We start from the raw sequence: 41576 nt of genomic DNA on the forward strand, positions 1-41576 counted from the left end.
GGCCGGGGGCGGGGGCGGGGGCTCGCGCCGCGGCGAGACGGTGAAGGCGTTGACGGTGCCGAGGCCGCGCACCGTCGTCGGCGGCAGCGCGCGCAACAGGAAGGCCGGCACGTCGGCGAGCTCCTTCGCCGTCAGGTCGTCGACGAGGACGGTGTTGCGCTCGGCCAGCGCGGTCAGCCGGGCGGCGAGGTTCGTCGGGGTGCCGAACACGTCGCCCAGCCGGGCGATCACCGGTCCGGTCGCGATGCCGACCCGGATGTCGGGCAGGTCGTCGTCCTCGCCGATCTCCTCGACCAGCCGGCAGCCGATGAGTGCCGCAGTCTCGGGGTCGTCGGCGGTGAAGACCACCTCGTCGCCGAGGGTCTTGATGACCCGCCCGCCGGTGCCGAAGATGACGTCGTTGGTGGTGGCCTCGAACTGCTCGACCAGCTGACCGAGCTCGTCGACGCTCAACCCGCGGGACAACCGGGTGAACGACACCAGGTCGGCGAACCCGACCGACGCGGGCGCGGCCAGCAGCGGCGCCTCGCCGATGCGCCCGATGGCGACCAGCCGGTTGACCGACGCGGCGAGCTTGCGGCGCCACGCGTAGATGAGCAGCCGCTCGAACTCCGGCAGCAGCTTCTGCGCCACGAGATAGGCCGACGTCAGCCGGCTCCCCGTGCCGCGCCCGCCGGCCTCGTTCGCCTCGATGATCTCGGCGAGCGTCTCGACGTGCCACTCGGCGAGCCGGCCGGTCATGCGGCCCAGCGCCCGCACCATCTGCACGGCGGTGGCCTCGTCGACCACCTCGTCCTCGACCAGCTCGGTGACCCCGCGCAGCGCCTCCATGTCCCAGACGGTGAACGCCTGCTCCTCGCCGACGTCGGGGAAGCCCAGCGCGCGCCAGTACCGCGTGACCTCGTCGACGCTGAGCCCGGCGCCCTCGGCGATCTGCTCGCGGGTGTAGCGGCGGGACGCGCCCAGCAGCAGCCGCTCGAGCTCGTCGGCGGTGGGTCGCCGCGGCGGCTCGGGCGGCAGTGTCACGCGCGCTCGTCCAGGTCGTGCGCCTCGCGCACGAGCTCGCTCAGCCGCAGCTGCACCTGGTGCACCCGCGGGACGTCGTGCAGGCGCACCTGGCCCTGCTCGCTGGCGGCCGAGACGACCAGCGTGCCGCAGCGCAGGATGCGGTCGGTGAGCTGCATCTCGTACGCGACGTCGTTGATGACGGTGTGCGGGATGTCGCGGCCGGTGCGGGTGATGATGCCCTGCCGCGTGATCAGCCGCTCGCTGGTGATGGTGTACGTGGTGGTCAGCCAGGTGAGGAACGGCCAGATGACCCAGACGCCGAGCACCACGAGCCCGACGATGACGATGGCCCAGCGCCCCACGGTGCCGACCAGCTCGCCGTCGGGCAGCGCGCCGAGCCCGAAACCCACCCCGGCGGCCAGGACCAGCAGCACGAGCACCGGCACGATCAGCGCCTTGACGTGCGTGTGCAGGTGGTAGATCACCTGCTCGTCGTCGCTGAGCTGCTTATCGGAAAACCCCATGGCGTGAATCCTGGCACGTGACACCCGCGAGCGAGAACAGGCGCTCTCACCGCGGGCGCAGATGGACGACGTCTCCGGCGCCGACGGCGACCGGGTCACCCGCCGCCGCGGTCGCGATGAGCAGCCGCCCGGAGTCGTCGATGCCGGTCGCGAGGCCCTCGACGGCGTCTCCGCCGGGCAGCTCGGCGCGGACGTCGCGGCCGAGGGTGTCGCAGCGGCGGGTGTAGTCCTCGGCCAGCCCGCTGGCGAGCGGGTCGCCGCCGGCGGCGCGCCAGCCCTCGTACCGCGCGGCCAGCCGGTCGCCGACGGCGTCGAGCACCACCGCGTCGGTGTCCTGCTCGAACTCCCCGGTGACGACCCCCATCGAGACACCGCCCGGCGGCAGCTGGTCCGCCGTCTGGGCGACGTTGAGCCCGATGCCGACGACGGCGGCCGGCCCGGCCGGCGTGTCGACGCGCTCGGTGAGGATGCCCGCCAGCTTGCCGCCGTCGAGCAGGACGTCGTTGGGCCACTTGAGGACGGCGTCCACCCCCGCCGCCAGCCGCACCGCCTCGACGACGGCGACCCCGGCGAGCAGCGGCAGCCACGGCCAGCGCGCCACGGGGACATCGTCGGGCCGGAGCAGGAACGACATCGCCAGCGCCGTGCCGGGCGGGGCCTCCCAGCGCCGGTCCAGCCGGCCCCGGCCCGCGCTCTGGTGCTGGGCGACGACGGCGTATCCCTCGGCCGCGCCGTCACGGGCCGCCGCGGCGACGTCGGCGTTCGTCGACCCCGTCGTGGCGATGCGGTGAATCGTCCACACGGGCCGTCAGCCGGTGTTCTGCAGGCCCGCGGCGACGCCGTTGACGCTGATCTGCAGCAGCCGCCGGGTGGCGGCCTCGGCGGCCGATCCGGACTCGACCTCGTCCTGCCGGAGCGCCCGCAGCGCGCGGACCTGCAGGTACGACAGGGCGTCGACGTACGGGTTGCGCAGGGCGACCGCGCGGCCCAGCACGTGACGGTCCTCGAGCAAGCGGGTGTGCCCGGTGACGTCGAGCACCCAGCGGGTGGTCAGCGCGTGCTCGTCGAGGATCTGCCGGGTCAGCTCGGGCCGGTCGCCCAGCGCGAGGTAGCGCGCGGCGATGCGGCGGTCGGACTTCGCCAGCGACATCTCCGCGTTCTCCATCATGACCGTGAACAGCGGCCACTCCTGGTACGCGCGGCGCAGCAGGTCGAGGTCGCCGACGGCGGCCAGCCCGGAGCCGAGGCCGTACCAGCCGGGCAGCGTGACCCGGGTCTGCGACCACGAGAACACCCACGGGATGGCGCGCAGGTCGTCCAGCGACGACACCGTCAGGCCCCGCCGGGCCGGCCGCGAGCCGATGGGCAGCGAGCCGACCTCTTCCAGCGGAGTGACCCGGGCGAACCACTCGGGGAAGCCGTCGGTGCGGACCAGCGCGTGGTAGGTCTCGCGGGCCGCGGCGTCGAGCGTCGCCGCCACACCGGCGAAGTCGACGGCGGCCGCCCGGGCCCGCTCCTCGACCGCGGGAGTGGACGCCAGCAGCACGGCCGACGCGACCTGCTCGATGTGCCGCCGCGCGATGGCGGGGTCGCCGTAGCGGGCGAAGATGACCTCGCCCTGCTCGGTGAGCTTGAACCGGCCGTCGACCGAGCCCGGCGCCTGCGCCAGCACCGCCCGGTTGGCCGGCCCGCCGCCGCGCCCCAGCGCCCCGCCGCGGCCGTGGAACATCGTCAGCGTGATCTCGTTCTCGTGCGCCCACGCCGTGAGGCGGTCCTGCGCGTCGTACAGCGCCAGCGTGGCCGACACCGGGCCGACGTCCTTGGCGGAGTCGGAGTAGCCGAGCATGATCTCCATGCGCCGGCCGGTGGCGGCCAGCCGCGCGCGCACCTCGGGCAGCTCGAGGACGCCGTCGAGGATCGCCACGCAGGCCGCGAGGTCGGCGCCGGTCTCGAACAGCGGCACCACGTCGAGCTCGACCGGCCGGCCGTCGAGGGCGTGGCGGGCCAGCTCGTGCACGGCGGCGACGTCGTCGGCGGACTGGGTGAACGAGACGACGTAGCGGCGGCAGGCGTCGGGGCCGAACCGGGCCTGGATCTGCGCCATGACCCGGATGGTCGCCAGCACCTCCTCGGTGCGGTCGGACAGCACGCCGCCGGCCCGGATCTCCTCCAGTGCGGCGCGGTGGACGGCACTGTGCTGGCGGACCTCGAGCTCGGCCAGGTGGAAGCCGAACGACTCGACCTGCCAGATGAGGCCCTGCAGCTCGCCGTAGGCCTGCCGCGCGGCGCCGGCCTCGGCCAGGCTGGCCTGCACGGCGCGCAGGTCGGCCAGCAGCTCCGTGGCCGCGGCGTAGGCGAGGTCGGCGTCGCGGCGGCGGGTGGCGCCGATGCGGGCGGCCGCGTACAGGACGGCGATGCGGTGCGGCTCGTTGGGCGAGCGCGACGCCAGCTCGGTGTAGAGCTCGGGCTGGGCGGCCTGGGCGTCGGCCAGCATGCGGCGCAGCTCGGTGGCGGGCGGCGTGGACGCGGCGTCGAGCGTGAGCCCGCGGCCCACCCGGGCACAGGCCGCCTCGAGCGCCCGGAGCACGTGGTCGGACTGGACCGCCATGGCCTGACGGGTGACGGCGCTGGTGACGTGCGGGTTGCCGTCGCGGTCGCCGCCGATCCAGGAGCCCAGCCGGACGAACGCCGGCACCTGCGGGGCCGCCACCACGGCCGCCCCGCCGGCGAGCGCCATCTCCGCGCGCCGGTACACCTGCGGCACCACGTGGAAGAGCACGTCGTCGAAGGCGGACATGGCGGTGCGGACCTCGTCGAGCGGGCCGGGGCGGTCGACCCGCAGCGGCGCCGTGCGCCACAGCACGTCGATCTGCTCGAGCAGCATGCGCTGCGTCTCGGCGTCTTCGGACGTGCCCAGGCGGGGGTCGTCGCGCCGCTCGAGCAGTCCGGCGATGCGCCGGATGGACGTGACGACGGCGCGGCGGCGCGCCTCGGTGGGGTGTGCGGTGAGCACGGGCCGGAACTCGAGGCCGTCGAGCAGGTGCTTGGCCTTGTCGTGGCCGGCGAGGCGGGCGACGTCCTCGACGGCCTTCGCGACGGTGCCGGCCAGCGGGTGGTCGGGGCGGTCGCCGGCCCGCAGCGAGCGGACCCGGTGGTACTCCTCGGCGGCGTTGACGAGGTGGAAGTAGACGGTGAACGCGCGGGCGACCTCGTCGGCCCGGTCGAGCGTCCACGACGCCACCAGCTGCTCGGCCTGGGCGGCGGCGTCGTCGGCGACGGTCTGGTCCTCGTGGTGCGAGGCGATGGTCAGCTCGCGCAGCCGCTCGACGTCGGCCAGCAGGCCGTCGCCGCCGTATTCGCGCAACACCTGGCCCAGGGCGTCGCCGAGCTGCCGGACGTCGGCACGCAGCCGTTCGGGCATCTCGAAACGGGCCGCCTCGCGGGATCCGGTGGCAGTGGAAGCCATGCGCCCAGCGTAGACAGCGGACATGGAACGCCGGGTCCGCACCCCACAGTCCGAGACGGGAGGGCGAGACGGGAGTCACTGCCGCTTCGTCCGGTGTGCTCTACCCTGCTAGGGCTTCACCCGACGACGGAGGCCACACCATGACGACGCACGACGGTCCGGACATCCACACGACCGCGGGCAAGCTCGCCGACCTGCGGCAGCGGATCGACGACGCCGTGCACGCCGGCTCCGAGCGGGCGGTCGAGAAGCAGCACGCGCGCGGCAAGAAGACGGCCCGCGAGCGCATCGCGATGCTGCTCGACGAGGGCTCGTTCGTGGAGTTCGACGAGCTGGCCCGGCACCGGTCCACCGCGTTCGGCATGGAGAGGAACCGGCCCTACGGCGACGGCGTCGTCACCGGCTTCGGGACGGTCGACGGCCGCCAGGTCGCGGTGTTCGCCCAGGACTTCACCGTTTTCGGCGGCAGCCTCGGCCAGGTGTTCGGCGAGAAGATCGTCAAGGTCATGGACTTCGCGCTGAAGACCGGCTGCCCCATGATCGGCATCAACGACTCCGGCGGCGCGCGCATCCAGGAGGGCGTCGTCTCGCTCGGCCTCTACGGCGAGATCTTCCGCCGCAACGTGCACGCGTCGGGCGTCATCCCGCAGATCTCGCTGATCATGGGCCCGTGCGCGGGCGGCGCCGTGTACTCGCCGGCCATCACCGACTTCACCGTCATGGTCGACCAGACGTCGCACATGTTCATCACCGGCCCCGACGTCATCAAGACCGTCACCGGCGAGGACGTCGGCTTCGAGGACCTCGGCGGCGCGCGGGCGCACAACACGAAGAGCGGCAACGCCCACTACATGGCCGCGGACGAGGCCGACGCCGTCGACTACGTCAAGGCGCTCATCTCGTACCTGCCGCAGAACAACCTCGACCCGGCGCCGTCGTTCCCCGACGCCGTCGCGCCGCTCGAGGTCACCGACTCCGACCTGGCCCTGGACACCCTGGTGCCGGACAGCGCGAACCAGCCGTACGACATGCACACCGTCATCGAGGCCGTGCTCGACGACGGTGACTTCCTCGAGGTGCACCCGCTGTTCGCCGGCAACATCATCGTCGGCTTCGGCCGCGTCGAGGGCCAGTCCGTCGGCGTCGTCGCGAACCAGCCGATGCAGTTCGCCGGCACCCTCGACATCGACGCGTCGGAGAAGGCGGCCCGGTTCGTGCGCACCTGCGACGCGTTCAACATCCCGGTGCTGACCTTCGTCGACGTGCCCGGCTTCCTGCCCGGCACCGACCAGGAGTGGAACGGCATCATCCGGCGCGGCGCCAAGCTCATCTACGCCTACGCCGAGGCGACCGTGCCGCTGGTGACCATCATCACGCGCAAGGCCTACGGCGGCGCCTACGACGTCATGGGCTCCAAGCACCTCGGCGCCGACGTCAACCTCGCCTGGCCGAGCGCGCAGATCGCCGTCATGGGCGCCCAGGGCGCGGTCAACATCCTGTACCGGCGCGAGCTCGCCGACGCCGACGACCCCGCCGAGCGGCGCGCTCAGCTCGTCACCGAGTACGAGGACACGCTGGCGAACCCGTACGTCGCCGCCGAGCGCGGCTACGTCGACGCCGTCATCGAGCCGTCGCGCACCCGGGTGTCGATCATCCAGGCGCTGCGGGCGCTGCGCACCAAGCGTGAGACGCTGCCGCCGAAGAAGCACGGCAACATCCCGCTCTGACCGCTCGGGCGGCTGAGTCCGGATTCGGCCGCGAGCCCCGACCGGCTGCTGCCGTTCCGGTCCCACCGAGCCGGACTCGACGATCCGGATAGAGTGACGGCGTGACCGATGCGCCGCCGCTGTTCCGGGTCGTCCGCGGAACGCCCACCGACGAGGAGCTGGCCGCCCTCGTCGTCGTGCTGACGGCGAGGGCGGCGGCCGGGCGCGCGCCGTCGGCCCCGGAGCGGTCGTCGTGGGCGTCGTACTGGAACCACCGGGCGCCGCTGGCGCCGGGCGCGGGCGCGTGGCGGGCCAGCGCCCTCCCCCGCTGATCTGACACAGATCTGCCCGCCGTTCGTCCTTCTCGTCACAAGATTGCCCGGATAGGGTCGCTGGGTGACGACTCCGCAGCCGCCGCGCACCGTCGACGAGATCGCTGACGCCTACGTCGACGAGTACGCCGCCCTCGACCCGTACACCGCCACCTACGCCGGCCTGAGCGGCTACGACGCCCTCAGCACCGACCTGTCGCCGGACGGGTTCGCCGAGCGCCGGGCGCTCGCCGAGCGCACCCTCGCGGCCCTCGCGACGGCCACCGCGGCCGACGAGCGCGAGCGGGTCGCGGGCGAGGCGATGCGCGAGCGGCTGTCCCTCGACATCGAGATGGACGACGCCGGGCTGAACCGCAACCTCAACGTCATCGAGAGCCCGTTCCACTGGGCCCGCGAGACGTTCGACCTCATGCCCACGGACACCGAGGAGCAGTGGGCGAACATCGCCGCCCGCATGCGCGCCGTGCCGACGGCACTGGAGCAGTACCGCCAGACCATGGACGCCGACATCGCCGCCGGCCGCCCGTCGCCGCGCCGCCAGGTGCTCGCCGTCGCCGAGCAGGCCGGCCGGGTCGCGAACACGTTCTTCGGCGAGCTGGCCGCAGCCGGGCCGGAGTCGATGCGGGCGGAGCTCGACGCCGCTGCCGCCGCGGCCTCCGAGGCGTACCGCGCGTTCGGCGGCTACCTCACCGAGACCGCAGCGCCCACGGCGCGCGAACAGGACGCCGTCGGGCGCGACGCCTACGCCATCGCCTCGCGCTACTTCCTCGGAGCAGCCGTCGACCTCGACGAGACCTACGAGTGGGGCGTCGCCGAGCTGGCCCGCATCGAGACCCAGCTGGCCGAGGTCGCGCAGGACATCGTCCCCGGCGGCACGGTCGACGACGCCGTCGCCGCGCTGGACGCCGACCCGGCCCGCACGATCGTGGGCACCGCCGGCCTGCAGTCGTGGATGCAGAAGCTGTCCGACCGCACTATCGAGGCGATGGCCGGCGTCCACTTCGACATCCCCGACCCGATCCGCCGGCTGGAGTGCCGCATCGCCCCCACCAAGGAGGGCGGCATCTACTACACCAGCCCCAGCGACGACTTCACCCGCCCCGGGCGCATGTGGTGGTCCGTCCCCGAGGGCGTCGAGGAGTTCTCCACCTGGCGCGAGACCACCACGGTGTTCCACGAGGGCGTGCCCGGTCACCACCTGCAGGTCGCCCAGGTCATCTACCGGCGCGAGGTCCTCAACCGCTGGCAGCGGCTGCTGTGCTGGGTGTCCGGGCACGGCGAGGGCTGGGCGCTCTACGCCGAGCGGCTCATGGCCGACCTCGGCTTCCTCGACGACCCCGGCGACCGCCTCGGCATGCTCGACAGCCAGTCCTTCCGCGCCGCCCGCGTCGTCGTCGACATCGGCATCCACCTGGGCAAGGAGATCCCGGCCTCGCTGGTGGCGGCCGACGGGTTCCCGGCCGGGGTCTGGACGCCGGAGGCGGCGTACACCTTCCTGCGCGCCCACTGCCGCATGCCCGACGAGTTCCTCCGCTTCGAGCTCGACCGCTATCTCGGCTGGCCGGGCCAGGCGCCGTCGTACAAGATCGGCGAGCGCATCTGGCTCGCCGCCCGCGACGACGCCCGCCGCCGTCAGGGCGACGCGTTCGACCTGCGCGAGTTCCACCGGGCGGCGCTCGACCTCGGCTCCATCGGCCTCGACCCGCTCCGCGAGGCGCTCGCCCGGTTGTGACGGCTGCCAGGCTCGCGGTGAGCAGCGTGCCGTAGAGCACGCCAGCCGTTGGTCCCGTCTGGGATGGCCTGATCTCGGCTGTGACCCGGATCACGCCGTCGATCCGGGATCGCGGGAATTGGGCCGGTTCGCCCGCCGTTGGGCTGGTCGACATGGTGAACATCTGGGGCCTCACTGAGCGCCTGCACGTCGATCTGCGACGGCAGGCCAGCGCTGCCTGTCCGGTCTAGGACCGCAGCACCCGCGATCGCCCGGCACCGGTCACCCGCTTCCCTGCCTCGCCCCCTGCCGCCCGGTCGCGGCTCCGCGCGCTCACCGCGGCGCGCCCGCGCGCTTCGCCGCGCCCTCACCTCCCCTCGTCCCACCCGGAAGGTCTTCGCATGTCCGAAACCACGACCGCAGGCGCGCCCGCGTCCCGCCGGCTGCGCCTGCCCTCGTTCTCCGTCCAGGTCGTCATCGGCCTGGTGCTGGGTGTCGTCCTCGGCCTGATCGCCCGCGAGCTGGGCCCGGCCGCCGACGGCAACCCGAACTGGCTGACGAGCACCCTCGACACCGTCGGCGGCCTCTTCGTCGACCTGCTGCGGGCCGCCGTCATCCCGCTGATCTTCACCGCGATCGTCGCGAGCATCGCGAACCTGCGCAACGTCACCAACGCGGCCCGGCTGGCCGGCCAGACGCTGCTGTGGTTCGCGATCACCGCCTTGATCGCGGTCGCCATCGGCATCGCGCTCGGCCTGATCCTGCAGCCGGGCGAGCACACGTCCGTCACCCAGGACCAGGCCGCCGAGCCCGGTCGCACCGGCGACTGGTGGGCGTTCCTCACCAGCCTCGTCCCGACCAACTTCCTCGCCCTCACGGCGTCGACCTCGATCGACCCCGAGTCCGGCGCGGCGGCCACGAGCCTGAGCTTCAACGTGCTGCAGTTCGTCGTCGTGTCGGCGGCCATCGGCATCGCCGCGCTGAAGCTCGGCGACAAGGCCGAGCCGTTCCTGGCCTTCAACCGGGCCGCGCTGTCGATCGTCCAGAAGGTGCTCTGGTGGATCATCCGGCTGGCCCCGATCGGCACCGTCGGCCTGCTGGGCTACGCCGTCGCCGACTACGGCTGGGACGCCATCGGCTCACTCGGCCGGTTCACGCTGGCCGTCTACATCGGGCTGGCGCTGGTGCTGTTCGTCGTCTACCCGGTGCTGCTGCGGGCGCACGGCCTGAACCCGGTCAAGTTCTTCACCGGCGCGTGGCCGGCCATCCAGCTGGCGTTCGTGTCGCGCTCCTCGGTCGGCACGCTGCCGGTCACCGAGCAGGTCACCGAGCGCAACCTCGGCGTCTCGCGGTCCTACGCGTCGTTCGCGGTGCCGTTCGGCTCGACGACGAAGATGGACGGCTGCGCCGCGATCTACCCGGCGATCGCCGCGATCTTCGTGGCACAGTTCTTCGGCCTCGACCTGTCGGTGTCGGACTACCTGCTGATCGTGCTGGTCTCCGTCGTCGGCTCGGCCGCGACCGCCGGCACCACGGGCGCGACGGTCATGCTCACGCTGACGCTGTCGACGCTGGGCCTGCCGCTGGCCGGCGTGGGCCTGCTGCTGGCCGTCGACCCGATCCTCGACATGGGCCGGACGGCGGTCAACGTCGCCGGTCAGGCGCTGGTCCCGACCATCGTCGCCAAGCGCGAGGGCCTGCTCGATCTGGCGGCGTACAACTCAGACCGGCGCGGTGACGTGTTCGCCGACGGTGGTGAGGAGCGAGACAAGACGCCCGACTTGGCGTTAACCTCTGCGTGACCATGATCACCCCATGATCGTCGGCGGCCGATGCTGCTCCAGGCATCGACCGCCGATGATCATTGTCGGTAACGTGAGGTCCGTGGTGCGCCTGCTGCTCGCTTCCCAGTCCCCCGCCCGGCTGGCGACCCTGCGCTCCGCCGGCATCGAACCGGTCGTCCAGGTCTCCGGCGTCGACGAGGACGCGGTGCTGGCCGCGGCGCGCGAGCGTGGGCCGCTCCCGCCGCACGACGTGCCGCTGCTGCTCGGCCGGGCCAAGGCCGAGAAGGTCGCCGGCAAGACGTTCACCGGCATGATCGTGCTCGGCTGCGACTCCGTCCTCGAGCTCGACGGCGAGATCCACGGCAAGCCGGCCGACTCCGTCGAGGCGGTGCGGCGCTGGCGGCGCATGCGCGGCCGGTCCGGCATCCTGCACTCCGGCCACTGGCTCATCGACCTGCGCGAACCCGAGGACGGCGGCACCGGCCGCGCGGTCGGCGACACCGCCAGCACCACGGTGCACTTCGCCGACCTCTCCGACGCCGAGATCCGCGCCTACGTCGCCACCGGCGAGCCGCTGCGCGTGGCCGGGGCGTTCACCATCGACGGTCTCGGCGGCCCGTTCGTCACCGCCATCGACGGCGACCACCACGCCGTCGTCGGCCTGTCGCTGCCGCTGCTGCGCACCCTGCTGGGCCGGCTGGGGGTCTCGATCACCGAACTGTGGCGCACCGACCCCGACCACGAGCCGGTCCGCCGCCGCGCCCGCCGCGCGGCCCGCTGACGGGCTCAGACCGGCGGCACGCCGTGCCGCCGCTCGGAGAATCGCCGGTCCTTGCCGGCCGCGGCCGCCAACCGCGCGACGAGCTGGCCCCGCAGCTCCTCGGGCTCCACGATCGCGTCGATGACCAGGTCGGACGCCAGCCGCAGGATGTCGATGTCGGCCTCGTACTCCAGCCGCAGCCCCTCGACGTACGCCGCCCGCTCCTCGTCGTCGGCGATGGCGGCGATCTTGTTGAAGTAGACGGCGTTGATCGCGGCCTCCGGGCCCATGACGGCGATCTTCGCGGTCGGCAGCGCGAGGCAGGCGTCCGGCCCGAACCCCGGCCCGCACATCGCGTACAGACCGGCACCGTAGGCCTTGCGGACGATCACCGACACCGTCGGCACCGTGGCCTCGGCCACCGCGGTGATCATCTTGGCGCCGTGCCGGATGATCCCCTCGCGCTCCACCGACGAGCCGATCATGAAGCCGGGCACGTCGGCCAGGTAGATCAGCGGCACGTTGAACGCGTCGCACAGCCAGATGAACCGGGCCGCCTTGTCCGCGGAGTCGGTGAACAGCACGCCGCCCTTGACGGCGGGCTGGTTGGCGACGACACCGACCGGCTGGCCCTCGAGCAGCCCGAACCCGGTGACCAGCTCGGCCGCGAACAGCGGCTTCACCTCGAAGAACGAGTCGCCGTCGATCAGAGCGTCGATGACGTCGTGGATGTCGTAGCCCATCGACTCCTCGGCGGGGACGAGGTCGCGGGTGAACTCGCGAGCGGCGCCCCCGGCGGCGTACGACGGCGGCGGCTGACGCCACGAGCCGGGCAGGTAGGAGAAGAACGCCTTCGCCTGCTCGATCGCCTCGGCGTCGTCGGCCGCGAGGTTGTCGCCGCAGCCGGACACCGTCGCGTGCATGCGGGCGCCGCCCATCTCGTCGAGCGTCACCTTCTCGCCGACCACCATCTCGGCCATGCGGGGCGAGCCGAGGTACATCGAGGCGTTGCCCTCGACCATGATCACGACGTCGCAGAAGGACGGGATGTAGGCGCCGCCGGCCGCGCTGGGCCCGAACAGGCAGCAGATCTGCGGCACCTTGCCCGACAGCGCCACCTGGTTGTGGAAGATGCGCCCGGCGCCGCGGCGGCCGGGGAACAGCTCGACCTGATCGGTGATGCGGGCGCCGGCGGAGTCGATGAACCAGAACACCGGCAGCTCGTCGCGCAGCGCCGTCTCGGTGACCCGGACGATCTTCTCGACGGTCCGCGCGCCCCACGAGCCGGCCTTGACGGTGGGGTCGTTCGCGACGACCAGCGCGGGCCGGCCCTCGACCAGGCCGCGACCGGTGACGACGCCGTCGGCCGGCAGCCCCGTGGCGAGCGCGTGGGCCAGCTGGCCGTCCTCGACGAAGGTCCCGGTGTCGAAGAGCAGGTCGAGGCGGTCGCGCACGTAGAGCTTGCCCTGTGCGGCCAGCTTGGCGGCACCGGCGTCCGACGGGACCTCGGTGGCCTTGCGTGCCGCGTCGACCTCGGCGTAGTGGTCGCGCCCCACGGCGTCCCCTTCCGTCCCCGTCGCCGTTCTCGTCACGAGACGATCATGCCTGAACCGGCAGGCCCAGGCCGCGCGCCAGGACGAGCCGCTGGATCTCGCTGGTCCCCTCGCCGATCTCGAGGATCTTCGCGTCGCGGTAGAAGCGCGCCACCGGGTACTCCTCCATGAAGCCGTAGCCGCCGTGCACCTGCGTGGCGATGCGGGTGGCGGTGACGGCGGACTCCGTCGCGTAGAGCTTGGCCGACGCTGCCGCCTGCTTCACCTCGGCGGCGGGCGCACCGGCGTCGCGCAGGGCCGCTGCCCGGTAGGTCAGCAGCCGGGCGGCCTGCGCCATGACGTGCAGGTCGGCGATCTGGAACGCGACGGCCTGCTTCGCGCCGATGGGCACGCCGAACGAGGTCCGCTCGTGCGCGTAGGGGACGCTGGCGTCGAGCATCGCCTGGATGCAGCCGACGGCGAGGGCGGCGATGGCGATGCGGCCGTCGTCGAGCGTGGCCAGGAACTGCGCGAACCCCTGGCCGCGCTCGCCCAGGAGGTGGTCGGCCGGCACCCTGGCGCCGTCGAAGGTCAGCGGGTGGGTGTCGGACGCGTGCCAGCCGAGCTTGTCGTAGGCCGGCTCGACGATGAACCCGGGCGTGCCGGACGGGACGATGATCGCGGAGATCTCCGCGGTGCCGCCGGACCGCTCGCCGGTGCGCGCGGTGATGGTGACGCAGCTGGTCAGCTCGGTGCCGGAGTTGGTGATGAACTGCTTGGCGCCGTCGACGACCCACTGGTCGCCGTCGAGGACCGCGCGGGTCGCCGTCGCGCCGGCGTCGGAGCCGGCACCGGGCTCGGTGAGGCCGAACGCGGCCAGCGCCCGGCCGGCCACGAGGTCGGGCAGCCAGCGGTCCTTCTGCGCCGCGGTGCCGTAGGTCAGGATCGGCATGATGCCCAGCCCGACGGCGGCCTCGAGCGTGATGCCGAGCGACTGGTCGACGCGGCCGATCTCTTCGATCGCCACGCACAGGCTGGTGAGGTCGCCGCCGGCGCCGCCGTACTCCTCGGGCGCCGTCAGGCCGAACAGGCCCAGATCGCCCATGGCGCGCACGACGGCGACGGGGAACTCGTGCTTGCGGTCCCACTCCGCGGCGTGCGGCGCGATCTGCGCACGCGCGAAGTCGCGGACGACCTGGCGGAACTGCTCGTGTTCCGCGGAGAGCTCGAACATCGTCGTTCCCGCTTCCGTAGTGCCCGGTACTTGACGCTTACGTTAACGTAAGTTTGGGCGTGAGACCAGGCTTCCGGAGCGGAGGGCGACGGGTGACCGGCACGGAGCGGACGTGGAGCATCACCGAGCTCGCCGAGGAGTTCGGCATCACCCTGCGCACGATCCGGTTCTACGAGGAGCAGGGCCTGCTGACGCCGGCCCGCAACGGCACCCGGCGCATCTTCGCCGACGGCGACCGCGTGCGGCTCGGCCTGGTGTTGCGCGGGAAGCGGCTCGGGTTTCCGCTCGACGAGATCAAGAAGATCATCGGCATGTACGACGCCGAGCCCGGCGAGGTGGGGCAGCTGCGCTACCTGCTCGACCAGATCGAGCAGCGCCGGGCGGAGCTGGAGATGCGCCGACGCGACATCGACGCCACCCTGTCCGACCTCGCGGACCTGGAGCGTCGATGCCGCGCCGACCTGGAGCGGCTGTCGGTCTAACCCCCCGGGGGCGGGTCGGTGATGGGCTGCCTGTCGCACTGCGCGGCGCCGTCCATGACGACCTCCGCGACCTCGCCACCTGACATCAGGAAGTGCCAGGCCCGCATGATGACGTTCTCGCCGTAGAACACCGCGCGGTAGTACCCGTCGTCGGTGAACGTCGGATCGGTGTACGCCGCGAGGACGTCGCTCTCGGTCGAGCCGGCCGCGATGCCCTCGGGCGTCGCCACCGGGATGTCGAAGTGCATCGTCGCGACCTCGAAGTGCGGCCGCAGGTCGTCCGGGTACTCGCCCCAGCTGCCCCGGACCGAGATGAGACCGTGCGCGTTCGCGCTGCGGTACTCGCCGTAGCAGGCCTCGTGGTACCCCGTGCCCGGCTCGTAGGGCGTGATCACGACGCCCGGGATGGTCTCGAGCTCGGTGAGCGGCGTACCGACGGTGTAACCGTCGATGCCCTCGTTGGGGTAGATGACGGTCTTGCCTGCGGCCGGGTCCTCCGTGGTCGGGTCCTCGCCGCCCTCGGTGCCCGTCTCGGCGCCGGTCTCGGTGCCGGTCTCGCCGCCGGGGTCGGTGGCGGGGGGCGCCTCGGTCTCGTCGTCGGGCGGGGTGTCCGGGGTCTCGCCGGTCGGCGGCTCGACCGCCTCCCCGGTCTCCGTCGCGTCCGGCGTCATGAGCGTGCTCGGCGGCGCCGGGGTCTCCTCGACCGTCGGGGGCGCGGGCGTCTCGAGGGTGGTCGGCGTGTTCGCCGGGGCCGGGTTCGGGGCGGCGGTGAACTGCCCGCTCACCGCGACGGAGCCGACCGCCAGCGCGGCCACCAGGCCCACCGAGCCGGCGGCCGATGCCACCATGCGGGTGGTCCGCCGCCGCTGTGCGCCCTTGACGATCCGCCCGACCGCGTCGGTCCGCGCGTTGAGCGACAGCCGCTCGTCGCCGAGGATCCGGCGCAGTTCATCGTCGAAGTCGTTCATCGTTCACGTCCCTCCACCGCGGACACGCTCGCCCGCAACTTCGCCAAGGCCTTGCTCGCCTGGCTCTTGACGGTGCCCTGACTGATGCCCAGCGCCTCGGCGATCTCCGCCTCGGACAGGTCCTCGTAGTAGCGCAGCACCAGCACTGCCCGCTGCCGCGGCGGCAGCTCGGACAGCGCCTGCCACATCGGCTCGCCGTCGAGCCGGTCCGGCTGGAACGCCACCCGCTCCGGGAACTGCTCGACCAGCACCTCGCGGCGCCGGCGCCGCCACCGGCTGACGTGCGCGTTGGCCATCGACCGCCGCACGTAGGCCTGCGGGTCGGTGTTCTGCCGCATGATCTTGGCCCAGTGCGATCCGACCTTCTCCAGAGCGGTCTGCACCAGGTCAGCGGCGTCGTGCGGCGAGCCCGTGAGCGCGTGGCCGTAGCGCAGCAGCCCCGGCAGGCTCGCCCGGACGAACTCCTCGAAATCCATGGTGGCCTCGTCCGCCTCGGAACGACCCGCCCTCACCGCCGTGCCCACGGCCGCGGCTTCCTCGTCTGGGGACTGTATAAGCATCACGACCCCGCCCTCACGTCTTGAACCTTGTCGCTGCTGAACACGCGCGAACGGCCTGCGGGGTTGCCTTGCGTCCATGTGTCAGACGGAGTTCAGCTGCCGGTCCCCTAGACTCGCCTGCAGTTCTGGGAGGAGTGAGCGTGGAGTACCGCCGGATCAGCAAGGTTCTCGTGGCCAACCGCGGCGAGATCGCGGTGCGGGTGATTCGGGCCTGCCGCGACGCGGGCCTGGGCAGTGTCGCCGTCTACGCCGACGGCGACCGCGACGCACCGCACGCCAGGCTCGCCGACGAGGCCTACGCGCTGGGCGGCGAGACCGCCGCCGAGACGTACCTGGTCATCGCGAAGCTGCTCGACGTCGCCGAGCGCTCCGGCGCCGACGCCGTCCACCCCGGGTACGGGTTCCTGGCCGAGAACGCCGAGTTCGCGCAGGCCGTCCTCGACGCCGGGCTGGTCTGGATCGGACCGCCGCCGGCCGCCATCACCGCACTCGGCGACAAGGTCAGCGCCCGGCACATCGCCGCGAGCGCCGGCGCCCCGCTGGTCGCGGGCACCCCCGACCCCGTCACCAGCGCCGACGAGGTCGTCGACTTCGCCAAGGAGCACGGCCTTCCGGTCGCCATCAAGGCCGCCTACGGCGGCGGCGGGCGCGGCCTCAAGGTGGCCCGCACGCTCGAGGAGATCCCGGAGCTCTACGAGTCCGCGGTGCGCGAGGCGGTCGCGGCGTTCGGCCGCGGCGAGTGCTTCGTCGAGCGCTACCTCGACCGGCCGCGCCACGTCGAGACGCAGTGCCTCGCCGACCGGCACGGCAACGTCGTCGTCGTGTCGACGCGCGACTGCTCGCTGCAGCGGCGGCACCAGAAGCTGGTCGAGGAGGCCCCGGCCCCGTTCCTCTCCGATGAGCAGAACGCCGAGCTGTACCGCGCGTCCAAGGCGATCCTGCGCGAGGCCGGCTACGTCGGCGCCGGCACCTGCGAGTTCCTGGTCGGCACCGACGGCACGATCTCGTTCCTCGAGGTCAACACCCGGCTTCAGGTCGAGCACCCGGTCAGCGAGGAGGTCACCGGCCTCGACCTTGTCCGCGAGATGTTCCGGGTCGCCGAGGGCGAGGAGCTGGGCTTCGACGACCCCGTCGTCCGCGGCCACTCCATCGAGTTCCGCATCAACGGCGAGGACCCCGGCCGCAACTTCCTGCCCACGCCCGGCACGGTCGCCACGTTCCGGCCGCCGTCCGGCCCCGGCGTTCGCGTCGACGCCGGCGTCGAGCCGGGCAGCGTCGTCGGGCAGAACTTCGACTCGCTGCTGGCCAAGCTGGTCGTCACCGGCGCCACACGCCGTCAGGCCGTCGAGCGGGCGCGGCGGGCGCTGGCCGAGTTCGAGGTCGACGGGCTGGCCACCGTCATCCCGTTCCACCGCGCCGTGCTCGACGACCCCGCGTTCGTTCCCGCGGCCGACGGTGAGCCGTTCGCCGTCCACACGCGCTGGATCGAGACCGAGTGGGACAACCCGGTCGCCCCGTTCGCGGGCACGGGCACTGGCACGGGCACTGGGGCCGACGGCGATGGCGGCGGCGGTCGCGAGCGGGTCACCGTCGAGGTCGGCGGCAAGCGGCTCGAGGTCGTGCTGCCGGCCGGGCTGGGCGCGGCCGTCGGCGCTGCGGGCGGTGCCGGCGCAACCGGTGCCGGTGCGGCGCGGCGGCCCGTGCGGCGCAGCGCCGGGCGGTCCGGGGCGGCCGCCGTCAGCGGCGACGCGCTCACCTCGCCCATGCAGGGCACGATCATCAAGGTCGTGGCCGAGGACGGCCAGACCGTCGCCGAGGGCGACGTCGTCGTCGTCATGGAGGCGATGAAGATGGAGCAGCCCATCACCGCGCACAAGGCCGGCACCGTCACGGGGCTGACCGCCGCGGTCGGCGCGACCATCGGCAACGGCGCGGTCATCTGCACCATCGAGGGCTGACGCCGGCTCGGGAAGCACGGCGGGTGCGTCCGGGTGCGCGAGGAGGCCGCCTGCACCTCACTCCCAGCTGAGCCGGACGTCGTCGGCCCCGAGGAGCTCGCCGTAGCGGGCCGCGGCGACGGCAGCGGCCTTCTTCGTGGCGGCCCTGACCGTGGCGAACGGCTCGACGGAGACGGCGAGGGTGCCGTTCTTCGCCTCGTGACTCCACACGCCACGCACGACGCCGTCGACCACCAGGACCGGTGAGATCCAGCCGGCCGCGCGTGACACGCGATCGACGAAGCCGTCGGGGATGGTTCGGGTCCGATGCCCGATGGGCGCGATGACGTACGGGTCGAATCCCGGGAGCAGGTGCACGCCGGCGGCGGCGCCGTCGTCCACCGTCAGAGTGGCCTCGAGGGTGCCCGGCGTGCTCCAGCGGGTGACGCCGTCGAGCTCGACCTCGACCATGACCTCGGTGTGCTCCTTGAACAGCCGGCGGGCCTTGGCGGCGTCGACGCCCCACCAGCGGCTGAAGTCTTCGTGCGTGGCCGGGCCGTAGACGTCGAGGAAGCGCTCGATGACGGTGTCCAGCGCGGTGTGCTGGTCAGGGGCGTCGTCCCAGGGCGCGTCGGGGACCCAGGTGCGCGGGCTGGTGAAGGTGACCTTGCGGTCGCGCTCCGGCCCCGAGCAGAGCAGGCCGCCCGCCGCGGCCGGCTTGAACATCTGCCCCCAGCCCGACCGCACCGCCTCGGCGAGTCCCGGCGCCTTCACGACGGCGGCGATCTCGGTCAGCAGCTCCTCGCGGGTGAGCACCTTGCCGGGCAGGACCTCGCCGATGACCTCGGTGATCTGCTGCAGCGCCGCGAGGTTGATGCCGTGGTAGCGCTCCCACGCGGCGTTGACCTGAGGCCACTGCCGATGCCCCCACGCCGACACCAGCAGCGGCAGCTCGGCAGCCGGGAACAGGTGCAGCGTGCCGCGCATGCCCCACGTCTTCACCAGCGTGCGGTCGGTCCACAGCGCCGTCGCCGCGTCGCCCAGCTGGTACGACGGGGTACGGACGCCCGCGATGAGCTCGCCCGACGACGCCACCTGCGCATGCACGCCGATGAGCCGCCCGGCGGTCTCGATCAGGCCGGGAGACGGGTCGGTGACGTGCAGGCGCTGCAGCCGCCGGCCGAGCACCTGGCCCCAGGTGAGCTTCTCCACGGGACCCATCGAACCATCCGCCCCAGACAACGTCGCCCTGCTCGTGGCACGAACCGCCGGACCGTGGATGATGGAGATATGTCGAGCAGCTTGGACGACGTCGCCGCCGCCCTCCGTGAAAACCCGCTCTACGTCGACCAGATCGCCGTAGAGGAACTCCGCGACCTCGGTGTGACGTTCGACGACGCCGGGCAGTCCTCGGTGCGCGATGCGCTCGATGGCACGGATACGCCCTTCTATGTCGCCGTGCTGCCCGCGGCCGCCGACGACGACGCAGCGGCACAGACGCTGGCACGCGACCTCGGCACCGGAACCTATCTGGTGATCTTCGGCAATCGCGGCCTCAGCGCCGGCTCGACGGAGATCGACAACAACGTCAGGCAGGCGGCCAGTTCGGCGCTCAGCAACGCCGACGGCGACCTCGGCACCGGCATCACGAACTTCGTCCAGTCGGCCGAGCAGGTGATCGCCGACGGCGGCTCGGGCGCGGGTGGCGGCCCTGCGAGCTCCAGTGACGGCGGAGGTGGCCTGCTTCCCCTGGCGATCCTCGCGGCTGCCGGCGGTGGCGGCTTCCTCCTCTACCGTCGCAACAAACGCAACAAGGAGCGCGTGCAGCTCGAGCAGGTCCGTGGCGCTCTCGACGAGGACATCACCAAGTACGGCGAGCGGCTGTCCGAGCTCGACCTCGACCTCGGCACAAATTCCAGGGTCCCGATCGAGGCCCGCCACGAGTACGGCCGCGCCCTCGACCTCTACGAGAACGCCAAGACCTTCGCCGACCGCGCCGAGAAGCCCACCGACCTCAAGCCCGTCACCACCGCCCTCGAAGAGGGCCGCTGGCTGCTGGCCTGCGTCGACGCCCGGACCAAGGGTGAGCCGCTGCCCGAGCGGCGGCTGCCCTGCTTCTTCGACCCGGGCCATGGTCCGTCGGTCGAGGACATCGAGTGGGCACCTCGGGGCGGTGCACCGCGCACCGTCCCCGCGTGTGCCGCGGACGCGTTCCGGGTCAGGAACGGAGACGACCCGGAAACCCGCATGGTCCCGGTCGGCGACGGCGAGCGACGTCCGTACTACGACGCCGGCCCCGCGTACGGCGGCTGGGCGGGCGGCTACTTCGGCGGTCTGCTGCCCGGCATGCTCATCGGCACCATGCTCGGCTCAGCCATGTCCAGTCCCGTCTCCATCGAGGGCGGCGGCGATGGCGGCGGCGACTGGGGTGGCGGCGACTTCGGTGGCGGCGGCGATTGGGGCGGTGGCGACTTCGGTGGCGGCGGCGACTTCGGCGGCGGCGACTTCTGACCGCCGAACCGTGCCGACTCCTGAGTTCATCCTCGCCCTACGTGAGCGGGTGGGCCATGACCTGCTGTGGCTCACCGGCGTCACCGCGGTCATCGTCGACGAGAAGGGGCGGGTGCTGCTGCACCAGCGCTCCGACACAGGCCGGTGGGCGCTGATCTCCGGCATCCTCGAGCCCGGCGAGCAGCCCGCCGTGGCCGTCGTGCGCGAGGCCTGGGAGGAGACCGGCGTGCACGTCGAGGTCGACCGGATCAGCAGCGTCGTCACCGGCCCGCCGGGCACCTACCCGAACGGGGACCGCGTCCAGTTCGTCGACATCGCGTTCCGGTGCCGGCCGGTGGGCGGCGAGGCACGAGTCAACGACGACGAGTCGCTGGCGGTCGGCTGGTTCGCGCCGGACGAGCTGCCGCCCCTCGACGACGATCACCTGGACCGGCTGATGCAGGCACTGAAGGACGAGCCGGGCGCCTACTTCGTCCGGCCCTAGCTGTACACCTAGCCGGCCCGCTCGGGCGGTCTCAGGAAGCGGTGACCGGTGGGTCCGGTCCAGACGCTGCTGCCGTTGGGCAGGGTGGTGACCTGCCAGTCACCATGGTGTTTGAGCAGGTGGTGGGTCCGGCACAAGGCGTGACAGTTCTCGGCCGAGGTCGCGCCGCCCGCCTCGAACGGGACGCGGTGGTCGAGGTCGCAGCTCGCGGCGAGGCGATGGCAGCCCGGCATCCGGCAGGTCCGGTCGCGGGCGACGATGAAGTCGGCCAGCGCCTTGGGCGGCCGGTACGTGCTGCGGCCGTAGTCGAGGAGCTGCCCGGTCGCGGGGTCGGTGCGCAGCCAGCGCCACACGCCGTGCGCGGCGAGCTCGCGCGCCACGTCGGCGGGAACGGCCCCGTACCCCTCGAGCTCGCCGGCGTCGTCGGACAACCCGGCCAGCGTGGTGAACGGGACCGTGACGTACACGCACACGGCGACGCCCGACCCGGTGCCGCCCTCGCCGCCGCCATCACGTCCGTGCGGACGTCCGCCGAGGGCGGCCAGAGCGTCGGCGCGGCGTTGGTCGTGGGTGCGCTCGGGAGCGCCGGCAGCGGCGTCGGCCCGCTTCGCGGCACTCGCCGCGGCATTGAGGGTCGCGTTCAGGGCGACGGCGTCCTCGGCGGGGAGCCGCGCCTCGAGATGCGCCATCCCATCGCTCGCGGGGGTTACCGCCACGTACCGGGAGTCGCGGGCGATCGCGTGCCGTTCCGCCGCCTCGACCGGGGCCAGCTCGTGCAACAACCGTTTGATCAGCTTGCGCAGCGCGACCGAGTCCAGCAACGCCGCCCGCGGGAGCACCGCCGCCTCCACCCGCCGTCGCACCGCCGGGTCCTGGCCGCCCAGCTCGTCGGTGATCACCCGCGCCCGCCGCAGATCGATCAACCCCGCCAGCAGCGCCGCCCAGGTGTCGGGGAAGTCCTCCACCAACTGCACCGACCGACCGACCAGACCCTCGGCCTGCTTCGCCGTCAGCTGACATCGTCCGGCCACCACCACCGCGGAGTTGGTGATGGGGTTGACCGAGCGGTACCCGGTCTCGGCCGGGCGCACCTCGGCCCGCGACGCCAGCTCGGCCAGCGCCTTCGCCCGGCCGGCGGCCACCCACGCGGCCAGCCGCTCCCAGGCGGCCACCGCCTCGACCACGTCGTACCCGTCCACCGGCTGCGAGACGTCGTGCCGGGCGAGCAACCCCGCCAGCTCCGGCCCCGGCGGCAGTTCCTCCACCGCGAACGGCAGCGCCCCGGCTGCCGACGCAGCCGCATAGGAGGCGGCCAGCCCGTCCAGCAGAGCGCGCGTATCGGCGTCGACCGGCTCGGCCCAGCACGCATCCTCCGCCGGACCGAAGTCCGGTGGAGCGCCAGGCGGAGCCGCGATCTCGAACATGGAAGTGATCTTAGCGGCACCCACCGACAAGGTCGGCGCGAGAGGATTCAGCCGCGGCGGTGCAGCTGCCGCGCCGCCTCGGCCACCGAGCCGGACAGCGACGGGTAGACGGTGAAGGCGCGGGCCATCCGGTCGACGGTGAGGGACGCCTCGACGGCCAGCGAGATGGGGTGGATCAGCTCGCTGGCGCGCGGCGCCACCACGACGCCGCCGACGATGATCCCCGTCCCGGGTCGGCAGAACAGCTTCACGAACCCGTCGCGGATACCCAGCATCTTCGCCCGCGCGTTGGTGGCCAGCGGCAGCTTGACGGCGACGGCGTCGATGTCGCCGGAGTCGACGGCGGCCTGGCTCCAGCCAACGGTGGCGATCTCGGGGTCGGTGAAGACGTTGGCGGCCACCGTCTTGAGGTCCAGCGGCGACACCGCGTCGCCGAGGGCGTGCCACATCGCCGTCCGGCCCTGCATGGCCGCCACCGACGCCAGCATGTTGACGCCGGTGACGTCGCCGGCCGCGTAGACGCCGCGGGCCGACGTGCGCGACACGCGGTCGACCTTGATGAAGCCGTGGTCGTCGAGGACCACGCCGCAGTCGGACAGCCCGAGCCCCTCGGTGTTCGGGACCGACCCGACCGCCATGAGGCAGTGCGAGCCGCGCACCGTCCGTCCGTCGGTCAGCTCGACCACCACGCCGTCGCCGTCGCGCCGCACCGAGGCCGCCCGAGACCGCGACAGCACGTTCAGCCCGCGCCGCGCGAACACCTCTTCCAGCACGTACGCGGCGTCGGCGTCCTCGCCGGGCAGGACGCGGTCGCGCGACGACACCAGCGTGACGTCGGCGCCGAGGGCGTTGTAGGCGCTGGCGAACTCCGCACCCGTGACGCCGGACCCCACCACGACCAGGTGCGACGGCAGCTCCTCGAGGTCGTAGACCTGCTCCCAGGTCAGGATGCGCTCGCCGTCAGGCTCGGCCTCGGGCAGGATGCGCGGCCGCGCGCCCGTGGCCAGCAGCGCGACGTCGGCGACGAACTCGTGCGCGCCGTCGTCGACCACCACGCGGTCGCCCGGGGCCAGCCGGCCCGTGCCGCGCAGGATCTGCACGCCGGCCTTCTCGACCGCGGCCGTGGTGTCGGCCGACTGCGCCTTGGCCAGCGCGAGCAGCCGCTGGTTCACCCGGCGCAGGTCGACGCCGACGGTATCGTGGCCCAGCTCGACGCCCAGCTCCGCCGACTCCGCCGCGTCGGTGACCACCTCGGCGGTGGCGATGAGGGTCTTGCTGGGGACGCAGTCGGTGAGGACGGCCGAGCCGCCCACGCCGTCGCGGTCGACCAGCGTGACCTCCGCCCCGAGCTGCGCCGCGACCAGCGCCGCCTCGTAGCCGCCGGGTCCGCCGCCGAGAATCGCCACACGTGTCACGCGGCCATTGTCCCGCACGACGGCGCCGCCTGTGGCACGCCCGGTGGTCAGGTGGGCGAACCCGGCATGGCACCCTTGCTCCGTGCCGACCACTCCCGACTCCGCGGCCGGCGACGACCCCGCGCCCGACGCGCCGCCCGCGCCGACCAACTGGCGGCTGATCTCGCGGCTCGCCGTCATCGCCGCCCTGGTGACGGCGGTCGACCAGCTGACGAAGTGGTGGGCCGAGAACGAGCTGTCCGGCCGCGAGCCGATCGAGCTGGTCGGCGACCTGCTGCAGCTGCGGCTGCTCTACAACTCCGGCGCCGCGTTCTCGATCGCGACCGGGATGACGTGGGTGCTCACCGTCATCGTCATCGTGGTGATCGCGGTGGTGATCCGGGCGTCGGCGAAGCTGGGCTCCCGGGGCTGGGCGGTCGCGTTCGGGCTGCTGCTCGGCGGCGCGTTCGGCAACCTCATCGACCGGCTCTTCCGCGACCCCGGCTTCCTCGAGGGCCACGTGGTCGACTTCATCGACTACGGCGGGCTGTTCGTCGGCAACGTCGCCGACATCGCCATCACCGTCGCCGCCGTGCTCATCGCCGTCCTCACCTGGCGCGGCGTCACCGTCGACGGGACACGCCACCAGCGCTGACCGGCCCGGCGGCGGAAGGATATGGTCGGCCGGTGACCGAGCTGCTGGACGACCCGCGGGCCGCCGCCCAGGCCGCGGCCGAGTACATCGCGACCGCCACCGGGGTGGAGCGGCACGACATCGCGCTCGTGCTGGGCTCCGGGTGGGGCGGCGCGGCCGGCCTCATCGGCGAGACCGTCGCCGAGCTGCCGAGCAGCGACGTCCCCGGGTTCGCGAAGCCGGCCGTCGCCGGGCACGTGGGCACCCTCCGCTCCATCAAGGTCGAGAAGACGGGCAAGCACGCCCTCGTCCTCGGCGCCCGCACGCATCTCTACGAGGGCCGCGGTGTGCGCGCCGTCGTGCACGGGGTGCGGACGGCGGCAGCGGCCGGCGCGTCGACGCTCGTGCTGACCAACGGCTGCGGCGGCCTGCGCGAGGAGTGGCCGGCCGGCACGCCGGTGCTGATCAGCGACCACATCAACCTCACGGCCACGTCGCCCATCGAGGGCGCGAACTTCGTCGATCTCACCGACCTCTACTCGCCCCGGCTCCGAGCGCTCGCCCGCGAGATCGACCCGAGCCTGCCCGACGGCGTCTACGTGCAGTTCCGGGGCCCTCACTACGAGACCCCGGCCGAGGTCCGGATGGCGCAGCGCATCGGCGGCGACCTCGTCGGCATGTCGACGGCGCTCGAGGCGATCGCGGCGCGCGAGGCCGGCCTCGAGGTGCTCGGCGTCTCGCTGGTCACCAATCCCGCCGCCGGCATCAGCGCCACCCCGCTGAGCCACGCTGAGGTCATCGAGGCAGGTCAGGCTGCCGGTCCGCGCATCAGCGCCCTCCTCGCGGCGGTCGTCGCCACGCTCTGACGCCAACGGCGCCGACGCTGTCAGCGGACTGTCAGCGGCTGGTCAGCCGCGCCCCGGAGGCTGACTCCTGAGCACATCGACCTCAGGAGGAACGCATGCCCACACTGGCCATCGAGGCGAACGGGCTGGTCAAGTCGTTCGGCGAGAACCGCGCCGTCGACGGCGTCGACCTCGCCGTGCGGGCCGGGACCGTCTACGGGGTCCTCGGGCCGAACGGCGCCGGCAAGACCACGACCGTTCGCATGCTCACCACCCTGCTGCGGCCCGACGGCGGCAGCGCCCGGGTGCTCGGCCGCGACGTCGTCGACGACGCCGACGAGGTGCGCAGGTTCATCGGGCTGACCGGGCAGTACGCCTCGGTCGACGAGGACTTGACCGGCACCGAGAACCTGGTCCTGCAGTCGAGGCTGGTCGGCCTCAGCCGAACTCGGTCGAAGCAGCGCGCGGCCGAGCTGCTCGAGAGCTTCGACCTCACCGAGGCGGCGAACCGGCCCGTCAAGCACTTCTCCGGCGGCATGCGCCGGCGCATCGACCTGGCGGCGAGCATCGTCGTCACGCCGGACGTGCTGTTCCTCGACGAGCCGACGACCGGCCTCGACCCGCGCAGCCGCGGGCAGGTCTGGGACATCGTCCGCGACCTCGTCGCCGGCGGCACCACCGTCCTGCTCACCACCCAGTACCTCGACGAGGCCGACCAGTTGGCCGACCGGATCGCCGTGATCGATCGCGGCACCGTCATCGCCGAGGGCACCAGCGCCGACCTCAAGGCGTCGGTGGGCCGCAACTCCCTGCACCTGCGGCTGGCCGACGACACCCAGCGCGACCTCGCCGAGCGGCTGGTCGCACAGATGCTGGACACCACTCCGCACCGCACCACGGAGGCCGCCGTCATCACCGCGCCGGTCGCCGACCCGGACGCCGTTGCCGACCTCATGATCCGGCTGCGCGCCGAGGGCGTCGGCATCGACGAGATCGGGGTCCAGCGGCCCAGCCTCGACGAGGTCTTCCTCACCCTGACCGGCCACGCGGCCGATGACACCCCCCACGACACCGAAAGGAGCGCCGCATGAGCACCACGACCCTCGAACGGCCGGTCCGCACCGTCGCCACTCGCGTCGAACGGCCCGAGCCGCCGAGCGCGCTGTCGGCCAGCCTGACGTTGGGCTGGCGCAGCGTGCTGAAGATCCGGCGCATCCCGGAGCAGCTGTTCGACGTGACGTTCCAGCCGGTGATCTTCATCCTGATGTTCGTCTACCTGTTCGGCGGCGCCATCTCCGGCGACACGACGCAGTACCTGCAGTTCGTGCTGCCGGGCATCCTGGTGCAGACCGTGGTCATGGCGTCGCTGTACACCGGCATCTCGCTGAACACCGACATCGGCAAGGGCATCTTCGACCGGTTCCGCTCGCTGCCGATCTGGCGGCCCGCGGCCCTGGTCGGCGCACTGCTGGCCGACAGCATCCGCTACGTCGTGGCGGCCGTCGTGTGCCTCGCGGTCGGCATGGCCATGGGCTTCCGGCCCGACGGCGGTGTGCTCGACGTGGTCGCGGCCTGCCTGCTCGTGCTGGTGTTCGCGTTCTCGCTGAGCTGGGTGTTCGCGTTCCTCGGGCTGACCATGCGCTCGGCCGGAGCGGTCCAGGGCGTCAGCATGCTGGCGATGTTCCCGCTGACGTTCGCCAGCAACGTGTTCGTCGACCCGTCGACGATGCCGGGCTGGCTGCGCGCCTGGGTCGACGTCAACCCGGTCTCGCACCTGGTCACGGCGGTCCGCGGGCTCATGAGCGGAAGCCCGCAGGCCGGCGACATCGGCTGGGCGCTGATCGGCTGCGCCGTCCTGGTCGCCGTGTTCGCGCCGCTCACCGTCCGCGCCTACCGCCGCAAGTCCTGACGGCGACGGCGGCAGCCGCGGCCGCGGGTCAGGGACGGACCAGGGCGGAGATCTCGGCGATGACGGCGGGAGTGGCGAGGTCGGCGGCACGGTCGCGTTCCGGCGCGAGCAGCTCATCGGGCGGGTCGGCGAGGTCGGCGAAGGCCGGATGCTCGACGTCGCCGAGCAGCTCGATGGCGCCGAGCCGGCGGCCCAGCGCGATCAGCCGGGCCGCCCGTGCCGCGTCGCCCCGGACCTGCGCGAGCCGGCCGAAGGCGGCGGCGACCGCCCCGATGACCGGGCGGTCGCCGTCGCCGACGGCGAGTTCGTACGCCCTGGCGAGCAGCCCCTCGACGCCCTCGTCGCCGGTGCGCAGCCGGGCCAGCGCGGCGCCGGTCAGCGCCATGATCCGCAGCTGCGGCGTTCCCTGCGGCGGCTCGGTGTGGGCGGCCGCGACGGCGGTGGAATAGTGCGCGAGCATGCCCGCGACGTCGCCGTGCCGGGCCGCCGCCTCGCCCAGGCCGCTCTCGGCCAGCATGATCACCTCGGGGTCGGCCGGGAACCGGTCGCGCAGCTCGGTCAGCTCCGCGACACCCTGGTCGACGTGGCCGGCGCGGATCCGGATGATCGCGCGGAGCAGCTGCACCTGCCGGCCGTCGTCGCCCGCGCCGAGCGCGTCGAAGCTGCGCACCGCCTCGTCGAGCAGCTCGACGGCGACGACGGCGTCACCCCCGGCGGCCTCGTTCATACCGAGCGTCATCGAGATCATCCCGAGGCCCCACCGGTCGCCGAGTGTGGCGAACTCGTCGTACGCCTCGCGCGCCAGCCGGCGGGACCGCTCGCGGTCGCCGTCGTTCTCGGCCAGGAAGCCCGAGAACATCGTCTCGGTGGCCCGCAGCCACCGGTCGCCGGATGCCTGCACGATGTCGTGTGCCCGCTCCAGCCGGTCCGGGCGCCCGCTGACCGCGGCGAGCACCAGCTCACCGATGGCCCGGCCGAACAGGTCGATCCCCGGCGCCGCGGCGATCAGCCGGCGCAGCCGCCACATGGCCCGTCCCGCCGGCCGCCGCGGCCCGTTGACCAGCGAGTTCGGGACCACGACGGCCCAGAGCAGGGCCTCGGAGTGCGGGTCGGCCGGGCCGGTCATCTCGAGCAGCTGCTCGCCCCAGCCGGCGACTTCGAAGTGCAGGCCCACGGCCGCCCAGTACCAGCACAGGGTGGCGGCAACGGCGTACGCGCTGCGGGTGTCGGCGGTGTCGATCGCGGCGCGCAGGCCGGCGACGAGGTTGTCGTGCTCGCGGGCCAGCGTCGCGAACCACGCGACCTGCGCCTGCCCGCGCAGCTCCGGCCCGGCCCGCAGAGCGAGCGCGGTGGCCCAAGCGACCAGCCCGGCGGTCGCCTCGGCGCGCTCCTGGGCGGCGTCGAGCTCGGCGTCGGCGAACTCGCGGACCGTCTCGAGCAGCCGGAACCGCACCGTGCCGCCGTTCTCGTCGACCACCAGCAGCGACTGGTCGACCAGCCCGGCCAGCGCGGCGTCGACGCCCGCGCCGTCGACCCGCCCGAACGCGCACACGCCGGCCGCGGTGGCGGCGTCGGCCCCGCCGGGCAGCACGGCCAGCCGGCGCAGCACTGCCCGCTCGGTGTCACCGAGCAGCTCCCAGCTCCATCGCACGACGGCGAGCAGGGTGCGGTGCCGCTCGGGCGCGGTCCGGGGTCCGTCGACCAGCAGGCCGAACCGGTCGTCGAGCCGGGCCGCGATCTGCTCGACCGACATCGACCGGACCTTCGCCGCCGCGAGCTCGATGGCCAGCGGCAGCCCGTCGAGGTGCCGGCAGATGTCCGCGACGACCGCTGGGTCGAGCCGCACCGCCGGCCGGGCCGCCCGGGCGCGGTCGTGGAACAGCCGCACGGCCGGGTAGTGCAGAGCACCGCCGTCGCCGTCGCCGTCGCCGCCGTCGCCGTCGCCGGGCGGCAGGGCCAGCGCGGGCAGCGGGTGCACGACCTCGCCGTCGACGGCGAGCGGGGTGCGGCTGGTCGCCAGCACGCGGACCGCGGCTGACGCCGTCACCATCTCGTGCACCACCGCGGCGACGGCGTCGACCAGGTGCTCACAGTTGTCGACGATGATCAGCGCGTCGCCGTCCGCGAGCGCGTCGCGCAGCCGCTCGACCGGGGCCCGGGCGACGGGGTGAGGGCCGCGGTCGGTGACGCTCAGCTCGCGGACGCCGAGCGCGGCCAGCACCGCGGGCAGCACGTCGTCGCCGTCGCGCAGGCCGGCCAGCTCGACCAGGTGCACCGGGCGGCCGGTGCGGTCGAGCCGGCGCAACCCGATCTCGGTGGCGAACCGGGTCTTGCCGACGCCACCGGGCCCGAGCAACGTGACCAGCCGGGCCTCGTGGAGCAGCGCCTCGACGACGGCCAGCTCGCCGTCGCGGCCGAGGAGCGGCGTCAGCGAGCGGCGCAGCCGCGTGGCCCGGCCGCCGCCGGCCGGCGCCGTCGCCGCTGTCGCCGTCGTTCCCAGCCGCAGCGCCGGCCGGTCGTGGTTCAGCACCGCCAGGTGGACGGCGCGCAGCTGCGGCCCGGGGTCGGCGCCGAGCGCGTCGGCCAGCCGCTCGCGACCGGCCTCGTACGCCGCCAGCGCCTCGGCCGGGCGCCCGGTGGCCACCAGTGCCCGCATCAACTGCGCCAGCAGCGCCTCGTCGAGCGGGTGGTCGCCGGCCAGCGCGGCCAGCTCCGAGGGGAGGTCGGCGTGGGCGCCGCGGCGCAGGTCGGCCTCGGCCCGGGTGCGGCGCAGGTCGAGTCGCAGGGTCGCGAGCCGGGCCGCCTCGGGCGCGGCGAACGGGGCGTCGCCGACGTCGGCCAGCGGCTCGCCCTGCCACAGCTCCAGCGCCCGGCCCGCTTCGGCCGCGGCGAACGCGACGTCGCCGGCCCGCAGCGCCGCCGTCGCCGAGGCGAGCAGCGCCTCGGCCACCGCGGCGTCGACGTCGTCGCGCCCGATGGCGAGCCGGTAGCCGCCGGCGAGCGCCTCGACCGCCACGGGATGGCCGTTCAGCGCCTTGCGCAGCCGCGACGCCGCCGCCTGCACCGCGTTGGCGGCGTTGGCCGGGCGGTCGCCCCACAGGTCGTCGACGATGGTCTCGACCCCGACCACGCGCCCGGGCGCCAGCGCCAGCCGGGCGAGCAGCGCGCGCACGCCCGCGCCCGGAACGGCGCCGGCGGGGCCGACGCGCACCGGTCCGAGGATGGACACCTGCATGCTCCTAGGATCTCCTGTACGCGACGCGGCGCCCGGCCCGCCCCGCGAGAAGGGATGGCTCGCGATGACCGACGTGCTCGACCAGGCCCGCGCCTGGCTGGCCGACGACCCCGATCCGGCCACGCGCGACGAGCTCCAGGCGGTGCTCGACGACGCCGCCGGCGGTGACGACGCCGCGCTCGCCGACCTCGCCGACCGGTTCGCCGGCATCCTGCAGTTCGGCACCGCCGGGCTGCGCGGCGCGATCGGCGCGGGCCCGAACCGGATGAACCGCGCCGTGGTCATCCGCGCCGCAGCCGGCCTGGCCGCGTACCTGCGAGACACCCGTCCTCCGGCGAACGGATCGCGCCATCGCGTGGTCGTCGGGTTCGACGCACGCCACCGGTCCTACGACTTCGCCATCGACACCGCCGCCGTCATGACCGCCGCCGGCTTCGAGGCGCTGGTCATGCCGCGCACGCTGCCGACACCCGTGCTGGCGTTCTCGGTGCGGCACCTGGCCGCCGACGCCGGCGTCATGGTCACGGCCAGCCACAACCCGCCGCAGGACAACGGCTACAAGGTCTACCTCGGCGGTCACGACGGCGGCTCGCAGCTCGTCGACCCCGCCGACGCCGAGATCGCCGCGCGCATCGACGCCGTCGAGTCCGTCGCCTCGGTCACGCGTGCCGAGGACGGCTGGACCGAGATCGACGAGGAGGTCGTGACGGCGTACCTGACGGCGGCCGCGGCGGTCGCGGCGCAGGGCGGCCCGCGCGACCTGCGCATCGTGCACACGTCGCTGCACGGCGTCGGCGGCGTCACCGTCGGCGAGGCGCTCATCCGGGCCCGGTTCTTCGACGTCCACACCGTCGCCGAGCAGGCCGAGCCCGACCCCGACTTCCCCACCGTCGCCTTCCCCAACCCCGAGGAGGCCGGCGCCATCGACCTCGCACTGGCGCTGGCGCGGCGGGTCGGCGCGGACATCGTCATCGCCAACGACCCCGACGCCGACCGGTGCGCGGTGGCGCTTCCGGTGCGGCCCGCCGACGGGTCCGGCTGGCGGATGCTGCACGGCGACCAGGTCGGGGCGCTGCTGGGCTCGCACCTCGCGCAGCGCGGCGCCAGCGGCGTGCTGGCCAACTCGATCGTGTCGTCGCGGCTGCTCGGGCGCATCGCCGCGGCGCACGGCCTGGCGCACGAGGAGACGCTGACCGGGTTCAAGTGGATCTCGCGCGTCCCGGGCCTGGCGTACGGCTACGAGGAGGCGCTCGGCTACTGCGTCGACCCCGAGTCGGTGCGCGACAAGGACGGCATCTCCGCCGCCGTGCTGGTGGCCGAGCTGGCGGCGCTCACGAAGGCGGCCGGGCGGACGCTGTGGGACGTGCTCGACGACCTCGCCGTCGCACATGGGCTGCACGCCACGGACCAGCTGTCGGTGCGGGTCGACGACCTCTCGCTGATCGGCACGGCCATGGCGCGGTTGCGGTCGGCGCCGCCGTCGTCGCTGGGCGGGTCCGTGGTCGAGGTCGCCGACGACCTGCTGGCCGGCGACGGCGGCCTGCCGCCCACCGACGGCCTGCGCTACCTGACCGCCGACGCCACCCGGGTCGTCGTCCGGCCCAGCGGCACCGAGCCGAAGCTCAAGTGCTACCTCGAGGTCGTGGTCCCGGTCGACGGCGCCGACGTGGCCGCCGCCCGGGTGCTCGCGACGCAGCGGCTGGCCGCCGTCCGCGCCGACGTCGCCGCCGCGCTGGGTCTGCAGGCCGCGTCGTGAGCGCGCAGGAGCCGGGCGACGCGAGCCTCATGCGGGTCTCGCACGCCGACCGCGACCGGATGGTCGAGATCCTGCGCGACGCGGCGGCGGACGGCCGGCTCGACACCGAGGAGCTGGAGGAGCGCGTCGAGCGGGCACTCACCGCCCGCACCTTCGCCGACCTGGAGCCGCTGACGGAGGGCCTGCCGGTCGCGGCGCCTGCTCCGCCGGTCCCGGCGCCGGTCGCGGGGCCGCCCGCCGCCGGCGACGTGGTGCGCTGGCAGGTGGCCGGCCAGCGGCTGCGCCGCGAGGGCGCCTGGGCGGTGCCGCCCGTCGTCGAGCTCGGCATGATGGGCGGCTCGGCGCGGCTGGACTACACGGTGGCGCGACTGCCGGCCGGCGGACGGAGCATCCTGCGCATCTCGACGTCGGGCGGCCGGTTGCGGCTGATCGTGCCGCCGGCCGTCGCGGTCGACCTGAGCGGGGTCGCGGCGACCGGCGGGCGGATCCGTGACCACGCCTCCCGCAACGCGGTGCCGGGCACGGTGACCCACGTGGTCACCGTGACCGGCACGATGTTCGGCGGCAGCCTCCGCGTCGAGAGTGCTTAGGGCTCGCAGGCCGGGTCCACCGTCAGCGTGATCGCGTTGCTGAAGGCCGAGGCGTTGCCCGAGCTGTCGACCGCCCGCACCGTGATCGTGTTGGCGCCGAGGTCGGGCAGCCAGACCGTGGCCGAACCGGTGCCGCGCACCGCGCTGATGAGGCGGCCGTTGCCGAACACCTCGTAGTCGAGGCCCGCCGCGGCGTCCACGGCGTCGGTCGACGGCGTCCAGGCCAACGCCGCGTTGTCGCAGGTGTAGTGGACGATCCGCCCGGTCAGCCCGGCCGGGGCGGTCGGCGGCGCCGCGTCGGTGGTCGTCGGCGTCGTCACGGCCAACGCGTTCGAGGGCGCCGACAGGCCGCTGCTCCGGAGGGCACGGACGGTGTACGTGTGCGCGCTGCCCGGGGCCAGCCGCCGGATCGTCACCGTCGCCGTCGGCTGTGCGAACGGCGCGGCCGCCGTCCCGACGAGCGCCGTCCCGTCGAACACCTGGTACGCCCAGACGTCGAACTCGTCGCCCGGGCGGTCGAACTCCAGCGCCACCCGCGCCGGCGCGACCTCGGTCGCGCGCAGGCCGGACGGCGCGCCGGGCTGGACGCCGGGGCCGCGGGTGGTGACGGTGATGGTCCGGGTCGGCGCGGCGACGTCGCCGGACCCGTCCACCGCGACGATCCGGTAGGAGTAGGTCTGGCCCGGCACCAGGTGACGGGCCACGTAGGCGCTGCCGAGACTCGTGGTGACCAGCACGTCGTTCTGGTAGACCCGCCACCGGGTCGGCTCCGTGAGGTGGCCCGGCGACCACTGCATCGAGACCTGCGTGGCGGTCACGTTGTTGACGTAGAAGTTGAACGGGGTCGGCGGCGCGGACCCCGCCGTCGCCGTCGCGGGCCCCGTCAGGGCCAGGGACACGGCGGCCGCCAGCCCGGCGGCCAGTGCGATGAGACGCCTGCGGACATGCATGTCGAACCTCCTCGGTCGAGCTGCGTCGCCTGGAATACGCAGGAATCGGCCGCGGGGATTGACCCGGACTAGGCCCGAGCAGGCCCCGTCGTCGACCGGACGACCAGCGCCGCCGGCAGCACCTCGTGACGTGGAGGCAGGGCGGGGTCGGCGATCCGCTCGTTGAGCAGCTCGACCGAGCGCGCCGCCATGCCCGCGAGCGGCTGGCGCACCGTCGTCAGGCCCAGGATCGGCCACGACGCCTGCCGCACGTCGTCGAACCCGACGACGGACAGCCGTTCCGGGACCGGCACCTCCAGCGCGGCGGCCGCGTTGAGGGCGGCGAACGCCAGCAGGTCGTTGTGCCCGACGATCGCCGTGGGCGGCTCCGGGCCGGTGAGCAGCGCGGTCGCCGCGCGGACGCCGTCGTCGTAGTGGAAGTCGGCCGGCACGACTCGCGCCGGCGGCAGCCCCAGCGCCGCAAGCCGGCGGCGGAGCCCGGCGAGCCGCTGCGCCGACGTGCTCGCGCCCGGCGTTCCCGCCAGCACCGCGATGCGACGGTGCCCGAGGCCGGCGAGATGGTCGACGACGGCGGCGGCCCCGGCCGCGTTGTCGCCCTCGACGGTGTCGCAGCCGGTGTCGGTGACCCGATTGGCCAGCACCACCGGGAACCGTCGCGCCACCAGGTCCGCGACGGCGCCGGAGCCCTCGACCGCGGCGGTGAAGACGATGCCGTCGACCCGCTGTTGCAGCAGCAGGTCGACGGCGTCGGCCTCGTCGCCGCCGGCAGCGTTCTGCAGCAGCATGTGCTGCCGGCGGGCGCCCAGGCAGGCGGCGATCTCTTCCAGGAACTCCGGGTAGAACGGGTTGGTGATGTCCGAGACCACCACGCCGACCAGGCCGGTGCGGCTGGTCACCATGGCGCGCGCCGTCGCGTTCGGGGTGTAGCCGAGCTCGCGGCTGACGGCCAGGATCCGCTCCCGCGTCGCTGCCGCGACCCGGCCGCCGTTGAGCGCCCGCGACACCGTCGCCTGCGACGTGCCCGCCGCCCGGGCGATGTCGACGCTGGTGGGCGGTCGCCCGAGCGCCTTCGCCATGCCGGTCAGTCTCGCACGGGGCCGAACGCGTGATCGGTCCACTCCGGGGAGACGCCGGTGTGCGCGGCGGCGCGGATGTCGCCGGAGCGGGCGTGCCCCTCGAACAGCTCGACCCGCGACGCCCGGCCGCAGACCTCGCCGAGCAGCGCGCTGGACGCGGCGTCGGTGATCTCCTGGTAGGTCACGGTCTTGAGGTACTTCCCGACCCAGAGTCCGCCGGTGTAGCGGGCCGCGCCGCGCGTCGGCAGCACGTGGTTGGTGCCGATGACCTTGTCGCCGAAGGACACCGTCGTCCGCTCGCCGAGGAAGAGGCTGCCGTAGTTGCGCAGCCGGTCCAGCGCGGCCCGCGGGTCCGCCGTCAGCACCTCGACGTGCTCGAACGCTCGCTCGTCGGTCTGCGCGTAGGCGTCCTCGATGGTGTCGACGACGTGCACCTCGCCGTAGTCGCGCCACGCGGGCTCGGCCATGTCCTTGGTCGGCATGCCGGGGAGGATCTGCTCGACGTGCGCGATGGCCTCGCGGGCCAGGTCCTCGCTGGTGGTGATGAGGACGGCGGGCGAGTCCGGCCCGTGCTCGGCCTGCGACAGCAGGTCGACGGCGACGGTGAACGGGTCGGCCGTCTCGTCGGCGAGCACCAGGATCTCCGTCGGGCCGGCGAACAGGTCGAGCCCGACGCGGCCGTAGAGCTGCTTCTTCGCCTCGGCGACGTAGGCGTTGCCCGGGCCCGCGACGAGGTCGGCCCGCGGGACCGTCTCGGTGCCCAGCGCCAGCATGCCGACGGCCTGGACGCCGCCGAGCAGGTAGATCTCGTCGGCGCCGGCCAGCGACATGGCCGCGATGGTGGCGGCCGGGATCTCGCCGCGGATCGGCGGCGTGCACGCGGCGACCCGCGCCACGCCGGCGACCTTCGCCGTCACGATCGTCATGTGCGCCGACGCGGTCAGCGGGTAGCGCCCGCCCGGGATGTACGCACCGACACTCGCGACCGGGATGTGCTTCTGCCCCAGGTGGACGCCGGGCATGGTCTCGACCTCGAACTCGTGCATCGATTCGAGCTGCTTCTCGGCGAAGTGGCGGACCTGGGCCTGCGCGAACCGGATGTCCTCGATCGCTTGCGCCGGCACCGTCGCGACGATCCGCTCGATCTCCTCGTCGCTCAGCCGGAACGACGGCGGCGACCACGAGTCCAGCTCCTCGGAGTACTTGCGCACGGCGCCGTCGCCGCCGGCCTCGATGTCGGCCAGGATCCGCGCGACGGTGGCCGTGACGGCGGCGGCCTCGGCGGTGCGGTCCACGGCGGCGGAGCGGTCCTTGAGCGTCCTCATCGCGAGCCCTTCCCGGTGCTGGAGACGTGTGTATACGTATGCACCGTGCCGCGCGGAGCGTTCCATGTCCAGAGCCGTCGCGATGGTGCAGGCCTCGGCCGCGCACCCGGCGCATGTCTCGAATGCCGGACCAGCGCCTTAGACTCGGGTGTGTGACCACGCTCGACGACGCGCGCAGCTCGCTCCCCGACATCACCTCGTCCGAGGCGTCGCTGCGGCGCTTCCTGCACGGGCTGCCCGGGGTCGACCAGGCCGGCGCCGAGGCGCGGGCGGCGGGCCTCGCCACGCGGTCCATCAAGACCACGGCGAAGCAGTACGCCATCGACCTCGCCATCTCGATGATCGACCTCACCACGCTCGAGGGGCAGGACACCCCGGGCAAGGTCCGGGCACTGTGCGCGAAGGCGCTGCGCCCCGATCCCTCCGACCGCGCGGTACCGCAGGTCGCGGCCGTCTGCGTCTATCCCGACCTGGTGGCGACGGCGGTCGAGGCGCTCGGCGGGGCGCACCGGAGCGTCAAGGTCGCCAGCGTCGCCACCGGCTTCCCGTCCGGCCGCACCAGCCTGGCGGTGAAAGAGGCCGACACCCGCGACGCGGTGGCGGCCGGCGCCGACGAGGTCGACATGGTCATCGACCGCGGCGCATTCCTGGCCGGGCGCTACGGCGCGGTGTTCGACGAGATCGTGGCCGTGAAAAACGCAGCAGGCGACGCCCACCTGAAGGTCATCCTCGAGACCGGCGAGCTCGCCACCTACGACAACGTACGGCGGGCGTCCTGGCTGGCCATGCTGGCCGGCGGCGACTTCATCAAGACCAGCACCGGCAAGGTCGCGCCGGCCGCCACGCTCCCCGTCACGCTGGTCATGCTCGAGGCGGTCCGCGACTTCCGCGAGGCCACCGGCCGCCAGGTCGGCGTCAAGCCCGCCGGCGGCATCCGGACCAGCAAGGACGCCATCAGGTACCTGGTCCTGGTCAACGAGACCGCGGGCGACGACTGGCTCGACCCCGACTGGTTCCGGCTCGGCGCGTCCAGCCTCCTGAACGACCTGCTCATGCAGCGGCAGAAGATCGCCACCGGCCGCTACGCGGGCCCCGACTACTTCACGCTCGACTGAGGCGGCGCCACCATGACGAAGTTCGAGTACGCCCCCGCGCCCGAGTCGCGGGCCATCGTCGACATCAAGAGCTCCTACGGCCTGTTCGTGAACGGCGAGTTCGTCGACCCGGTCGACGGGTCCATGTTCAAGTCGGTCAACCCGGCCACCGAGGAGGTGCTGGCCGAGATCTCCTCCGCCGGCGCCGACGACGTCGACAAGGCCGTCCAGGCGGCCCGCCGCGCCTACGAGCGCACGTGGTCGAAGCTGTCCGGGCGCGACCGCGGCAAGTACCTGTTCCGCATCGCCCGGATCATCCAGGAGCGCGCCCGCGAGCTCGCGGTGCTCGAGTCCATCGACAACGGCAAGCCGATCCGCGAGTCGCGCGACGTCGACATCCCGCTGGTCGCGGCGCACTTCTTCTACTACGCCGGCTGGGCCGACAAGCTGGCGTGGGCCGGCGCCGGTCCCGACCCGCGGCCCCACGGGGTCGCCGCGCAGGTCATCCCGTGGAACTTCCCGCTGCTCATGCTGTCGTGGAAGATCGCCCCGGCGCTGGCCGCGGGCAACACCGTCGTTCTCAAGCCGGCCGAGACCACGCCGCTGACGGCGCTGCTGTTCGCCGAGATCTGCCAGCAGGCCGACCTCCCGCCGGGTGTGGTCAACATCGTCACCGGTGCCGGCGACACCGGCCGGGCGCTGGTCGAGCACCCGGGTGTGGACAAGGTCGCGTTCACCGGGTCCACCGAGGTCGGCAAGCAGATCGCCCGCAGCGTCGCCGGCACTGCCAAGAAGGCGACGCTCGAGCTGGGCGGCAAGGCCGCGAACATCGTGTTCGACGACGCCCCCATCGACCAGGCCGTCGAGGGCGTCGTCAACGGCATCTTCTTCAACCAGGGGCACGTGTGCTGCGCGGGCTCGCGGCTGCTGGTGCAGGAGTCGGTGTACGACGACGTCCTGGCCCGGCTGAAGCGGCGGCTCGGCACGCTGCGCGTCGGCGACCCGCTCGACAAGAACACCGACATCGGCGCCATCAACTCCGCGGAGCAGCTGACCCGCATCCGCGAGCTGTCCGAGGTCGGCGAGGCCGAGGGCGCCGAGCGCTGGTCGCCCGAGTGCGAGCTGCCCGAGCGCGGCTTCTGGTTCCCCCCGACGGTGTTCACGGGCGTCAGCCAGGCGCACCGCATCGCGCGTGAGGAGATTTTCGGCCCGGTGCTGTCGGTGCTGACGTTCCGCACCCCCGCCGAGGCGGTCGAGAAGGCCAACAACACGCCGTTCGGCCTGTCCGCCGGCGTCTGGACCGACAAGGGCTCGCGCATCCTGTGGATGGCGCAGCAGCTGCGCGCCGGCGTCGTCTGGGCCAACACGTTCAATCGGTTCGACCCGACGTCGCCGTTCGGCGGCTACAAGGAGTCGGGCTACGGCCGCGAGGGCGGCCGGCACGGTCTGCTGGCCTACCTGAAGTCGGAGGGATGACGTGGCCGAGCGTCTCGCGGTGAAGAAGACCTACAAGCTGTACGTCGGCGGCAGGTTCCCCCGCTCCGAGTCCGGCCGGTCCTACGAGGTCACCGACGCCAAGGGCAGGTTCCTCGCCAACGCGGCCCGGGCCTCGCGCAAGGACGCCCGCGACGCCGTGGTCGCCGCCCGCAAGGCGGTGCCCGGCTGGTCCGGGGCGACGGCGTACAACCGCGGCCAGGTGCTCTACCGCGTCGCCGAGGTCATGGAGGGCCGGCACTCGCAGTTCGCCGACGAGGTCGCGGCCGGCGAGGGATTGTCACGTTCGAAGGCGACGGCGATCGTCGACGAGGCGATCGACCGCTGGGTCTGGTACGCGGGCTGGGCCGACAAGATCGCCCAGGTGGTCGGGTCGAGCAACCCGGTCGCCGGGCCGTACTTCGACTTCTCCGTGCCCGAGCCCACCGGAGTCGTCGCCGTGCTGGCGCCGCAGCAGTCGTCGCTGCTCGGCCTGGTGTCGGTGCTGGCGCCGGTCGTCGTGGGCGGCAACGTCGCGGTGGTGCTGGCGTCGGCGGAGCGGCCGCTGCCGGCCATCACGCTCTCCGAGGTGCTGGCGACGTCCGACGTGCCGGGTGGCGTGGTGAACATCCTCACCGGCCGGCTCGCCGACACCGCACCCACCCTGGCCGCCCACATGGACGTCAACGCCATCGACCTCGCGGGCGCGGCCGGCGACGCCGAGCACGCCCGCGAGTTGGAACTGGCGGCCGCCGACAACCTCAAGCGAGTGGTGCGCGCCCCCGTGGCCGAGCCCGACTGGACCGCCGAGCCCGGCCTCGACCGCATCGCCGCCTACCTCGAGACCAAGACCGTCTGGCACCCGGTCGGCATCTGACCCGTCACTTCAGCGGGCCGGCCGGCGGCGTCCCTGCCGGTTCCGCTCTCGGCAGCCGGTCGCCGAACGGCGGCTCGAGGGCGGGGTCGGAGCACGATCCCGTCATGTCGTCGGCGGTGACGGTGAGCCGCGGGAAGACGTGGTCGCCCCACGGGTTGGGCTCGGTGAACGACGTGCCCATGAAGGCGCCGTCCGCGCACCGCTCGGTCCAGCCGAGGTCGACGGGGTTGCCGTTCTGGTCGTAGAGCCGGACGTTCTCGAGCAGCGTGCCGTCGGAGCCGTACGGGAAGATGTTCGTGACCTGCACGCCGTTCACGTCGTGGAAGCCCGGGCCCGGGTCGTCGTAGCTGTAGCCGCCGTCGACGTACTGCACCCGGTCGCCGGCCACGAACCCGGCCGCGGTCGTCGCGACCACCAGGCCGGCGATGGCCAGCGCGGCGTTGCCGACCTGGACGGCGAGCAGCCGCGTTCCTCGGATCTCGCCCGCCGCCGTCCGCCGGCCCAGCCAGACCGAGGCGACCACCGCCGCCAGGAACACGGCGACCCCGAGTGGCGCGCTGCCCAGCACGAGCGTCGTCACGAGCCCGAACGCCGCCGCCCGCGCGATCCACCAGGCCGGTCGGAGCGACGTGACCACCTCGATGGCCGGCCGGCCCCAAGGCATGCTGCGCACCCACTCCTCGACCTGGGCCAGGATCGGCGCGGTCGGGATCTGCCGCAACTCGGCGACGGGGTTCTCGCGCCCGGTCACCAGCAGCAGCGCGGCTGTCACGGCGACGACGGCGGCGACCAGCGCCGGCGCCGCGAACACCTCCGGCGAGCCGCTCAGCCCGAACAGCGTGTCGACGAAGGCGAGCGCGCCGAGACCGACGGCGCCCCAGCCGAACGCCGCGACCAGGAACCGCACGAGCCGGCGCACGAAGCCGGTGCGCACCGGCTCCGGCGCGGGCGTCGGCTTGGGCAGTCCGGCAGCGGCCCGCAGCTCCGCCGCGTACGCCGCCGGCGCGCCCAGCCGGTCGATCAGCACGCCGACGGTGACGTCGTCGCCGTACTCGGCGGCCACGTGCTCGAGATGGTCGCGGACGTCCTCGGCGATCTCGGCGAGCTCGTCCGGCGGCAGGTCGCCGAGCTCGTCGCGGACCGCGGCGACGTACGTCGCGACGGCCGGGTGGGCGGTGCGACGCGTGGTGCTCACGCTGCCTCCTTCGTGGCGGTGTCGACCAGGTCCGTCAGCACCCCGGCGAACTCGCGCCAGGTCTTGGCCGACCGCCGCAGCAGGTCGCGGCCGGTGCCGTTGAGGCTGTAGTACTTGCGATGCGGGCCCTCCTCCGACGGCACGACGTACGTGGTCAGCGCGCCGGCGTGATACAACCGGCGCAGCGTCCCGTAGACCGATGCGTCGCCGACCTCGGTCAGCCCGGCGTTGCGCAGCCGCCGCACGACGTCGTAGCCGTAGCCGTCCTCCTCGCGCAGCACGGCGAGCACGGCGAGGTCGAGCACACCCTTGAGGAGCTGACTGGTGTCCATGGTCTTCCTCTCTCCTGTGCGCGCCACACTACTGCGCGATGCGCACTACCGCGGATGCGACACGCGTGTGCTCCACCGTCGGGTGCCTGCTGGCGGGTCGTCTTCACCGGCGAAAGTCGTCTTCACGAGCGCGAACCGTCTTCTGAGTCGTGGGCGGGGTCGCCGAGGACGGCCGGCGACAGTGAAGACGGTCGGCGTGAGTGAAGTCGCGGCGCCGGGAGAACTCTCCTCGCCTCTGATCTCGGCTGACCTGCGCTCGTAGGCTCGGGACATGCGCGGACGCGGGGTTCTGCTCACGGCCGGGGTCGCGGCCGCGGCGGTCGTGCTCGCGGGCTGTGCGGGCGACGACGGCGTCAGCGTTCCGTCCGCACCACCCACCTCACCGGCGACGGCGACGACCGGCACGCCGGCGCCGTCACCCACCCCCACGCCCCCGCCGGAGCCGCCGCCGTCGCCGGTGAGGTGGGT

General features: G+C 73.5%; 36 protein-coding genes and 1 pseudogene. 20 read left to right on the plus strand and 17 right to left on the minus strand.

Going from position 1 to position 41576, the window contains the following annotated elements; genetic code table 11:
• From E1212_RS20945 to E1212_RS20960, 4 genes are all read right to left on the minus strand, one after another.
• Positions 1 to 1026, minus strand: a 1026-nt coding sequence (locus E1212_RS20945; RefSeq protein WP_131986039.1) for an adenylate/guanylate cyclase domain-containing protein, incomplete at its 3' end; no start/stop codon positions are given.
• A complete protein-coding gene (locus tag E1212_RS20950; RefSeq protein ID WP_131986041.1) occupies positions 1023 to 1532 on the minus strand; it encodes a PH domain-containing protein in 510 nt (169 codons plus the stop codon). The genes E1212_RS20945 and E1212_RS20950, both read right to left, overlap by 4 nt.
• A gap of 46 nt (positions 1533 to 1578) precedes the next feature.
• Positions 1579 to 2334: a biotin--[acetyl-CoA-carboxylase] ligase gene (locus E1212_RS20955; RefSeq protein ID WP_131986043.1), complete on the minus strand. Its 756-nt coding sequence runs from the start codon at positions 2332 to 2334 to the stop codon at positions 1579 to 1581.
• Positions 2335 to 2340: 6 nt separating this feature from the next.
• Complete coding sequence (locus tag E1212_RS20960; RefSeq protein ID WP_131986045.1) at positions 2341 to 4998, minus strand: phosphoenolpyruvate carboxylase; 2658 nt, start codon at positions 4996 to 4998, stop codon at positions 2341 to 2343.
• A 140-nt stretch (positions 4999 to 5138) separates the two neighbouring features.
• Between E1212_RS20960 and E1212_RS20965 the strand changes: the two genes are divergently transcribed.
• From E1212_RS20965 to E1212_RS20985, 6 genes are all read left to right on the plus strand, one after another.
• Entirely contained in the window at positions 5139 to 6725 is a 1587-nt protein-coding gene (locus E1212_RS20965; protein ID WP_131986047.1) for an acyl-CoA carboxylase subunit beta, read from the plus strand.
• Between the two features lie 101 nt (positions 6726 to 6826).
• Positions 6827 to 7036: an acyl-CoA carboxylase subunit epsilon gene (locus E1212_RS20970; RefSeq protein ID WP_131986049.1), complete on the plus strand. Its 210-nt coding sequence runs from the start codon at positions 6827 to 6829 to the stop codon at positions 7034 to 7036.
• Positions 7037 to 7100: 64 nt separating this feature from the next.
• A complete protein-coding gene (locus tag E1212_RS20975; RefSeq protein ID WP_131986051.1) occupies positions 7101 to 8768 on the plus strand; it encodes a DUF885 domain-containing protein in 1668 nt (555 codons plus the stop codon).
• Between the two features lie 152 nt (positions 8769 to 8920).
• Positions 8921 to 8998, plus strand: coding sequence for a putative leader peptide (locus E1212_RS31180; protein WP_420814405.1), 78 nt, complete (start codon positions 8921 to 8923; stop codon positions 8996 to 8998).
• Between the two features lie 150 nt (positions 8999 to 9148).
• Entirely contained in the window at positions 9149 to 10549 is a 1401-nt protein-coding gene (locus E1212_RS20980; RefSeq protein WP_131986052.1) for a dicarboxylate/amino acid:cation symporter, read from the plus strand.
• 82 nt (positions 10550 to 10631) lie between these two features.
• Positions 10632 to 11312 (plus strand): Maf family protein, encoded by a 681-nt coding sequence (locus tag E1212_RS20985; RefSeq protein ID WP_238992427.1) that lies wholly within the window; start codon positions 10632 to 10634, stop codon positions 11310 to 11312.
• A 5-nt stretch (positions 11313 to 11317) separates the two neighbouring features.
• Here E1212_RS20985 and E1212_RS20990 read toward each other — a convergent pair whose 3' ends face one another.
• Positions 11318 to 12847 carry an acyl-CoA carboxylase subunit beta gene (locus E1212_RS20990; protein WP_131986102.1) on the minus strand — a complete coding sequence of 510 codons (1530 nt, stop codon included), beginning with the start codon at positions 12845 to 12847 and terminating at the stop codon, positions 11318 to 11320.
• A 43-nt stretch (positions 12848 to 12890) separates the two neighbouring features.
• A complete protein-coding gene (locus E1212_RS20995) occupies positions 12891 to 14057 on the minus strand; it encodes an acyl-CoA dehydrogenase family protein (RefSeq protein ID WP_131986056.1) in 1167 nt (388 codons plus the stop codon).
• 92 nt (positions 14058 to 14149) lie between these two features.
• On the opposite strand from E1212_RS20995, the gene E1212_RS21000 reads away from it, so the two are divergent.
• Entirely contained in the window at positions 14150 to 14539 is a 390-nt protein-coding gene (locus E1212_RS21000; RefSeq protein ID WP_131986058.1) for a MerR family transcriptional regulator, read from the plus strand.
• Here the strand turns inward: E1212_RS21000 and E1212_RS21005 are convergent.
• Positions 14536 to 15507: a hypothetical protein gene (locus tag E1212_RS21005; protein WP_131986060.1), complete on the minus strand. Its 972-nt coding sequence runs from the start codon at positions 15505 to 15507 to the stop codon at positions 14536 to 14538. The genes E1212_RS21000 and E1212_RS21005 overlap by 4 nt on opposite strands.
• The gene (locus E1212_RS21010; protein ID WP_203417055.1) at positions 15504 to 15983 is read right to left on the minus strand and encodes a SigE family RNA polymerase sigma factor; all 480 of its coding nucleotides are present in this window, start codon (positions 15981 to 15983) and stop codon (positions 15504 to 15506) included. Before E1212_RS21010 ends, E1212_RS21005 begins: the two co-directional genes overlap by 4 nt.
• Positions 15984 to 16222: 239 nt before the next feature.
• On the opposite strand from E1212_RS21010, the gene E1212_RS21015 reads away from it, so the two are divergent.
• Complete coding sequence (locus E1212_RS21015; RefSeq protein WP_131986104.1) at positions 16223 to 18025, plus strand: acetyl/propionyl/methylcrotonyl-CoA carboxylase subunit alpha; 1803 nt, start codon at positions 16223 to 16225, stop codon at positions 18023 to 18025.
• A gap of 57 nt (positions 18026 to 18082) precedes the next feature.
• Here E1212_RS21015 and E1212_RS21020 read toward each other — a convergent pair whose 3' ends face one another.
• Positions 18083 to 19216 carry a winged helix DNA-binding domain-containing protein gene (locus tag E1212_RS21020; RefSeq protein WP_162605570.1) on the minus strand — a complete coding sequence of 378 codons (1134 nt, stop codon included), beginning with the start codon at positions 19214 to 19216 and terminating at the stop codon, positions 18083 to 18085.
• Positions 19217 to 19294: 78 nt separating this feature from the next.
• Here E1212_RS21020 and E1212_RS29595 point away from each other — a divergent pair, with 78 nt between their 5' ends.
• Positions 19295 to 20515 carry a hypothetical protein gene (locus tag E1212_RS29595; RefSeq protein WP_162605571.1) on the plus strand — a complete coding sequence of 407 codons (1221 nt, stop codon included), beginning with the start codon at positions 19295 to 19297 and terminating at the stop codon, positions 20513 to 20515.
• 10 nt (positions 20516 to 20525) lie between these two features.
• Entirely contained in the window at positions 20526 to 20999 is a 474-nt protein-coding gene (locus tag E1212_RS21030; RefSeq protein ID WP_131986066.1) for an NUDIX hydrolase, read from the plus strand.
• Between the two features lie 8 nt (positions 21000 to 21007).
• Here the strand turns inward: E1212_RS21030 and E1212_RS21035 are convergent, their stop codons facing one another.
• Both E1212_RS21035 and E1212_RS21040 read right to left on the minus strand, forming a co-directional pair.
• Positions 21008 to 22423, minus strand: a complete 1416-nt coding sequence (locus tag E1212_RS21035) for an HNH endonuclease signature motif containing protein (RefSeq protein ID WP_131986068.1) — start codon at positions 22421 to 22423, stop codon at positions 21008 to 21010.
• Positions 22424 to 22470: 47 nt separating this feature from the next.
• Positions 22471 to 23838, minus strand: coding sequence for an NAD(P)H-quinone dehydrogenase (locus E1212_RS21040; protein WP_131986070.1), 1368 nt, complete (start codon positions 23836 to 23838; stop codon positions 22471 to 22473).
• Positions 23839 to 23920: 82 nt separating this feature from the next.
• Between E1212_RS21040 and lspA the strand changes: the two genes are divergently transcribed.
• The 4 genes from lspA (at position 23921) to E1212_RS21060 (ending at position 27205) form a co-directional block, all read left to right on the plus strand.
• Positions 23921 to 24472: a signal peptidase II gene (gene lspA / locus E1212_RS21045; RefSeq protein ID WP_131986072.1), complete on the plus strand. Its 552-nt coding sequence runs from the start codon at positions 23921 to 23923 to the stop codon at positions 24470 to 24472.
• A gap of 32 nt (positions 24473 to 24504) precedes the next feature.
• A complete protein-coding gene (locus tag E1212_RS21050; protein WP_131986074.1) occupies positions 24505 to 25317 on the plus strand; it encodes a purine-nucleoside phosphorylase in 813 nt (270 codons plus the stop codon).
• Positions 25318 to 25412: 95 nt separating this feature from the next.
• Positions 25413 to 26387, plus strand: a complete 975-nt coding sequence (locus E1212_RS21055) for an ATP-binding cassette domain-containing protein (protein WP_131986076.1) — start codon at positions 25413 to 25415, stop codon at positions 26385 to 26387.
• Entirely contained in the window at positions 26384 to 27205 is an 822-nt protein-coding gene (locus E1212_RS21060; protein ID WP_131986078.1) for an ABC transporter permease, read from the plus strand. The genes E1212_RS21055 and E1212_RS21060 overlap by 4 nt, the downstream gene beginning before the upstream one ends.
• Before the next feature lie 28 nt (positions 27206 to 27233).
• On the opposite strand, the gene E1212_RS21065 is transcribed toward E1212_RS21060, so the two are convergent.
• The gene (locus E1212_RS21065) at positions 27234 to 30440 is read right to left on the minus strand and encodes an AfsR/SARP family transcriptional regulator (protein ID WP_131986080.1); all 3207 of its coding nucleotides are present in this window, start codon (positions 30438 to 30440) and stop codon (positions 27234 to 27236) included.
• A gap of 64 nt (positions 30441 to 30504) precedes the next feature.
• On the opposite strand from E1212_RS21065, the gene E1212_RS21070 reads away from it, so the two are divergent.
• Together E1212_RS21070 and E1212_RS21075 are read left to right on the plus strand one after the other, a co-directional pair.
• On the plus strand, positions 30505 to 32196 hold the full coding sequence (locus tag E1212_RS21070; RefSeq protein WP_131986082.1) for a phospho-sugar mutase: 1692 nt from the start codon (positions 30505 to 30507) through the stop codon (positions 32194 to 32196).
• Positions 32193 to 32786 (plus strand): DUF1707 SHOCT-like domain-containing protein, encoded by a 594-nt coding sequence (locus E1212_RS21075; RefSeq protein WP_131986084.1) that lies wholly within the window; start codon positions 32193 to 32195, stop codon positions 32784 to 32786. The genes E1212_RS21070 and E1212_RS21075 overlap by 4 nt, the downstream gene beginning before the upstream one ends.
• Here the strand turns inward: E1212_RS21075 and E1212_RS21080 are convergent.
• From E1212_RS21080 to hisD, 3 genes are all read right to left on the minus strand, one after another.
• Positions 32783 to 33736 (minus strand): fibronectin type III domain-containing protein, encoded by a 954-nt coding sequence (locus E1212_RS21080; protein ID WP_131986086.1) that lies wholly within the window; start codon positions 33734 to 33736, stop codon positions 32783 to 32785. The genes E1212_RS21075 and E1212_RS21080 overlap by 4 nt on opposite strands.
• A 68-nt stretch (positions 33737 to 33804) precedes the next feature.
• On the minus strand, positions 33805 to 34812 hold the full coding sequence (locus E1212_RS21085; protein ID WP_131986088.1) for a LacI family DNA-binding transcriptional regulator: 1008 nt from the start codon (positions 34810 to 34812) through the stop codon (positions 33805 to 33807).
• A gap of 5 nt (positions 34813 to 34817) precedes the next feature.
• The gene (gene hisD, locus E1212_RS21090; RefSeq protein WP_131986090.1) at positions 34818 to 36137 is read right to left on the minus strand and encodes a histidinol dehydrogenase; all 1320 of its coding nucleotides are present in this window, start codon (positions 36135 to 36137) and stop codon (positions 34818 to 34820) included.
• 122 nt (positions 36138 to 36259) lie between these two features.
• On the opposite strand from hisD, the gene deoC reads away from it, so the two are divergent.
• From deoC to E1212_RS21105, 3 genes are read left to right on the plus strand one after another with little or no spacing between them, the layout of a single operon-like run.
• Positions 36260 to 37252, plus strand: a complete 993-nt coding sequence (deoC, locus tag E1212_RS21095; RefSeq protein ID WP_131986092.1) for a deoxyribose-phosphate aldolase — start codon at positions 36260 to 36262, stop codon at positions 37250 to 37252.
• Between the two features lie 12 nt (positions 37253 to 37264).
• Positions 37265 to 38707, plus strand: a complete 1443-nt coding sequence (locus E1212_RS21100) for an aldehyde dehydrogenase family protein (protein ID WP_131986094.1) — start codon at positions 37265 to 37267, stop codon at positions 38705 to 38707.
• A 1-nt stretch (position 38708) separates the two neighbouring features.
• Positions 38709 to 39581, plus strand: a complete 873-nt coding sequence (locus E1212_RS21105; RefSeq protein WP_131986096.1) for an aldehyde dehydrogenase family protein — start codon at positions 38709 to 38711, stop codon at positions 39579 to 39581.
• Positions 39582 to 39585: 4 nt separating this feature from the next.
• Here the strand turns inward: E1212_RS21105 and E1212_RS21110 are convergent, their stop codons facing one another.
• Together E1212_RS21110 and E1212_RS21115 are read right to left on the minus strand one after the other, a co-directional pair.
• Positions 39586 to 40776 (minus strand): HAAS signaling domain-containing protein, encoded by a 1191-nt coding sequence (locus E1212_RS21110; RefSeq protein ID WP_131986098.1) that lies wholly within the window; start codon positions 40774 to 40776, stop codon positions 39586 to 39588.
• A complete protein-coding gene (locus E1212_RS21115; RefSeq protein ID WP_131986100.1) occupies positions 40773 to 41108 on the minus strand; it encodes a PadR family transcriptional regulator in 336 nt (111 codons plus the stop codon). The genes E1212_RS21110 and E1212_RS21115 overlap by 4 nt, the downstream gene beginning before the upstream one ends.
• A gap of 271 nt (positions 41109 to 41379) precedes the next feature.
• On the opposite strand from E1212_RS21115, the pseudogene E1212_RS21120 reads away from it, so the two are divergent.
• Positions 41380 to 41576 (plus strand): annotated as a pseudogene (locus E1212_RS21120) (hypothetical protein); the annotation flags it as partial.

The sequence above is a fragment of the Jiangella ureilytica genome, from assembly GCF_004348545.1.
Lineage (GTDB): Bacteria > Actinomycetota > Actinomycetes > Jiangellales > Jiangellaceae > Jiangella > Jiangella ureilytica.

Bases quoted from the DNA above. Each gene is read 5' to 3' on its own strand.
- deoC (WP_131986092.1), top strand. From the start codon at position 36,260: ATGCCGGACCAGCGCCTTAGACTCGGGTGTGTGACCACGCTCGACGAC.
- E1212_RS21055 (WP_131986076.1), top strand. From the start codon at position 25,413: ATGCCCACACTGGCCATCGAGGCGAACGGGCTGGTCAAGTCGTTCGGC.
- E1212_RS29595 (WP_162605571.1), top strand. From the start codon at position 19,295: ATGTCGAGCAGCTTGGACGACGTCGCCGCCGCCCTCCGTGAAAACCCG.
- E1212_RS31180 (WP_420814405.1), top strand. From the start codon at position 8,921: ATGGTGAACATCTGGGGCCTCACTGAGCGCCTGCACGTCGATCTGCGA.
- E1212_RS21080 (WP_131986086.1), bottom strand. From the start codon at position 33,736: ATGCATGTCCGCAGGCGTCTCATCGCACTGGCCGCCGGGCTGGCGGCC.
- E1212_RS20980 (WP_131986052.1), top strand. From the start codon at position 9,149: ATGTCCGAAACCACGACCGCAGGCGCGCCCGCGTCCCGCCGGCTGCGC.
- E1212_RS21100 (WP_131986094.1), top strand. From the start codon at position 37,265: ATGACGAAGTTCGAGTACGCCCCCGCGCCCGAGTCGCGGGCCATCGTC.
- E1212_RS21060 (WP_131986078.1), top strand. From the start codon at position 26,384: ATGAGCACCACGACCCTCGAACGGCCGGTCCGCACCGTCGCCACTCGC.
- hisD (WP_131986090.1), bottom strand. From the start codon at position 36,137: ATGAGGACGCTCAAGGACCGCTCCGCCGCCGTGGACCGCACCGCCGAG.
- E1212_RS21035 (WP_131986068.1), bottom strand. From the start codon at position 22,423: ATGTTCGAGATCGCGGCTCCGCCTGGCGCTCCACCGGACTTCGGTCCG.
- E1212_RS21085 (WP_131986088.1), bottom strand. From the start codon at position 34,812: ATGGCGAAGGCGCTCGGGCGACCGCCCACCAGCGTCGACATCGCCCGG.
- E1212_RS20965 (WP_131986047.1), top strand. From the start codon at position 5,139: ATGACGACGCACGACGGTCCGGACATCCACACGACCGCGGGCAAGCTC.
- E1212_RS21010 (WP_203417055.1), bottom strand. From the start codon at position 15,983: ATGGATTTCGAGGAGTTCGTCCGGGCGAGCCTGCCGGGGCTGCTGCGC.
- E1212_RS21070 (WP_131986082.1), top strand. From the start codon at position 30,505: ATGACCGACGTGCTCGACCAGGCCCGCGCCTGGCTGGCCGACGACCCC.
- E1212_RS21005 (WP_131986060.1), bottom strand. From the start codon at position 15,507: ATGAACGACTTCGACGATGAACTGCGCCGGATCCTCGGCGACGAGCGG.
- E1212_RS20995 (WP_131986056.1), bottom strand. From the start codon at position 14,057: ATGTTCGAGCTCTCCGCGGAACACGAGCAGTTCCGCCAGGTCGTCCGC.
- E1212_RS21065 (WP_131986080.1), bottom strand. From the start codon at position 30,440: ATGCAGGTGTCCATCCTCGGACCGGTGCGCGTCGGCCCCGCCGGCGCC.
- E1212_RS20960 (WP_131986045.1), bottom strand. From the start codon at position 4,998: ATGGCTTCCACTGCCACCGGATCCCGCGAGGCGGCCCGTTTCGAGATG.
- E1212_RS21115 (WP_131986100.1), bottom strand. From the start codon at position 41,108: ATGGACACCAGTCAGCTCCTCAAGGGTGTGCTCGACCTCGCCGTGCTC.
- E1212_RS20950 (WP_131986041.1), bottom strand. From the start codon at position 1,532: ATGGGGTTTTCCGATAAGCAGCTCAGCGACGACGAGCAGGTGATCTAC.